Source organism: Collinsella sp. AF38-3AC (assembly GCF_003474365.1).
Lineage (GTDB): Bacteria > Actinomycetota > Coriobacteriia > Coriobacteriales > Coriobacteriaceae > Collinsella.
Map to the genome: position 1 here is coordinate 1 of NZ_QROM01000007.1, position 57,671 is coordinate 57,671.

The 57,671-nt window shown below is 59.0% G+C and carries 50 protein-coding genes and 1 riboswitch; of the genes, 19 read left to right on the forward strand and 31 right to left on the reverse strand.

Translation table 11 applies throughout. From position 1 onward, the window contains the following. Positions 1 to 578: 578 nt before the first annotated feature. From ppk1 to DW029_RS05770, 5 genes are all read left to right on the forward strand, one after another. Positions 579 to 3,038, forward strand: coding sequence for a polyphosphate kinase 1 (gene ppk1 / locus DW029_RS05750; RefSeq protein WP_118345521.1), 2,460 nt, complete (start codon positions 579 to 581; stop codon positions 3,036 to 3,038). 86 nt (positions 3,039 to 3,124) lie between these two features. Beyond that, complete coding sequence (gene rlmD, locus DW029_RS05755) at positions 3,125 to 4,453, forward strand: 23S rRNA (uracil(1939)-C(5))-methyltransferase RlmD (RefSeq protein WP_118098993.1); 1,329 nt, start codon at positions 3,125 to 3,127, stop codon at positions 4,451 to 4,453. Positions 4,454 to 4,634: 181 nt separating this feature from the next. After that, entirely contained in the window at positions 4,635 to 5,177 is a 543-nt protein-coding gene (locus DW029_RS05760; protein ID WP_055287259.1) for a DJ-1 family glyoxalase III, read from the forward strand. Continuing rightward, positions 5,174 to 5,755, forward strand: a complete 582-nt coding sequence (locus tag DW029_RS05765; RefSeq protein WP_118345522.1) for a nucleoside triphosphate pyrophosphatase — start codon at positions 5,174 to 5,176, stop codon at positions 5,753 to 5,755. Before DW029_RS05760 ends, DW029_RS05765 begins: the two co-directional genes overlap by 4 nt. Positions 5,756 to 5,856: 101 nt before the next feature. Continuing rightward, positions 5,857 to 6,858: a P1 family peptidase gene (locus DW029_RS05770; protein WP_118345523.1), complete on the forward strand. Its 1,002-nt coding sequence runs from the start codon at positions 5,857 to 5,859 to the stop codon at positions 6,856 to 6,858. Positions 6,859 to 7,231: 373 nt separating this feature from the next. Here the strand turns inward: DW029_RS05770 and DW029_RS05775 are convergent, their stop codons facing one another. Next, positions 7,232 to 8,263, reverse strand: a complete 1,032-nt coding sequence (locus DW029_RS05775; protein ID WP_117735245.1) for a glycosyltransferase family 2 protein — start codon at positions 8,261 to 8,263, stop codon at positions 7,232 to 7,234. After that, the gene (gene glf / locus DW029_RS05780) at positions 8,256 to 9,458 is read right to left on the reverse strand and encodes a UDP-galactopyranose mutase (protein WP_118345524.1); all 1,203 of its coding nucleotides are present in this window, start codon (positions 9,456 to 9,458) and stop codon (positions 8,256 to 8,258) included. Before glf ends, DW029_RS05775 begins: the two co-directional genes overlap by 8 nt. Before the next feature lie 231 nt (positions 9,459 to 9,689). On the opposite strand from glf, the gene pta reads away from it, so the two are divergent. Next, on the forward strand, positions 9,690 to 10,670 hold the full coding sequence (gene pta, locus DW029_RS05785; protein WP_117655322.1) for a phosphate acetyltransferase: 981 nt from the start codon (positions 9,690 to 9,692) through the stop codon (positions 10,668 to 10,670). Between the two features lie 304 nt (positions 10,671 to 10,974). Here pta and DW029_RS05790 read toward each other — a convergent pair whose 3' ends face one another. From DW029_RS05790 to rnd, 10 genes are all read right to left on the reverse strand, one after another. Beyond that, positions 10,975 to 12,078: a hypothetical protein gene (locus tag DW029_RS05790; protein WP_118345525.1), complete on the reverse strand. Its 1,104-nt coding sequence runs from the start codon at positions 12,076 to 12,078 to the stop codon at positions 10,975 to 10,977. Positions 12,079 to 12,579: 501 nt separating this feature from the next. Further along, positions 12,580 to 13,758, reverse strand: a complete 1,179-nt coding sequence (locus DW029_RS05795; protein WP_118345526.1) for an acetate/propionate family kinase — start codon at positions 13,756 to 13,758, stop codon at positions 12,580 to 12,582. A gap of 162 nt (positions 13,759 to 13,920) precedes the next feature. Continuing rightward, complete coding sequence (locus DW029_RS05800) at positions 13,921 to 15,099, reverse strand: acetate/propionate family kinase (protein ID WP_117735248.1); 1,179 nt, start codon at positions 15,097 to 15,099, stop codon at positions 13,921 to 13,923. Positions 15,100 to 15,219: 120 nt separating this feature from the next. Next, positions 15,220 to 16,395 (reverse strand): MFS transporter, encoded by a 1,176-nt coding sequence (locus DW029_RS05805; protein WP_233543816.1) that lies wholly within the window; start codon positions 16,393 to 16,395, stop codon positions 15,220 to 15,222. Between the two features lie 105 nt (positions 16,396 to 16,500). After that, positions 16,501 to 17,391, reverse strand: coding sequence for a LysR family transcriptional regulator (locus DW029_RS05810; protein WP_118345528.1), 891 nt, complete (start codon positions 17,389 to 17,391; stop codon positions 16,501 to 16,503). A 41-nt stretch (positions 17,392 to 17,432) separates the two neighbouring features. Beyond that, a complete protein-coding gene (locus DW029_RS05815) occupies positions 17,433 to 17,768 on the reverse strand; it encodes a histidine triad nucleotide-binding protein (RefSeq protein ID WP_035137921.1) in 336 nt (111 codons plus the stop codon). Positions 17,769 to 17,923: 155 nt separating this feature from the next. Beyond that, on the reverse strand, positions 17,924 to 18,190 hold the full coding sequence (gene xseB / locus DW029_RS05820) for an exodeoxyribonuclease VII small subunit (RefSeq protein ID WP_006234311.1): 267 nt from the start codon (positions 18,188 to 18,190) through the stop codon (positions 17,924 to 17,926). Positions 18,191 to 18,232: 42 nt separating this feature from the next. Beyond that, entirely contained in the window at positions 18,233 to 19,684 is a 1,452-nt protein-coding gene (xseA, locus tag DW029_RS05825) for an exodeoxyribonuclease VII large subunit (protein ID WP_370220179.1), read from the reverse strand. Positions 19,685 to 19,799: 115 nt separating this feature from the next. Continuing rightward, the gene (locus tag DW029_RS05830; RefSeq protein WP_118345529.1) at positions 19,800 to 20,504 is read right to left on the reverse strand and encodes a zinc metallopeptidase; all 705 of its coding nucleotides are present in this window, start codon (positions 20,502 to 20,504) and stop codon (positions 19,800 to 19,802) included. 64 nt (positions 20,505 to 20,568) lie between these two features. Then, a complete protein-coding gene (gene rnd, locus DW029_RS05835) occupies positions 20,569 to 21,702 on the reverse strand; it encodes a ribonuclease D (RefSeq protein ID WP_118098998.1) in 1,134 nt (377 codons plus the stop codon). Between the two features lie 98 nt (positions 21,703 to 21,800). Here rnd and DW029_RS05840 point away from each other — a divergent pair, with 98 nt between their 5' ends. The 5 genes from DW029_RS05840 to DW029_RS05860 all read left to right on the forward strand — a co-directional run bounded on the left by DW029_RS05840 (position 21,801) and on the right by DW029_RS05860 (position 28,616). Further along, entirely contained in the window at positions 21,801 to 22,718 is a 918-nt protein-coding gene (locus DW029_RS05840) for a diacylglycerol kinase family protein (protein WP_117735253.1), read from the forward strand. 409 nt (positions 22,719 to 23,127) lie between these two features. Then, the gene (locus tag DW029_RS05845) at positions 23,128 to 24,933 is read left to right on the forward strand and encodes a C69 family dipeptidase (RefSeq protein WP_158572620.1); all 1,806 of its coding nucleotides are present in this window, start codon (positions 23,128 to 23,130) and stop codon (positions 24,931 to 24,933) included. Between the two features lie 408 nt (positions 24,934 to 25,341). Then, a complete protein-coding gene (locus tag DW029_RS05850) occupies positions 25,342 to 25,914 on the forward strand; it encodes a hypothetical protein (protein ID WP_118205989.1) in 573 nt (190 codons plus the stop codon). 211 nt (positions 25,915 to 26,125) lie between these two features. After that, positions 26,126 to 27,877, forward strand: a complete 1,752-nt coding sequence (locus tag DW029_RS05855; protein WP_118345531.1) for an ABC transporter ATP-binding protein — start codon at positions 26,126 to 26,128, stop codon at positions 27,875 to 27,877. Beyond that, a complete protein-coding gene (locus DW029_RS05860) occupies positions 27,870 to 28,616 on the forward strand; it encodes an energy-coupling factor transporter transmembrane protein EcfT (RefSeq protein ID WP_118345532.1) in 747 nt (248 codons plus the stop codon). Before DW029_RS05855 ends, DW029_RS05860 begins: the two co-directional genes overlap by 8 nt. Before the next feature lie 124 nt (positions 28,617 to 28,740). Here the strand turns inward: DW029_RS05860 and DW029_RS05865 are convergent, their stop codons facing one another. Both DW029_RS05865 and DW029_RS05870 read right to left on the reverse strand, forming a co-directional pair. After that, positions 28,741 to 29,487, reverse strand: coding sequence for an aspartate/glutamate racemase family protein (locus tag DW029_RS05865; protein ID WP_233540350.1), 747 nt, complete (start codon positions 29,485 to 29,487; stop codon positions 28,741 to 28,743). Positions 29,488 to 29,571: 84 nt separating this feature from the next. After that, on the reverse strand, positions 29,572 to 30,828 hold the full coding sequence (locus tag DW029_RS05870; RefSeq protein ID WP_118345533.1) for an ATP-grasp domain-containing protein: 1,257 nt from the start codon (positions 30,826 to 30,828) through the stop codon (positions 29,572 to 29,574). Between the two features lie 396 nt (positions 30,829 to 31,224). Here DW029_RS05870 and DW029_RS05875 point away from each other — a divergent pair, with 396 nt between their 5' ends. Then, positions 31,225 to 32,358 carry a glucosaminidase domain-containing protein gene (locus DW029_RS05875; protein ID WP_118345534.1) on the forward strand — a complete coding sequence of 378 codons (1,134 nt, stop codon included), beginning with the start codon at positions 31,225 to 31,227 and terminating at the stop codon, positions 32,356 to 32,358. Between the two features lie 37 nt (positions 32,359 to 32,395). On the opposite strand, the gene DW029_RS05880 is transcribed toward DW029_RS05875, so the two are convergent. The 5 genes from DW029_RS05880 to DW029_RS05900 all read right to left on the reverse strand — a co-directional run bounded on the left by DW029_RS05880 (position 32,396) and on the right by DW029_RS05900 (position 36,556). Further along, a complete protein-coding gene (locus DW029_RS05880; protein ID WP_158572621.1) occupies positions 32,396 to 33,775 on the reverse strand; it encodes a protein kinase in 1,380 nt (459 codons plus the stop codon). Positions 33,776 to 33,874: 99 nt separating this feature from the next. After that, the gene (locus DW029_RS05885; protein WP_118345536.1) at positions 33,875 to 34,297 is read right to left on the reverse strand and encodes an XRE family transcriptional regulator; all 423 of its coding nucleotides are present in this window, start codon (positions 34,295 to 34,297) and stop codon (positions 33,875 to 33,877) included. Between the two features lie 38 nt (positions 34,298 to 34,335). After that, positions 34,336 to 34,878, reverse strand: coding sequence for a DUF4352 domain-containing protein (locus tag DW029_RS05890; RefSeq protein WP_233543817.1), 543 nt, complete (start codon positions 34,876 to 34,878; stop codon positions 34,336 to 34,338). A gap of 164 nt (positions 34,879 to 35,042) precedes the next feature. After that, positions 35,043 to 35,312 carry a hypothetical protein gene (locus tag DW029_RS05895; RefSeq protein ID WP_118345538.1) on the reverse strand — a complete coding sequence of 90 codons (270 nt, stop codon included), beginning with the start codon at positions 35,310 to 35,312 and terminating at the stop codon, positions 35,043 to 35,045. A gap of 56 nt (positions 35,313 to 35,368) precedes the next feature. After that, on the reverse strand, positions 35,369 to 36,556 hold the full coding sequence (locus DW029_RS05900; RefSeq protein WP_118345539.1) for an N-acetyldiaminopimelate deacetylase: 1,188 nt from the start codon (positions 36,554 to 36,556) through the stop codon (positions 35,369 to 35,371). Between the two features lie 144 nt (positions 36,557 to 36,700). Continuing rightward, positions 36,701 to 36,869: riboswitch (Lysine riboswitch) on the forward strand. 65 nt (positions 36,870 to 36,934) lie between these two features. Here DW029_RS05900 and dapA point away from each other — a divergent pair. From dapA to dapD, 3 genes are read left to right on the forward strand one after another with little or no spacing between them, the layout of a single operon-like run. After that, positions 36,935 to 39,244 (forward strand): 4-hydroxy-tetrahydrodipicolinate synthase, encoded by a 2,310-nt coding sequence (gene dapA / locus DW029_RS11680; protein ID WP_118345540.1) that lies wholly within the window; start codon positions 36,935 to 36,937, stop codon positions 39,242 to 39,244. Continuing rightward, a complete protein-coding gene (gene dapB, locus DW029_RS05910; protein ID WP_199582566.1) occupies positions 39,237 to 39,977 on the forward strand; it encodes a 4-hydroxy-tetrahydrodipicolinate reductase in 741 nt (246 codons plus the stop codon). Before dapA ends, dapB begins: the two co-directional genes overlap by 8 nt. A 39-nt stretch (positions 39,978 to 40,016) precedes the next feature. Further along, the gene (gene dapD / locus DW029_RS05915) at positions 40,017 to 40,736 is read left to right on the forward strand and encodes a 2,3,4,5-tetrahydropyridine-2,6-dicarboxylate N-acetyltransferase (protein WP_117735265.1); all 720 of its coding nucleotides are present in this window, start codon (positions 40,017 to 40,019) and stop codon (positions 40,734 to 40,736) included. Between the two features lie 118 nt (positions 40,737 to 40,854). Here the strand turns inward: dapD and DW029_RS05920 are convergent, their stop codons facing one another. The 7 genes from DW029_RS05920 to DW029_RS05950 form a co-directional block, all read right to left on the reverse strand. Beyond that, entirely contained in the window at positions 40,855 to 41,199 is a 345-nt protein-coding gene (locus tag DW029_RS05920; protein ID WP_117794500.1) for a type II toxin-antitoxin system RelE/ParE family toxin, read from the reverse strand. Beyond that, a complete protein-coding gene (locus DW029_RS05925) occupies positions 41,196 to 41,546 on the reverse strand; it encodes a hypothetical protein (protein ID WP_117735267.1) in 351 nt (116 codons plus the stop codon). Before DW029_RS05925 ends, DW029_RS05920 begins: the two co-directional genes overlap by 4 nt. Positions 41,547 to 41,632: 86 nt before the next feature. Further along, positions 41,633 to 42,637: a nucleoid-associated protein gene (locus tag DW029_RS05930; RefSeq protein ID WP_118345541.1), complete on the reverse strand. Its 1,005-nt coding sequence runs from the start codon at positions 42,635 to 42,637 to the stop codon at positions 41,633 to 41,635. Positions 42,638 to 42,748: 111 nt separating this feature from the next. Continuing rightward, positions 42,749 to 43,909: a DUF2974 domain-containing protein gene (locus DW029_RS05935; RefSeq protein ID WP_118345542.1), complete on the reverse strand. Its 1,161-nt coding sequence runs from the start codon at positions 43,907 to 43,909 to the stop codon at positions 42,749 to 42,751. 113 nt (positions 43,910 to 44,022) lie between these two features. Continuing rightward, positions 44,023 to 44,973, reverse strand: a complete 951-nt coding sequence (locus DW029_RS05940; protein WP_022094138.1) for an L-lactate dehydrogenase — start codon at positions 44,971 to 44,973, stop codon at positions 44,023 to 44,025. A 201-nt stretch (positions 44,974 to 45,174) separates the two neighbouring features. Further along, the gene (locus DW029_RS05945; protein ID WP_118099008.1) at positions 45,175 to 46,338 is read right to left on the reverse strand and encodes a pyridoxal phosphate-dependent aminotransferase; all 1,164 of its coding nucleotides are present in this window, start codon (positions 46,336 to 46,338) and stop codon (positions 45,175 to 45,177) included. 118 nt (positions 46,339 to 46,456) lie between these two features. Next, positions 46,457 to 48,436, reverse strand: coding sequence for an NAD(+) synthase (locus DW029_RS05950; RefSeq protein ID WP_118345543.1), 1,980 nt, complete (start codon positions 48,434 to 48,436; stop codon positions 46,457 to 46,459). A gap of 203 nt (positions 48,437 to 48,639) precedes the next feature. On the opposite strand from DW029_RS05950, the gene DW029_RS05955 reads away from it, so the two are divergent. Together DW029_RS05955 and DW029_RS05960 are read left to right on the forward strand one after the other, a co-directional pair. Beyond that, positions 48,640 to 49,602: a hypothetical protein gene (locus tag DW029_RS05955; protein ID WP_118345544.1), complete on the forward strand. Its 963-nt coding sequence runs from the start codon at positions 48,640 to 48,642 to the stop codon at positions 49,600 to 49,602. 140 nt (positions 49,603 to 49,742) lie between these two features. Further along, positions 49,743 to 51,050 carry a hypothetical protein gene (locus DW029_RS05960; protein ID WP_118345545.1) on the forward strand — a complete coding sequence of 436 codons (1,308 nt, stop codon included), beginning with the start codon at positions 49,743 to 49,745 and terminating at the stop codon, positions 51,048 to 51,050. Between the two features lie 61 nt (positions 51,051 to 51,111). On the opposite strand, the gene ettA is transcribed toward DW029_RS05960, so the two are convergent. The 3 genes from ettA to DW029_RS05975 all read right to left on the reverse strand — a co-directional run bounded on the left by ettA (position 51,112) and on the right by DW029_RS05975 (position 53,943). Beyond that, positions 51,112 to 52,791 (reverse strand): energy-dependent translational throttle protein EttA, encoded by a 1,680-nt coding sequence (ettA, locus tag DW029_RS05965; protein ID WP_117735284.1) that lies wholly within the window; start codon positions 52,789 to 52,791, stop codon positions 51,112 to 51,114. 176 nt (positions 52,792 to 52,967) lie between these two features. Beyond that, entirely contained in the window at positions 52,968 to 53,672 is a 705-nt protein-coding gene (locus DW029_RS05970; protein ID WP_118345546.1) for an SdpI family protein, read from the reverse strand. Continuing rightward, complete coding sequence (locus DW029_RS05975; RefSeq protein ID WP_118345547.1) at positions 53,665 to 53,943, reverse strand: autorepressor SdpR family transcription factor; 279 nt, start codon at positions 53,941 to 53,943, stop codon at positions 53,665 to 53,667. The genes DW029_RS05970 and DW029_RS05975 overlap by 8 nt, the downstream gene beginning before the upstream one ends. Before the next feature lie 299 nt (positions 53,944 to 54,242). Here DW029_RS05975 and DW029_RS05980 point away from each other — a divergent pair, with 299 nt between their 5' ends. Together DW029_RS05980 and DW029_RS05985 are read left to right on the forward strand one after the other, a co-directional pair. Then, positions 54,243 to 55,040, forward strand: coding sequence for a ThiF family adenylyltransferase (locus DW029_RS05980; RefSeq protein WP_117735287.1), 798 nt, complete (start codon positions 54,243 to 54,245; stop codon positions 55,038 to 55,040). A 13-nt stretch (positions 55,041 to 55,053) separates the two neighbouring features. Further along, entirely contained in the window at positions 55,054 to 55,836 is a 783-nt protein-coding gene (locus tag DW029_RS05985; protein WP_118345548.1) for a TatD family hydrolase, read from the forward strand. Positions 55,837 to 56,099: 263 nt separating this feature from the next. Here DW029_RS05985 and DW029_RS05990 read toward each other — a convergent pair whose 3' ends face one another. Together DW029_RS05990 and DW029_RS05995 are read right to left on the reverse strand one after the other, a co-directional pair. Then, positions 56,100 to 56,759, reverse strand: coding sequence for an HAD family hydrolase (locus DW029_RS05990; protein ID WP_370220186.1), 660 nt, complete (start codon positions 56,757 to 56,759; stop codon positions 56,100 to 56,102). A gap of 64 nt (positions 56,760 to 56,823) precedes the next feature. Then, positions 56,824 to 57,666: a Cof-type HAD-IIB family hydrolase gene (locus tag DW029_RS05995; protein ID WP_117735297.1), complete on the reverse strand. Its 843-nt coding sequence runs from the start codon at positions 57,664 to 57,666 to the stop codon at positions 56,824 to 56,826. Positions 57,667 to 57,671 lie beyond the last annotated feature (5 nt).

The window sequence follows — 57,671 nt, forward strand, 5'->3', positions numbered from 1 at the left end:
TCGGAAGGCACGTGCAGACCTTTCGTCATGGCCTCCTACCTTTCTTTCGGGCCTTACTGGCCGAATGTATCAGCGCCCCTCCATATGGGACGCTGCTTGCTGACAGCTCTAGTTATATCCAATTTCCACCCGCAATTCCACCTCGCCCCCGAACGGTCAGCAAAGTACGATGAACGGTATATCGCATATGATTTCCCATGATGCACTTCAGTTTCGTAAAGCAGATTTTCCTAGGTAAACGTTATTTTTCTAAGAAATCAAGATTGAACACTCAAAGTTATCCATGATTCAAAATTGCATAGCAACAACGGTTTTCTGCATATATATGACGCTTGTCCTCGATTCGACCTACATTCGATTATATTCAGCTTGCTATCATTCTTATTCATACATTCTCACCAGTTGAGTGAGGATATAGATCGCTTACTCAAAGCACCGGACGTAAGTGCTTCGGCTCGTCAGCGTTAGAAGTAGGTAAAGATACCGTTCGCGCGATACGCCCGTGCCATAGGTCGACTAAATTGAGACAATAGAGAACAGTGTTAGGCTACCGTCCCCTGTAGGGACTGAACGGACAGATGCATATGCCGAGCAAAATCGAAAAGAAGCAAGCCGCCGCAAAGCTGCGCAAACCGCCGCGCGACTTCTCGTATACGCAGAACCGAGAGCTCAGCTGGCTACGCTTTGATAACCGCGTGCTTGACGAGGCATTCGACGAGACCGTTCCTTTGTTCGAGCGTCTAAAGTTCGTGTCGATTTTCGAGTCTAACCTCGATGAGTTTCTCATGGTGCGCGTGGGCGGCCTGTCCGACCTTGCAGAACTCAAAAAACAGCCTGTCGATAACAAGAGCAATATGACCGCCTCCGAACAGGTCGATGCCGTCATGGCAGAGCTGCCCGGGCTCCTTACCCGCTGGGAGTCGATCTTTAAGAGCATCGAGGGCAAGCTCGACACTCTGGGCGTTCACCGCGCCCGCATCGATTCGCTTACGCCCGAGGAACATACCTTTGTAACCCGCTATTTCCAGGCCTACGTATCGCCGGTCATCTCGCCGTTGGTCATCGACCCGCGCCACCCCTTCCCCAACCTGCGCAACGGTGCGCTCTATCTGGCTTGTGGCCTGGACGGCGTCACCGACGAGGAGAGCCTGCTGGGCCTTATCGAGATCCCCGCCTCGATGAACCGCGTGGTCGAGATTCCCTCGCCCACCGGCACCTACTCCTACATCTTGCTCGAGGACGTCATTCTCGCCTGCCTGGATAGCTGCTTTGGCTCCTATAAGCCGCTGGATCGCGCGCTGATCCGCGTCACCCGCAACGCCGATATCGACCCAGACGGCGAGGGCGTCGAGGAGGAAGAGGATTACCGCCAGCACATGAAGCGCATCCTCAAGAAGCGCTTGCGCCTGCAGCCGGTGGTACTCGCCGTATCGGGCTCGCTCGAGAAGGCAACGCTCAAGACTATCCGCAAAGCGCTCGAGCTTTCGCGCCGCTCGGTCTTTACCTGCGATATCCCGCTCGACCTGGGCTACGTCTTCGGCATTGAGGGCAAGATTCCCGAGCACCTGCGCAACGAGCTGCTCTTTACGCCGTTTAAGCCGCAGCCCAACCCCACCATCGATATGACCCGCTCCATCCGCGAACAGGTGCTGCAGGGCGACAAGCTGCTCTTTTATCCCTACGAGGCCATGAACCCCTTCCTGGATCTGGTGCACGAGGCCGCCTACGACCCCGAGTGCATCTCGCTGCGCATCACGCTCTACCGCGTGGCCAAGCAGAGCCGCCTGTGCGAGTCGCTGATCGATGCTGCCGAGAACGGCAAAGAGGTCACGGTGCTCATGGAACTTCGTGCCCGCTTTGACGAGCAGAACAACATCGAGTGGGCCGAGCGTCTGGAAGAGGCAGGCTGCACCGTCATCTACGGCTCCGAGGGCTTTAAGTGCCACTCCAAGATCTGCCAGCTCACCTATCGCGAGGGCATGGCGCTTACACGCCTAACGCTGTTGGGCACCGGTAACTTTAACGAGAAGACGGCCAAGCTCTACAGCGACTTTATGCTCATGACCGCCCATCCCGGGATCGGCGAAGACGCCAACTTGTTCTTCCGCAACCTGTCGCTGGGCAACCTGCGCGGCGACTACCGCTTTTTGGGCGTGGCGCCCGTCGGCCTTAAGCCACTCATCATGCGCGGTCTGGACCGCGAGATCCAACGCGCTCTCGCCGGCGAGCCCGCGCGCGTATTCTTTAAGCTCAACTCGCTGACTGACCGCGAGGTCATCGACAAGATCGCTGAGGCATCGTGTGCCGGTGTGCGCGTGGACATGATCATCCGCGGCATCTCGTGCCTGAAGCCCAACATTGCGGGCAAGACCGAAAACGTGCACGTACGTTCTATCGTCGGACGCTTCTTGGAGCACGCGCGCGTCTATGCCTTCGGCGTGGACTCGGACATGATCTACCTGAGCTCGGCCGACATGATGACGCGCAACACCGAGCACCGCGTGGAGATCGCCTTCCCCGTGCTCGACCCCACCTGCCGCGCCCTGGTGCACGAGTACATGGGCATGCAGCTGCGCGACAACGTGAAGGCACGCAGCCTGACGAGCGACGGCACCTGGGTTCCCGTAGAGCGAAAAGAGGGTGAGAAGCCCTTTAACTCGCAGGAGTTCCTGTTGGAGCGCGCTTATCGCAACGCCGAGTCCGCAGCCGTGGCTTCGGAGCCCGTCGCCAAAGCAAAACCGGAATCCGCACCTGTTCTGGGCCCCAAGCCCAAGCCCCAGGCGGACGTTCCCAAGGTCCAGAAGGTCCAGGCAACCGTCATTGAACCCGACCTGGAATCCGAACCCGAGCCTGCGCCCCAGCCCCAGCCCCAGCCTCGGCCGCAGACCGTCAAGTCCGCGCCCCATGCAAGCGCCCACCGCGAGAAACCCGCCGGCCAGACCAAGGCCATCGAGCGCCATCGCCCCGGCCGCGTGCGTATGGGTCTGGGCCTGATCGGCTTAGGCCTTAAGACGCTCATTACCGGCAAGACGAAATAGACGTTTGTAGAAGCGCCCCGTATTTGAGGAATGCCTCAGGTACGGGGCGCTTTTCCCTGCTACCATGGTTGCGGACAACAACGCGAATGACAGGCAGGAATATGAAGCTCACCATAGAATCGATGACGTATGGCGCCGATGGTCTGGCGCACGCCGACAACGGCAAGGCCGTATTTGTGCAGGGCGCCGTGGCGGGCGATACCGTCGAGGTCGAAATCGTGCAGGACGGCAAGTCGTTTATGCGCGCCCGCGCCACCGAGATTCTTGAGCCGAGCCCCGATCGAATTCAGCCTCCCTGCCCCTTCGTGGGCGCCTGCGGTGGCTGCTCGTGGGGCAATCTCTCGCGCACCGCTCAGCTTGCCGCCAAGGAGCAAAACCTGCGCTCCACGCTCGAGCGCATCGGCAAGTTCACCCCTGAGCAAGTCGACGAGCTGGTGCAGCCCATCCGCCACACCAAGGACGATTGGGGCTACCGCAATAAAATTGAGCTCGAACCGACCGTCGTTAACGGCCGCGTTCGTCTTGGCATGCACGGCGTCGATCCCAGCAAGATCGTGACCGTCGATTCGTGCCCGCTGTTCGATAAGCGTTTTCCCAAGGCGCTCAAATCGGTCGTCGGCGCGCTTAACTATCTGAGCGGCAGCCACGACCTGGGCTTGGAGCGCGTGGGCATTCGCGCCTCGCGTCGCACCAAAGCGCTCGAGGTCGCGCTCTGGACGCCCACGGGCTCGTTCCCGCGCTCGCAAGTCTCGCGCGTGCTGGCAGACGCCGCACACCCCACGAGCATAGTGCGCGTTATGAGCAAGGGTGAGAAGAAGGCCCGCCGCGTCTCCAAGGTTGAGATGCTCGCCGGTGAGGGCTCCTGGACCGAGAACATCGCCGACGGCCAGATGCGCCTTTCGGCCCCGTCGTTTTTCCAGGTCAACACCAAGGGTGCCGAGATTTTGATCGAGCTTGTCATGGAGGCGCTCGACCCGCAGGAAGACGAACTTGCCGTGGACCTGTATTGCGGAGCTGGAACCTTCACCCTGCCGCTCGCCCGTCGCTGCGACTTTGTTGCCGCCGTCGAGGCCTACGGCCCGGCCGTGCGCGACCTGCGCCGTAACCTGGAGATCAACAAACTCGATAACGTCGATGTCATCGGCGGCGACGCGGTGCGCGAGTTCCCCGATCAGGACGCCGATGTCCTGGTGGTCGACCCGCCGCGTGCAGGCCTCGCCCCCGAGGCGATCGACCTTATCGCCAGCACGAGTGCTCGCGATGTCGCCTACGTGAGCTGCGACCCGGCCACCCTGGCGCGCGATCTCAAACGCTTTGTCGAAGAAGGCACCTTCTCCCCCGTAAAGATCACGCCAGTCGACCTGTTCCCGCAAACCTTCCACTGCGAAACCGTCGTCCACCTCAAGCGCAACTAACCCAACTGCTCGAACCCACCGCCCAAATGATTTTTCTGGGACGGGGATTTAATGATCATTGTGTACCGAATGATTATTAAATCCCCGTCCCAGAAAAATCATTTGAGAATGGGGCATGGCAAGCATGAGTCTTCGGGGTATAAGACGGCTAATTGTATGCCGCCCTATGAAAGGAACCCTCATGCCCAGCGTTGCCGTTCTCGCCGCCGATGGCTTTGAAACTATTGAATGCCTGACCATGGTCGATGTCATGCGTCGCGGCGGCGTGCGTGCCACGCTCGTCTCGATCATGCCCACGCGTGAGGTCGTAAGCTCGCTGCAGATCCCCGTGACCTGCGATGCGCTCTTTGATGAGATCAATTTTGACGAGTACGACTGCGTCGTGCTGCCCGGCGGCCTGCCCGGTGCCACCAACCTGCGCGCCGATCAGCGCGTCTGCGACGTGGTCTGCGAGTTCGCTGCGACCAAGCACGTCGCCGCCATCTGCGCCGCCCCGTTTATCCTGGGTGAGCTCGACCTGCTCGAGGGGCGCCACGCCACTTGCTTCCCTGGCTTTGAGAAAAGCTTCCCCGAGGGCGCCTATACCGGCGAGAAGGTTACGCAAGACGGCAACATCATCACCGCCAGCGGCATGGCCCAGTCGCTCCCCTTTGCGCTTGAGCTGCTGCGCACGCTCGCCGGCGACAAGGCCGTCGAGAAGGTTGCCGAGGGCATTCAGCTATGATTTTGGCTTCGCAATCACCGCGCCGCATCGAGTTGATGCGCGAAGCGGGCTATGACATTCGCGTGATTCCAGCAGATATCGACGAGACGCCTTTTGATGGCGAAGCTCCGCTTACGCTCGTCGAGCGCCTGGCACGCGCCAAAGCCGCTGCCGTCGCCGCTGAACGCGCCGAGCCCAACGAGCTGACCGTCGCTGCCGATACTATCGTCACGTTTGACGGTAGAATTTTGGGCAAGCCCGCAAATGAGGACGAGGCGCGCGCCATGCTCCGCGAGCTTTCGGGCCGCACGCACCAGGTGGCGACCGGCGTCTGCATCGTCAAGGCCGGCGACGCCACGGCTCCGCACGCCGCCGAGAGCCTGTCCTTTGTCGATGTGACCGACGTGACGTTCTACGAGCTCAACGACGAACAGATCGAGCACTACGTCGCCTCGGGTGAGCCCATGGACAAGGCCGGCGCCTACGGCATTCAGGGCACAGGAGGACGCATGCTCGTGCATGATATATCGGGCGACTTCTATAACGTGGTGGGCCTACCCATCGCTCGCGTCGCGCGCGCGATTCAAAAACTCTCGTAATTGTACCTGGCGCTGAGTATCCCCCAGCGCCTACAATTTTGGCGTACCGTACGGATCCCGACCGGGTACATGGCGCGGCGGAAAACCGATAGGAGTTAAACATGGATACACTGCTCGAGGCCATTGACGTCTGCGATGTCGATGGCTTTTGCTATGGCAACTATACGGACGAGGAGGCCGGCACCGGTTGCACCGTAATCGTGGCACCCGAGGGCGCCACCGGCGGCGCTGACGTTCGCGGCGGTGCTCCAGCATCGCGCGAAACCGACCTGCTGCGACCCGAGAACACCGTCGACAAGGTCCACGCCGTCTGCCTTTCGGGCGGATCGGCCTTTGGTCTGGAGGCCGCAAGCGGCGTCGCCCGCGAGCTCGAGAGCCGCGGCATCGGCCTTCCCGTCGGCCCCACGCAGGTGCCTATCGTGTGCTCCAGCTGCATCTTCGACCTCGCCTTTGGCGATCCCACCGTGCGCCCCGACATAGAGGCCGGCATCGCCGCCGTGCGCGAGGCACTCGACAACACCCCCACCACACTCGAGCAGGGCAATGTGGGCGCCGGCACCGGCGCTACCGTAGGTAAGCTCATGGGCCCCGCCACCTGCATGAAGGCCGGCCTTGGCACTGCCGCCGTGGCGCTCGGTCCCGTTAAGGTAGGCGCCGTGGTTTCGGTCAACGCCTGCGGCAACGTCGTCGACCCGACCACGGGCGAGTGGGTGGCAGGCATGCGCGCAGCAGCCGATAGCGACCAGATCATCGATATGGAGCTCGCCGCTTTTGCCGCCGCCGGCTCTATGCAGATGCCGCTCGACCGCACCAACACCACTATCAGCTGCCTCGTCACCAACGTGGAGCTCACCAAGGCCCAGGCCACCAAGGTCTCCCAGATGGCAGCAGACGCCTACGCGCACGCCATTCGCCCCACGCATACCACCAACGACGGCGACACCATCTACACCCTCGCCAGTGGCAAACTGGGCGCCCAGGCAAGCGCCGCCATTCCCCTAGACCTGCTGGGCATGCTCGCCGTAAGGGCGCTGGAAACCGCCATCGTAAACGGAGCCAAAACCGCCAAAACCTCCCACGGCATCCCCGGCGCCGCAAAGTAACCTCACCTGACCGGTTGCCCGGTAGGGCTTGGTTATGTTTGCTGCTCTACAGTCCTGGCTCGCACGAAGAGCACATTAAGTGCTCTTCGGCTCGTGCGGAACTCGCGACAAACATAACCAAGCCCCACCGGGCAACCTACTCAACCAGATCCCTTTCAGCCCAGGCCCCTGTGTACCGCGCGTCCAAGATCTTCAAATTCAAATAACCTGACAATCGATTCTTATAGCAGAGGCCCCTTGGCCTTTAGTTTGATACAAGTTCCGCACGAGCCGGAAAGCACTTAATGTGCTTTCCGTGCGAGCAGGACTGTTCGCAGTAGCAAACTAAAGGCCAAGGGGCCCAGTCAACCTATCAGCAGCGATTACTCGGCAGCTAGTTGAATTTGAAGATCTTTGAGGCAAGACGGTATAGGCCGAGTGTGGTTTTGTCCCCGGCCCGTCCGCGCAGGTTGGTAAAGAAGCCGACCACGCCGTAGCGCGCACGACGATACATGCGCTCGTCGTAGGACTTCAAATCGCCCCACAGCGTCTTCAGACGCTCATCGGCACAATCCTCATCGGAAAGCTTGGTAAGCACCGAGCAAATCGCCATCATCATGGTGAAATAGCCCATCATGTACGAGCGCAGACGCGACGACTCGACATCGCTGTACAGGTGGAACGATTCCATCATGATGCGCGTAACGCGGAACTGCTGGTCCAGGCGTTTAACCATCGTCGCCTCGTTGACGCTCTGACCCTCGCGACCGATAAAGTAGCGGTAGAGGTCGATGTCGGCGTAATAGATAGTCTTGCAACGCGGCAGCGGCACGTAGGCGTAGATGTTGTCCACATAGAACGTGTGCGGCGGCATGGGCAGGTTGGATGCGCGCAGCACATCCGTGCGGTAGCACAGGCTGTGCATGAGCAGGTTCTGGTCCAGACGGAAATGACCGATCTGATCCCAAGTAAAAATCTTTTTGCGCGGCAGGGCAAACTTGTAACCGATAGCGGTATGCGTACCCTCGTAAACCTTCTCGTACACGTAGTTCGAAACAAACAGGTCGACGCGCTGGTCACGCTCCTCAAAGCCGCGCAGGATCGAAAGCATGGTCGAAAGGGCAGCGCCGTCGAGCCAGTCGTCCGAGTCGACAACCTTGTAATAGGTGCCCTGCGCCTCGCGCAAGCCCGAAAGGACGGCGATACCGTGGCCGCCGTTCTCCTGATGCACCGCGCGGATAATGCCGGGGTAACGCGTCTCCCACTCGTCGGCCTTAGCGGCCGTCTCGTCCTTGGAACCGTCATCGACGATGATTATCTCGATGTCGGTGGCATAATTGCTCCCCTCCAGAATGGAGGTGATGCAATGGTCCATGTCCTTGGCGGCGTTATACGAGGGAATACCGAATGTTATGACTTTATGCATGGCAGGCGATAATCTCATCCGAAAGATCGAGGGCGGAGTTGGTCACGGCATCCATATCGTAGTAACGATACTCGGCCAAGCGACCCACCGGGTGGAAGTTCGTCAGGTTCTGGACGCGCTCAAGATAGCGCTCGTAGAGCTCACGGTTCTCGGGCTCCAGGATGGCGTAATACGGCGTCTCGCCCGAGCCGGGCGTATAGGCCTTGGAGTACTCCTTCATGATGGTGGTCTTGCCGGGCAGGACCTGACCGGTCATGTTCTTGAACTCGGTAATGCGCGTATAGTCCTCGCTCGTGGTGTAGTTGACGGTGCCCACGGGCTGGAACTGATCCAGATCGAGCGTCTCGAACTTCATGTCGAGTGTGCGGTACGGCAGCGCGCCCAGGTCGAGGTTGAACAGCTCGTCGAGCGGACCGGTGTAGACGATCTCGCCACCATAGACCTTGTCGTCGATCTTGACGGTGGTCTCGTCGATTTCAAAGAGGTCACGGGCGTCTACGTCACAGAACACGTCGATCAGATCGTGATCGAGCATATGCTCGAACAGCGCGGTATAGCCGTCCTGCGGCATGCCCTGGAAAGGAGCCTGCGGAAAGTAGCGATCGTCATCGCCCACAAAGACGGGAACGCGGCCGGTGATCGAGGGATCGATCTGGTCGGGCGTCTGGCCCCACTGCTTCATGGTGTAATGCAAAAAGACGTTCTCGTAGACGTAATCAGCGACCTCGGCCAAGTCGGGGTCGTTCTTCTTACGCAGCTCCATAATGGGCACCTTGACATCCTTGCCAAAGGTCTCCACGAGCTTCTGATACAGTTCCTCGCCGCGCTCGTCACCAAAGGCGAGTTTGAGACTCGCATGGTTGAAGGGCACGGGCATAAGGGTGCCGTTGATGTTGGCGAGCACCTTGTGCTGATAATCCGTCCACTTGGTAAAGCGCGACAGGAAATTGTGCACGCGCTCGTTAAAGGTGTGATAGATATGCGGACCGTACTCGTGGATCAGGATTCCGGCCTCGTCAGTGCAGTCATAGGCATTGCCCGCAATGTGGCTACGGCGCTCCAAAACGGCAACACGATAGCCGATGGTCTCGGCAAGACGGCGGGCGCAAACGGCACCGGCATATCCAGCACCGACGACAATCATGTCGTACGCGCCGGCGTTAAAGCCTTCAGGCAGGCCTGAGGTAATCTGCATCGATACTCCTTGTCAAAAGCCACGGGCTCGTTAGCTGGGCTTTTCTCGAACATTCTTCGAGACATATTTATCAGAGCGATTATAGCGCTAATGCGTCCTATAATGAGCTTGCCACACAAGGAAAGCTCAAGCACCGCGGCGTACAAATTTGAAAGGTAAACCCGCTAGCAGCGGGTTTATTCGTGAACAGCCGGGCGCCTGGAGCTTAGTGAAACGCTTGTAAGGAGTAACATGAGCGATTTCCTTAACCGTATGAAGTCTGCCGCCAAGGCCGACCTTAAGACGATCGTCCTGCCCGAGGGCGAGGATCCGCGCACCATCGTCGCGGCCACCAAGATTATCGAGGAGGGCCTGGCAAAGATCGTCATCCTGGGCAACCCCGACGAGATCAACGTTCCCGGCGCCACCGTCATCGATCCGCGCAATGCCGAGAAGCACGAGGAGTACGCGCAGAAGTTTGCCGAGCTCCGTGCCAAGAAGGGTGTCACCATCGAGCAGGCTCGCGCCCAGGTGATGGACGCCACCTACTTTGGCACCATGATGGTCAAGATGGGCGACGCCGACGGCCTGGTCTCCGGCGCCTGCCACTCCACCGCCGACACCCTGCGCCCCGCGCTGCAGATCCTCAAGACCGCCCCGGGCACCAAGCTGGTCTCGGCCTTCTTCGTGATGTGCACCGACACCCCGCAGTTCGGCACCGACGGTACGCTGATCTTCGCCGACTGCGGCCTCAACATCAACCCGTCCTCCGACGAGCTCTCCGAGATCGCCATCGCCTCCGCTCACTCCTGGTCCACTTTTATGGGCAGCGTCGAGCCGCACGTGGCCATGCTCTCCTACTCCACCATGGGCTCCGCCGGCGGCGAGGTCGCTAAGAAGGTCCAAGAGGCCGTGAAGTTCTGCAAGGAGAAGGCCCCCGAGCTCGCCATCGATGGCGACCTGCAGCTCGATGCCGCCATCGTTCCCACCGTCGCCCAGCTCAAGGCTCCCGGCTCCTCCGTCGCCGGTAAGGCCAACGTGCTTGTGTTCCCCGACCTCGAGGCCGGCAACATCGGCTACAAGCTGGTCCAGCGCTTCGCCGGCGCCGACGCTTACGGCCCCATCCTGCAGGGCATCGCCAAGCCGGTTAACGACCTTTCGCGCGGCTGCTCTGCCGACGACATCGTGGGTGTCGTGGCCATCACCGCCGTCCAGGCTCAGATGGCTGAATAGCATACGCACTCGCCCGAAGGCCGTACGGGCTAACCCCTGAAAACGTCCTCGACCAATGAAACGCCCCCGTTCTGCTCCTCCGGAGCTACGAACGGGGGCGTTTCTGGTCTGCGGATTGTTTTCAGGGGTTAGCCCGTACGGCCTTCTACCACTACGTTCTATCGTTAGGCCAATTCCTAGTTATTGGCATGAAAAGAGCGGGCCGGAAACTCCAATCCACCCCAATGTGATTCCCAGCAAACGACCAGCTCAAAAGCAGAAGCTCCATAACAGTGAGGTCTTGAGGAATTCGAGACTTAGATACCTATGAAGTCTCGATGGTAGCCCTAGATATTTCAAGGTACTGTCCATCAGCAACAGTAACAAAGCTATTTCCCTCAAAATTATCGTTATTAATAATATTGAAGGATTCATTTGCATCCACCGCGCTCAAAACCGCATAGTACCCACTTCCCGATTGCGCCGTGATGTTATACTCGCCTGGCTGAATATCGAGTCCAACTTTATATATGCCCTCTCCGCTCAATGTCAAAGTTGGCTTCGCATCCGCAATTGCAACAAATGAAGCACCGGTAACTTCGAGCAGTTGACCATCTGAAACCGTAACATATGTACACGTGTTGAAATTACCGTTCGAGAGAATGTCACCCTTCGATGAATCGGGATAAACGCAGTAATAGCCAAATCTTGATAAGCACGTTATCTTGTACTCGCCAGACGGAATATCCTTCCCCACACGATATGACCCTGCAGAATAACTTGCCACAGGAGACGCTTCGTTGGATCCGAGGTCTGATTTGGTATCTTTGCTGTCAGAATTTGAGTTAGAAGACCCGCCATAATTAGGGGCATCTTTTCTATCAACCTCAAACGATTTCGCAACGTCCATAAGAACCGGTTTCGCTTTACTCCAATCAGCCTTAGCCGCAATCAGTTCAGCACCCACCGAAGAGTCTCCTGTAATTGAAACGACAAGATATCCTTTTGGCTCCTTATTTCCATCAATGTCGACACTCGTTAAATATGTTGGAGCAGAGTCCGACTTCGAGCTGATCAGGGTCCAATCAGACGATACTCCATCCAAATTCTCAGCCCAAAAATCAAGCACCTCCTGATCATTACCAAAATCTGAAAGCGGGTATATATCCAGACCCAGCATTACCATGCCATCAAATTCATCAGGCGTAATCGTAAGCAGTCCGTCCTCGCCGTCTTCTACCTCCCAACTTCTTGGAACCTCCATCGAAGCAGAAACGGAGTCATCTAAGCCGCATGCCACCGTTTGCTTCATCATCTCGTCGCAATTTGAATCTGCTGACCCAGCACCAGTTGAACAACCAGCAACGCAACCAATGCACGCCAAAATCAGCGCAAAGGAAATCAATACCGTAAACGGCTTTCGATTCATTTGACTCTTCCTCCTCTTAAATCAAATAAACCAGCTTCATCTTCTAACAATCGCTAGCGACCTGTCCATCTATAATCGGTAGACGGCAATAGGCATTAAAAAGCTCTTTAAGCGTGCATTCAAATAAACAATCCACAGCTCGCCAGACAGTTTTACTGAGAATCTGAATGATTAACGCTACAGCAAAATGGGCATGCGATACGGGTAATCTTTACCCTGTATCCCAAATGCGCAGTGTAGGTCGGCGGTTGTTGTACCGGAAAGTGTGTCCCGGTTTGGAGGCGGATTGTGGGTCGCAGCTTCTGCTCGAGGCCTGTTTGGGAAACTGCGGAACGGAATTTTGCTTTATTGTGGGTCGCACTTTCCACAACATGCCTCAACTGGATAGCGTGTCCCAGAATTCGCGTTTGAAATGGGATGGGGTTTCCGCCGTCTGCCTATCAGCAAAAAGGCCTCCTGAGTCGTTGCTCAGGAGGCCTTTCGTTTAATTGCAAATGAGCGCTAGTTGTTCTTGGTCAGGCGCTCGACGTCGTGGGCGATCATGTATTCCTCGTCGGTGGGGATGACCATGACCGTGACGGAAGAGCCGGCGGCGCTGATGACCTGCGGGCCGTTGCCCACGGCCTCGCGGTTCTTGTTGTTGTCGATACGCACGCCCAGCCACTCAAAGCAGTCGCAGAAGGCCTTGCGGATCGACCAGTCATTCTCACCGATGCCGGCGGTAAAGGTAATGGTGTCCACGCCCGCCATGGAGGCGATCATGGAACCGGCCTGCTGCATGGCCTTATAGGCGAACATATCGAAGGCGAGCAGGCAGCGCTCGTCACCCTCGGAGGCGCGCGTACGGATGTCGCGGGCGTCGTTGGAGATGCCCGAGATGGCAAGCAGACCGGACTGCTTGTTCATCATGTCATCGACTTCCTGGTAGGTGTAGCCGCCCTCGCGCTGGAGGTAGCACACGGTGGCCGGGTCGATAGAACCACAACGGGTGCCCATCATCAGACCGTCAAGCGGCGTGAGGCCCATCGTGGTATCGCGGCACACACCGTCCTCGATGGCGGCAATCGAGGCGCCGTTGCCCAGATGGCACGAAAGCAGACGGTGGCAGCGCGCACCCAGGATCTCCTTGGCCATCATCCACTCGTAACGGTGGCTCGTACCGTGCGCGCCATATTTGCGCACGTGGTACTTGTCGCACACGTCCTTGGGCAGGGCGTAGGTGTAGGCGACCTCGGGCATGGTCATGTGGAACGAGGTGTCGAAGACGGCCACATTGGGCAGCTCCGGATACTTCTCGCGGCAATATTCGATTGCCGCGGCCTCACCGTAATTGTGCAGCGGGGCGAGCGGGGCCACCTCAAGGATCTTAGCCATGACCTCATCGTCGACGACCGCGGAATCATCGAAATGCCAGCCACCCTGAACGATACGGTGGCCGATGCCATCGATCGTAAAGTCGGTCTTCTCAAGCTCCTCGAGTACGCGCGCAATGGCGCAGCGATGATCGGGGAAGGGAACTTCTTCGGTCTGCTTGGCGCCACCGTTCTCGGCGTGACCAAAGATGCCCATGTCCGAGCCGATACGCTCGCAGTTGCCCTTGGCGAAAACCTCGCGGGTATCGGTATCCAAGAGCTGATATTTAAGGCTTGAGCTGCCGGCGTTAACAACAAGTACGTTCATGAGACTCCTTTGCAGTGCAATACGGTCGGCATGCCCCTTAAGGCGGCCGTATGTTAATAAGAAGTTATCACAGCTTGATAAATAGCTATCATGCATATCGCCCAACGAGCGCAAAAGAGGGGCCAAACGGCATGTTGCTGTCCAGCCCCTCCCCTCTTGCAATTACTTGGCGTTGACGATGCGCTCGACGTCGGAAGCGATCATGAACTCCTCGTCCGTGGGGATGACAAAAATCTTGACCTTAGAATCCTTGGCGGACAGGCACCAAGCGCCGTCGCCGCGCAGGGCATTGCGGGCATGATCCATCTTGACGCCCATAAAAGCCAGACGATCGGCCACGCCGGCGCGAACGGCCGGAGCGTGCTCACCGATGCCAGCAGTAAAGACCAGGGTGTCCATGCCACACATGGAGGTGGCCATCTCGGCGGCCTTGGCGGCAATCTTGTAGACGAACATATCGAAGGCGAGCTGAGCCTCGGGGTCGCCAGCGGCGGCGAGCTCCTCGACGTTACGGCAGTCGTTGGTCTTGCCGCCAGTCACGGCCATGAGGCCGGACTTCTTGTTCATCATCTCGTCGACCTCGTCAAAAGTGTAGCCACCCTCGCGCTGCAGGTAGCACACGGTAGCCGGGTCGATGGAACCGCATCGGGTACCCATCATGACGCCGTCGAGCGGCGTCAAGCCCATGGTGGTGTCCATGCACTTGCCGTCCTCGATGGCGCACAGAGAAGCGCCGGAGCCAATGTGGCACACGACGACCTTGCGGGCCTCGCCGTTGGTCATCTCGGCGACCTTCTTGGAGATGTAACGGTAGCTGGTGCCGTGAGCGCCATACTTGCGGATGTGCAGCTTGTCGCAGACGTCCTTGGGCAGGGCGTAGGTGCGGGCGACCTCGGGCATGTTGAAGTGGAAAGCGGTGTCGTAAACCGTGACGTTGGGCAGGTCGGGATACTGCTCCAGGCAGTACTCGATAACGTTGGCCTCGGGGTTGTTGTGCAGCGGGGCGAGCGGGGCAACCTCGCGGATCTTGGCGAGAACGTCCTCGTCGACGAGGGAGGAATCGCCAAAGTACCAACCGCCCTGAACGATGCGGTGGCCGATGCCCTCAATCTTGACGCCGTTGGCCTCGAGGTCCTTCAGGACGACCTCGATGGCGACCTTGTGGTCGGGGAACTCGATGTTCTCGGTCACCTTCTTGGAGCCGTTGGCAGCGTGGGTGAAGGTGCCGCCGGTAAAGCAGACGCGCTCGCAGGAGCCTTTCGCGGACACCTTATGGGACTTGGTATCGATGACCTGATACTTAAGGGTCGAAGATCCCGCGTTGACGACCAGAACGTTCATGTGTCTCCCTACTAACAGGCGGTGTGGCGCCGCCAGGTTACATACGCTTCAATAATAAACCCAAACGCCCTCGCGCTCGGGTTTATTGCGTTGATATATAAGTTATCGGTGCCTAAATACTCATGGCCTTTGACTTGTAAGACAAAATAGCGCGGGGATATACACCAGGGAAGAAATCCCGAGCGCAACAAGCAATACGACTCGAATGCCCGCAACGCTACTCAGCACAGAGTTGAGCAGATAGAAAAGAACAGCACCCACCGCCACCATCTGGCTTTGAACCGAAATCAGTGAACAGCGCATCGATGAATCGGCAGCATTTTGGAAAACTGAGTATTTGATTGGGGCAAACAACGAGTACGCAACCGTCTGCAGCACATAGAACACGGGCAGCAAATTAGCCGGAGCAAGGGGGATCAAAAACAAAGCTGTCAATACTAAGCGAATGATGCCGCAAATACGCGCAAAACGGCCCTTGTCGACATGAGCAATCACACTGGGCACAATAAGCCCCATGGAGGCCGAGGCAAGGAGCTGGACCGCAATGGTCACACCCGAAGCGACGGCATTCATTCCGCGACCCGCAAGCAGCAGTGAGAAAAAGTCTTCCAGGGCGACAAAAGCAAATGCCTGAGAACAGTCCATGATGAACGCTGAACGAAGAATGCCATTACACGCAATAGCGGCACCGATCATCTTCGGGCTAATTCCACGCTCAGGTGCCCCCGCAGTGCCCCCTCTTCGCATCTCAGGAATGCAGACAACGACAACCAACGTCAACACCATTGCGATGATATCCGCCGAAAGACCAATGAGATATGCACCGACAGACGAAATGAAACCGCCCACGCAAGCGGAGATGGCATAAGAGGCATAGAAAACAAATCGCTCAACGACATTAAGTCTTACGAGCTGGTCCTGAGAGACGCTGTCAATGTAAATCGCTTCTATGGATCCGCTCAGACATGCAACGGCAAAACCTTTGAGAGCGAACGCACCGATTAAAAGCAGAGGGGAACGGACGAGAAGCAGGGCGGCGTAGTATCCAAGCATCCCCACGCCGCCAACGAGACCGCTTGTCTTTCGTCCAAACCTATCAGCAATATAGCCAGTGGGAACTTCGAGGATGAACTTACTCACTTGATATGCAATCATCATGCTAGAAATCGCCACCATCGAGAATCCGACGAATTCAAGGTAAACCGTCAGAAAATACAAAATGGTGCTGAAGTTCGACAGAAAAACGAACGTCATATAAAGCAAAACCGTACGGTTTTTCAGAGCTCCGCCCTCCAAGAGTCAGCAATCTAAATCGGAATCTTGGAAAAGCATGAGGGCAAAGCTGTCAGCTATGCGTTGCAGGGCGTCAACATTCACTTGACGACACGAGGCCAAATGGCCTCACGAAGCGAGATGACGCAATAGGTGAAGAAAGACCGTCTGGTGTCGATCGGTCCAGGCATTTTGTCGATAGCAAAAGTAGATGGGCAAGGCTACGTCATGTGAGGCTTCAATGGAGCACTCGCTTACTTCCGATCCATCAGATGCGAGAGAAGAGCCAGAAAAACCCAATATCAATCCCCCGGCTTGAAGAAACTCAGCCTGCGCCCTGTTTTCGTATTCGACATCTCGGAAGCGAAAATTGACGAGCTGGGCTTCAGGGCATTGGTTAATCGCATTGAGACAGGGTGACAAATTAATGGGAACAGCGAGCCTGCCGCCCAGTAACTCACGAATGGTCGTAGCGTCAACAGATTGATGACCCGCTGGGTATGAAAGAACCTTGAGCTCCTTTTCACCCAAGTATTTAGAAGAAAGGACGCTGTCCCGTGGTTCCTCAAACGAGATAGCCGCGTCCGAAATGCCAAGCACAAGTGATTCAAAGCATGTTGCCGTTGGCTGATGCCACACATCAAGATGAATCTGAGGGTGCGAGTGTTCAAACGAGTCGTACCAGTTTTCGGCAAAAAGGCGCCCCCGTCCATGAAGGCAGGGGGCGTAAAGACGGAAGTGGCCGTCGGGCGAGACGCCGTCGCCCCTCGATTGTGCGTACTTTTTGAGATCGTCGACTTGTGCCAGGATCACGCGTGCACGACGCGCAAATTCTCTGCCCGCCGGAGACAAAACAGCCTCCCCCGCCGATCGGTCGAGCAAAACAATCTGATACTCAGATTCCAACTTTTTGATTGCCGACGAAACGGCTTGCGGACTCACATGAACGGCGCGAGCTGCTTTGCGCACGCCGCCATAGTTCGCTACCGCTTGAAGGTATTCGAGTTGAGAAAGCTGCATAGATTACTCCAAAGGCAGCCAAGTCGACGGGCTACGCGCCCTCAGATGAGGTTCTCGCCCAGGTTTTTGCCGCCGAGGACGTGCATGTGGAAGTGCATGACGGTCTGGCCGGCGTTGACACCCTTGTTGGAAATGACGCGGAAACCGTCCTCCAGACCCTTGGCCTTGGCGACCTCCTGGATGGCGTGAGCCATGGCGCCCATGGTCTCGGCGGGCACGTTGTCGGCGATATCGCTGTAGTGCTTCTTGGGGATCACGAGCGTATGGACCGGCGCCTGGGGGTTGAGGTCGTCAAAAGCGATGACCTGGTCGTCCTCATAGACAACGGTCGAGGGGATCTCGTGGTTGGCGATTTTGCAGAAAATGCAATCACACATGGTTGGTTCCTTTCTCACAGACCAAAGTAGTCTTTTTGGGACGGGGCTTTTTTGACTACTTTTTCGCAAACGCAAACGCTCGGCGAGCCGTCGCGCAAGGGTAGTCAAAAAAGCCCCGTCCCAAAAAGACTACCCCAAAGCAGGCTGTAAGTTGGTTAGAACGAAAGGTTGTCGTCGGTGTTGGCGGCTTCGCCGTCGGCGAGTACGTCGTTGCCGTCGACGTCCTTAAGAAGCACCGAGACCTTCTGCTCGGCATCGGACAGGCGGGTGCGCAGGCTCTTGAGGAGCTCGACGCCGCGGGTGTAGCTCTCGAGCGACTCCTCGAGCTCCATATCGCCCGACTCAAGGCTGCGGATGATGAGCTCCAGCTCTTGCGAAGCCTGCTTGTACGTAAGCTGCTCCACCGGGGTCTTCTCTGCCATATTTGTTTCCTTTCCTAAAGGTTTATCACTATGAAACGCGGCCTACTCGACCGCATCGACCGTTGCCGCCACGTTGCCGTCTGCCATGCGTACGCGGATGGCGTCGCCGGGCTTAAAGGTCTTGGCGCTCGTAGCCACGCCGTCTTCGCTGTAGGCGATGGAATAGCCGCGGGCAAGCACCTTGAGCGGCGACAGGGCATCGAGCGACGCGGCCGCTCGGCCCAAGTCGGACGCGGGCTTGCTGAGCATCGTGCGCCCCTGATGCTCTAGACGGGAGCTTGCGAGCATGAGAGCATGGCGCTTGCCATCAAGCCCTGAGGTGCTTGCGATCAAGCGCTCGGGCAGACGCTCGAAGTTGGAACGAAAGGACCCGACCGAACGCGTTATGGCGCCAGACAGACGATCGGCCGTCAGGGCAAGCTCGGACTCGCGACGCTCAACCATAAACGTTGGATCGTTAAGACACGGGCGGCACGCGGCTGCATCGAGCGCGTCGCCCAGACGAGCCGTATAGGTGTCCCAGGCACGACGGCCGCGTTGGTCGAGCATTTCCAGATCGACCTGATCCGACCCGATCATCGAAGCCATCGCGGCGCCCAGACGCTGATGGCGCGCCTCGAGCACGTCGGCCAACTCCGTCATAGCCGGCGCCACCGATTCTGCCGCTGCCGTTGGCGTGGAGGCGCGGCGGTCGCTCACCATATCGCAAATCGAGGTATCGGGCTCATGGCCAATGCCGGTCACCACGGGCACGGGACAAGCCGCCACCGCGCGGGCGAGCTCCTCATCGTTAAAGGTCATGAGGTCCTCGAAGGAACCGCCGCCACGCACGAGCAAAATGCAATCGGGCGCCGGCGTAATGGCAGCGGCGCGGCGCAAGCCTTCAATAAGCTCTGCCGGCGCACCCTCGCCCTGGACCTTTGCGCCCACGCAGACAAGCTCGACAAGCGGGTTGCGACGGCGCAGCGTACGCTTGACGTCATCGATTACGGCGCCCGAAAGCGAGGTGACGACCGCCACGCGCGAGCAAAACACCGGGATGCGACGCTTGCGCATCTCGTCCATCAGGCCCTCGCGGCGTAGCTTTTCGGCCAGCTGCGCCACTTGTTGACGCAGCAGACCCTCCCCCGCCAGCGAGAACGAGCGGGCGACGAAGCTCATGCGACCCGTAGGCTTGTAGAGATTGAAGCTGCCCTTAAAGCTTACCTGCATGCCGTCGCGCAAGTCGAAAGTGCGCTTAAGGTAGGCGCCCTTCCAGATGATACAGTCGACGGCCGCCGAGTCGTCCTTGATCTGAAAGTAGCAGTGGCCGCTTCGAGCGTTGGGACCACGGAAACCCGTGACCTCGCCTAAAACGCTCAGCTGCGGAATGGCATCGAGCGCGCCGGCGGCGATCTCCACCGCCTGGCTCACGCTGAGCTCCTTGCGCTCCTGATCGTCCGAACCGTCGAACTCGGCGGAAACGGCATTGCCGGTTAGATTCCAGCCTGCCACGCAGCCTCCTTCCGTTATCGTGCACAAGGGCTTCGGCCCTGCGCAAATTCAAATCCAACACATAGTACAGCGCCGCGGGGACACAAATCCCCACGGCGCCCAGCGACCCAATTTGTTATCGGTTGGAGTTTCTGTTGTAGCGAGCCATAAGGTAGAGCAGCTGAATAATCGAGGTGAGCGCCGCCGCCACGTAGGTGAGCGCGGCTGCCGTCAGCACCTTCTTGGCACCGTTGACCTGCTTGGAACTCATGCCCGACTGCTCGATATACGTCACGGCACGGCGACTGGCATCGATCTCGACCGGCAGCGTAACCAGCTGGAACAGCACGCTAAACGAGAAGAAGACCAGCGCGAGGGTCGTGAGCCCCGCGATGTTCATGAACAGGCCCATGAGCAGCACGATCGTCCAGGTGTTCTGGGTAAAGTTGACGACGGGGACCAAAGCGGTGCGTACCTTCATCATGGCATAACCACTTTGACGCTGGGCGGCATGGCCCGCCTCGTGGCAGGCGACGGCAACGCTTGCGACCGACCCGCCCGAACGGTTGGCATCCGAGAGATACAGGTTGTTATCCAGCGGGTTGTAATGATCGGTAAGCTCGCCGGCAACGCCCTTTATGCCCACGGCGCTACAACCGTTGGCATCGAGCATGCGACGAGCGACCGTGGCGCCCGTATCGCCATCCGAGCGCACCTTAGACCACGTCTTGTACGTCGAGTTGATATAGCTCTGCGCGGCAAGGCCAAGCACTGTGCAGACAAGAACAACCAGCAGGTACAGCGGGTCGATGCCAAAGCCGTATCCATAGTAATAAGGCATGCGAATTCCTCCGAATCGAGTTACACGTTGGAGGCATTCTACCCACTCAAGCGGCTAGGCTTCCTTATAGCAATTCAATTTTGCCATCTTTGACCGTCAACCCCATATTGCCCGAGAGCAAATCGTCCAGACGCGAACCCACGAGCTCAAAACGCCAACCTTCGCGCAGGGGGCTCTGCTCGGGATGCTCGATGTAGTCGGCCAGGTCATCGCGCGAGGCAATGACCGAGGTCGCCACGCCCGAACGCTCGGCAACCAAGCGAATAAGCGCATACATAAGGTCGGTCACGCTCTCCAACTCCGGCGAAATCTGGCGATGCCCGCGCACCATGAGCGGCAGGCGATCGTGCGGGCAGCTCGCGCCACGCTTGATGGCCATCAATGCACCGTCCACGTCGCGCTCCCCCAGCTGGTCGGTGCCGCGGATGCTGCGGAACTCCTCAACGCGCACGGGATTGCGTTTAACCAGGGCCAGCAACGTGTCGTCGGACATGACCCATTTGCGCGGGATGTTGCGGCGCTCGGCGCGATCCTCGCGCCAAGCGGCAAGCTCGCGCGCAATGCCCAGCTGATGGCGGCTGCAGGAGTTGATGCGCTTGACCTTGCGGAATGCCTCGTGACGATCGGCGCGATAATGCGACTCGTCGGCCAGCGGACGCAACTCGTCGAGCACCCAGTCCACCCGGCCCAGCTCGCGCAGGCGACTCATCATCTCGGTATAGGCGACGATCAGATACTTGACGTCATCGATCGCGTACTCGATCTGTTTGTCGGTCAGCGGGCGGCGCGACCAATCGGTCAGTGACTCGGTCTTGGGCAATGAGACACCGCAAAACGTCTGCACGAGCGCGCCGTAGGAAATCTGCTGGCGCTCGCCCAAAAAGGCGGCGGCCACCTGCGTGTCAAAAATGGGACGCGGCAGCACGCCCACGGTATGGAGCATAACCTCCATATCCTGCGAGCAGGCGTGAAACACCTTGGTCACGCTCTCGTCGGCCATAAGCTCTGCCAGCGGCGATAGGTCGTCGATCACCAGAGGATCGACCGCGACGCTCTCGGCAGGGGTGGCAATCTGGACCAGGCACAGGCGCGGATGAAACGTGCGCTCGCGCAAAAACTCGGTGTCGACGGCGATCGCGTCGAACTTGCGGGCGCGCTGGCAAAAGTCGAGCAGAGCCTGATGTGTGGAAATGTACATATCAACCCATCGAATAAGGTTAGGCCCGAAAAACACGGGTAGGATATCGGCATTGCCCTACAACTATACTCGGTTAGTCACAGAACGGGAACGTAAGTATGCGCTGCCTTATCATCCACAACCCGGCATCGGGCCCCAGCTCAGATGAAATCTACGCATTCACGCACGCCCTTGCACAGGGCGGCGACGAGGTCGTGATGCGCTTTATCGGCGATGGCATGGAGCCCGAGGACGCCGTGGCAGACGTTCGCGAGTTCGACCGCGTGGTCGTCTCGGGCGGCGACGGCACCGTCTCCAATGTGCTCGACCAGATGCGCGGCTGCGGCGTTCCCACGCTCGTTTTCCCCTCCGGCACGGCCTGCCTATTCTTTAACAACATCGGCAATGCCCCCGAGGCAGCGGCGCTCGCCAAGGCATGCCGCGCCGGCCGCACGGTCAAAGTCGACATGGGCGAGCTCTTTTGGCTCGACGAGAACGGCAACGAAAAGCGCCATGGCTTTATCATCATCGCCGGCTCGGGCTTTGACGCTGAGATTATGATGAAGGCCGCCCCCACTAAAAACGACATCGGCGAGATCGCCTACTTCCTGTCGGCGCTCGCCACACCCAACCCCACGGTGGCGCACTTTACCATTGAGCATGACGGCATTGTCGAGGAGCTCGACGGCATCTGCTGCATGGCAGGCAACACGTCTGTCATCCAAAACGACATCAACCTGTTCCCCAACTGCCGCATGAACGACGGCATGGTCGACATCGCGGTCATCGAGCCCGTACGCACGGTACAGCTGCTTCCCACGGTAATCACCGCCGCGCTCGACCCCGCCGGCAAGGTGCTTGGCCGTCCGCAGTTCAAGATCATCCAGACCAAAGAAGCCAAGATCACCTGCACGCCGTCGCTGGGCATGCAGTTCGATGGCGAGATCATCTCCAGCAACTCGGGCGTCTTTGGTGCCCGCGCGCTTCCGCAATGCCTCGACCTCATCGTCGACGAATTCTCCCCGCTCGGAAAATAGGAGGACCCCATGAACGACAATCCCCTGCTCGGCTTTATCGTCATTGTTCTGGCCATGCTCGTCGGCTATGCGATTAACGTGATCCACCGTCGGAAGAAGTAAAACCACATTAGTATGATATTCATCCAGTTATCGACTCTCCCGCTGTTTATGCAAATTCTAAACAGCGGGAGAGTTTTCTTTTGAGTATTGTCTGGCGCTTTATTCCACTGCAGTAAATGCAGGGTGCCTTTATTTAACTAAAGCTACAAAATGAGTATTCTTATCCGCTCATCGCATATTTTATGACGCTCATCGAGTATTTCACCGAATCTAGTGAATACTTTTTAGACTTCCGATAGGCTAATAGATGTATTTATTAGCTGAAATCCTGCACGGTTCCGCGGGGTTTCAACGGTTGGGAGGGATCATGAGGTTTACTCATCCCGTCAACACGCTCAAGAAGCTTGGCTGCGGCCTTGCATTCGGAGCTGCGGCCATTATGGCCATGCCGACCTCGGCACTCGCTTGCACCCAGATCTACATGGGCAGCAAACTCACGGCGGACGGCAACACGTACTACGGCCGCGCAGAGGACTTTAGCACACGCTATATCAAGCACTTTGGCATTGAGCCTGCGCACAAGGACGGTAGCAAGTACACCTCGCTCGAATCCGGCTTTGAGTACAAGTCCACGGGCCCCACGTATCGCTACACCTTCGTTCGCGACAACCCCTCTCAGTGGGAAGATCGCTATGACGCTTATTCCGAGGCTGGCATCAACGAGAAGGGCGTCTCCTGCTCTGCCACGCTGAGCACCTCCTACAACGAGAAGGCCGAGGAGGCCGACCCCCTCACCGAGGAGACCGGCATCGGTGAATACAACTACGCCAGCGTCATCCTGGGCGAGAGCGCCACGGCCCGCGAGGGCGTCGAGCTCCTCGGAAGTCTGGTCGACGAGCAGGGCATCTGCACCAACGACCAGATCATCGTCGCCGACAACAACGAGACCTGGCTGTTCGCCGGACTTTCTGGCCATCAGTGGATTGCCATGAAGCTCACCGACGACATCGCCTCGGTCAACCCCAACATCGGCAACCTTAACTACAAGGTTAACCTCGACGACACCGAGAACTGCCTCCACTCCAAGGACATTCAGACCATGCCCGAAGAAAAGGGCTTTGCCAAGTACTTCGATGACGGCCAGTTCGACGTTGCCCAGACCTACGGTGAGGAAATTAGCGAGCAGGCCATGCATTCTTGGTCGCGCTATATCCAGGGCCGCGATTACTTCATGGCTCCGCTTGCCGAGGGCACCGACTACGAGATCGTTAAGGACGAGCGCGAAGATGCTCGCGCCACGACCGGCGCCCTGGTCCACGAGATGCAGCCGCTGTTCTTCCAGCCCGGCAAGTCCGACTGGAACACCTTTGAGATGATCCGCAGCTTTGCTACTCGTGGCGAGAATGTCGCCGGCCTCAACGCCAACACCGACGGCGCCTATGCCATTGGTTCCAACCGCAACACCGAGATCCACACCTTCCAGATCCGTCAGGGCATGGACCCCGAGATCGCGACCATTCAGTGGGAGATGCTCTCCAACGCCGAATTCTCCGTCGCCATCCCCTTCTACTCCGCACTGCTCACCGAGGTCAGCCCCTACTTCAGCGATCAGGATGTCTCCTTTGATCACTGCGAAGAGGAAGACGTCGTGAACAACGAGGAGCCCAAGAACTCCATCAACTACGTCCTCATGGACATCAACACGCTCGCCTATGAGAACCGCGACCACTGCGCCACCGGCGTCCGCGCCTATCTCGACGCCCTGCAGAAGGAACTCATCGAGCAGAACCTGACCGTCGACGATGCCATGCAGGCCACCGAGGACACCGAGGCCCGCACCGCCCTGGCCAACAAGGCCGGCAAGGCTGCCACCAAGAACACCTACCTCAAGTGCAAGGCTATGCTCGAGGAGATGCGTGACTACCTCAAGGAGGAGGATTTCTCCGAGGAGTTCGTCCCGAGTGACTACGATGCCGACAACGACTGCCTGGTCGAGTCCATCACCTACGCCGACGAGGCCCTCTCCGATGAGGATGTAGCCGAGCCCGAGGTCAAAGGGAAAGAGGCCACCGAGGAGAAGTCCGAGGGCAACAACATGGCTGCCATGGCCGTTGGCGCCGTCGTCATCATCGGTGCTTGCGCCTACGTGATCTATCGTCGCAAGAAGGCCTAAGGCCCTCATGTCCTAGCTGAGCGGGCAAGGCAGCGATGGCAGCCTCGTTCGCTCAGCCCGCTCTTTTGACCGGCGGGAAACCCGCCTGAAATCTTTTTAAAAAAGATTTCCCCGCACACACTTCGCTGTGCTATAGTGCAGCGCAACAGCAACTAGGTGCGACCGCGCCACGGCATCACGAAAGGAGCCACCAACATGAAGAACACGATGAACTCTCTCAACAACTGGTGGTGGCGTGATGCGAATTCGATCGGTCGACAGTGAGTCCCTCACGCCTGTTTTTGCGCTCTAGGTGATTGGAAGGCCTCCGGTTTCGACCGGGGGCCTTTTTCTATCTCGAGCCCGATCGCATTCGCATCACGCGCCTCCGCTTTTCTCTTGCACTCCCATTCCGAAAGGATTTTCACCATGTCTCAGAACACCACCGCCGCCCAGCCCCGCACCGTCCAGACCGCCGACCGCGGCAAGCTCGATGTCCGCGCCCTCGTCCTGCTCGCCATCCTGCTCGCCGCCGGCTTCATCCTCAACTTCACCGTCGGCAAGGCAATCTCGGGCATCTCGGGCGGCATGATCAGCCCCGAGTTCATCATCTCGGCCTTCTGCCTCACCATCCTGGTCGTTCGCCCCAACATCGGCCAAGCGCTCGTCATTGGCCTCATCTCGGCTGCCGTGATCCAGATCACCACCACCTCGCCGTTCGTCGATTTTGCCGCCGAGGGCATCGCCGCCATGCTCATGGCCGTCATCGTCAACGCTGCTGCCAAGGACGGACAGGTCAAGTCTGCCGTCGCCATCGTCGCAACGTTCGTGACCACCTTTGTCTCGGGCGTCATCTTCATGGTCATCAAGATGGCCATGCTCGGCGTGGTGGGCGAGCTCGCCGCCGCTATGCTGCCCGTCGTCGCCATGACCGCCGTCTTTAACGCCATTCTGGTCGGTGCCCTCTACTTGCCCATCCAGAAGGCCCTTAGGCTCAATTAACCCGCTCGGCTTTACGAGCCACCCCATCTTGGCGTTCATTCGTCGCTCGCGTACCCAAGTACGCTTCGCTCCTCTTTCGCGCCAACCTGGGCCCCTCGTAAAGCCGTCTCCGCACTCCACCAACAAAGACTGTCCCAAACAACTAGCTCTTGGGGACGTTCTTAAACGACTAGTCATGTAAGAACGTCCCCAATGACTATGAAAGGTATCCATGGAAACGATCATCAACGTCGACGATGTCTCGTTCTCCTATGGCACGCAGACCGAGCAGGCGCTTAGCCACATCTCGCTCAGCGTGAACAAGGGAGATTTCATCGGCATCATCGGGCCCTCGGGCGCCGGCAAGTCCACGCTTTCCGCCTGCCTGTCGGGCGCCGTGCCCCACCACTACACCGGCACGTTCTTTGGGTCCGTCATGGTTGACGGACACGACACCTGCGAAGTCTCGCTCACCGACGTGTCGCAAATCGCCGGCAGTGTGCTGCAGGATATCGACACGCAGATGGTCGCTTCGGTCGTCGAGGACGAGATGCTCTTTGGACTCGAGAACTTTGGCGTTCCCCACGACCAGATCGAGCAGCGCGTGAGCGAAACGCTCGAGACCGTCGGCATCAGCGACCTGCGCGACCGCGAGATCGCCACCCTCTCGGGCGGACAGAAGCAAAAGGTAGCCATCGCCGCCATCCTCGCCATGCGTCCGCGCGTCTTGGTTCTCGACGAGCCCACCGCGGCACTCGACCCCGCCAGCTCCACGCTGGTCTTCGAGACGCTACGTGAGGCAAACCGCGCACTTGGAATCACCATCGTCGTCGTTGAGCAAAAGGTCGCCCTGCTCTCGGAGTACTGCAACCGCGTGCTCGTGCTCAACCATGGCGAAATCGCGCTGCAGGGCGAGCCACACGAGGTCTTCGCGCATACCGACGAGCTCCGTGCCATCGGCGTCGACTGCCCTCGCGTCACGCGTATCTTCAATAGCCTCCAGGCCGATGGCCTGGTAAGCGGTACCCCTTGCTTGGATGTCGATGAGGCCGAGCGCCTGATTTCGGGCATCGTCGACCCCGCACACGCAAGCAGCGACATACAGGCACCCGCCGGCTCACCGCACGCACCGTCGTTGCGCCCGCACGCCAAGGACGCCGAGCCCGTGCTCACCTTCGATCATGTTGAGTTTGCCTATCCCAATGGTGGCGCCGCCGTCCACGACCTCAACCTGACCCTCTATCCCGGCGAGCTCGTGGGCATCGTCGGCCAAAACGGTGCCGGCAAGACCACGCTCACCAAGCTGCTCACAGGCCTGCTTAAGCCCGCCTCGGGCAGCGTGCGCGTCACGGGACTGGATACCGCAGCCGTTCCCACGAGCCGTATCGCCCGCGAAGTCGCAACCCTCTTCCAAAACCCTGACCGTCAGATCTGCAAGGACACTGTGCTCGACGAGGTCGCCTTTGGCTTGGAGCTTGGCGGCATGGACCGCGCCGAGGCTCTGCGTCGTGCTCAACTCGTCATCGACCGCTTTGGCCTGCCTGCCGATGAGGCGCCTTTCTCGCTTTCGCGCGGTCAGCGCCAGATGGTGGCACTCGCCTCTGTCGTGGTCGTAGAGCCCAAGATCGTCGTGCTCGACGAGCCCACGAGCGGCCTTGATTACCGCGAGTGCATGACCGTCATGGAAACGGTGCGCACCATGGCCGAGCGCGGTTGCGCCGTTATCATGGTCTGCCACGATATGGAAGTCGTTTCGGATTTTGCCGAGCGCATTGTGGTAATGGCCGACGGTCGCATCCTCAACCGCGGCCGCACGCACGAGCTATTCTCGAGCATCGATCTCATGCGGCGTGCCTACGTGGAGCCTCCCCAGGTTATTGAACTCTCGCGCCGTCTGGCATCTTCCGTCTCGCCCGCTTTTGCGCAGGTGAGCGAGGTCACCGATGTCGTTCGAATTACCAAGGAGATGGTCCACCGTGGTTAACGTCATCGACTACATGCCGGGCGATACGCTGCTGCATCGCCTGAACCCCGTTGTCAAGCTGGGCCTCGCCGCCGCCATCATCGTCGGCATCTTCTTATCCGACACCCATGTGGCGCTGCTGGGCTTTTTGGCACTCACCCTTGCTCTGGGTGCCTATGCCGGCGTCGTCAACCGTCTGTTCTCGCTACTCAAGTTGCTGATTCCGCTCGCGCTTATCATGCTGGTGCTCCAGCTGGCCTTTATGCGCGATGGCAACGTGGTGTGGGGCTTTATCACCGACACGGGCCTCATCACAGGATCGAAGGCCTGTCTGCGCCTGCTGGGCGTAGCGTTACCACTCATCCTCATGCTCATGGTGACCAAGCTCAACGACCTTGCCAACGCCTGCGTCGAGGTGCTGCACGTGCCGTATCGCTATGCCTTCACCTTTACCACGGCGCTGCGCTTTGTGCCGGTGTTTGGCCAAGAGATGAACGCCATCATGGAGGCGCAGACCGCGCGCGGCGTCGAGTATGACACCAAAAACCCCATCAAGAAGCTTAAGCTCATGCTGCCGCTGTGCGTACCGCTGCTTATCTCGAGCGTGGGCAAGACCGATGCCACGGCCCTAGCAGCCGAACAGCGCGGCTTCTACCTGCGCACGCGCGCAAGCTCGTACAAGCGCTATCCCATCACAGGGCTGGACATTGCTGTGCTTACTGCCAGTGTTGTGCTCATCGTCCTCGGCTTCCTGTTCTAGCCCATCGCCAACGGCAACCGACAAACGCAAAAGGCCCCGGGTCGCATCGAACGAGCCGGGGCCTTACTGTTTCCCCAGATAAAACCTGCCAAAATCAACCTGTCCCTTCTTGGCAGGTCGAGGGCTACAGGCGATAGAGTGCGCCGCTTCGGATGATGGATTCGCGCACCAACACGTCCATGGCGTCGAGGGTGATCTCGGGCATCTCGCGATACTTTTGCAGCACCGAGAGCTCCGTGCAAGCCAAAATGACACGGTCGCAACCACTGCGGGCGAACTCCCACATCACGCGATCGAACTTATCCATATCGGGCTCACGTCCGGCCTTCACATCATCGTAGATAAGCGACATCACATCGTTCTGACGTTTCTCGCTGGGATAGACAACCTCAACACCCGCAGCCTTACATTCGCGGCCGTAGACGCCCGCGCCCACGGTGCCATCGGTTCCCATAATGCCAATCTTGTGCACCGGCTCGGCCGGCATACTCAGGTTGGGATCGAACTCGCACTCCCCCATCACCGCACCGGCCAGAGCATAGCGCACCGACTCGCGCGGCATGTGAATGATCGGCACCCTGGTAAACGACTGGATCTGGTCGTAGAAGTAGTGTGACGTGTTGCAGGGAATGGCAATGTGCGCACAGCCCAGCGACTCGAGTGCCTGGGCACACTCTTTCATGGTCGCCAGCAGCTTGGCATGCTCGCCGGTCTTAATGGCCAGCGTGCGGTCGGGCATGGTCGACTTGGAGAGCACCACCATGTCGATATGTTCTTGATCGCAGGCAGCAGCCGTATGACGCACCACCTGGTCGTAGTAATACGACGTGGCCTCGGCGCCCATGCCGCCGATAACTCCCAGCTTTTCCATCGCCGCCTCCTTGGTGACGCTTGCGCAATTGCGCGTATCATACCCGCGCCCGCCCGATGTAAACCGGACGGGCGCCGCACTCATCTACTTGTAATACGTCTTGAACAGCTTAAAGTGGCGCAGCTTGGTGTGCCACATGCGCAGCCAGCGGTTAAAGACAAAGTCGCCCTTCATAAACGAAGGGTCGGCGCCCTTGCCTTCCTTGTCCAGGCGATGCACCTTCGCGCGCAACTCGGGATCCTTGACGTACTTGTCGACGACGCCCACTGGAACGACCATCCACAGGGCCTCGTCCTGCGCCGTCACAAACTCCGGCTCAAACGGGCGGTTGAACACATACTCGTCCACCACATACTTGGCAACGTTAAAGCCGCTGTTGGTGACGTAGTAGTTGCTGCGACCCTGGCGCGTGTTGAAATCGAAGAACTTAAACGAGCCGTCGCGCTCGTCGTACTTAACGTCAAAGTTGGAATAGCCCACAAAGTGAAGGTCCTCGAGCAACTTGCGCACGCCACCCATAAGCTCGTCATTGGGCTCGGTGATGATGCAGGCGTGATTACCGACGCCATGGGGCTGATGCTCCTCGAGCAGCACGTGGCCCAGGCACATCATGCGGACCTTGCCGTTGCGGTCGGAATAGCTGGTGAGCACGCGCATGTACTCGTCGTTGCCGGGCACGCGATCCTGCAAGATCAGGTCGTCGGTGTAGCCGCTGGCATACGAGTCGCGAATGACCTGTTCCAGCTCAGCACGGTCGGCAATCTCATAGGCCTTTTTCTGGCCCTCGAACTCGTGCTGCCACCACATGATGCCGTCGGAAGGCTTCAGGATCATCGGGTAAGGAAAATCGATCTGGTCGAGCACTTCGGCAGGTGCCTCGCCTTGGGCATTCAGCATCGCCATGGTGAAGGTAAAGGTATGCGGATAGGGCACGCCATGCTTCTCGCACAGCTCGTAGAAGATCTCCTTCTTCTGACACTGCTCAAGCATGCTATAGGGAGCGTAAGGCGCGACGATGTTATCCGCCAACTCATGGGCATCCTTGGCCTGAGCCACGAGGGCAACATAGTTATCTCCACAGCCCACAAGGACAATCGTCTTATCGGCATGCGCTTGGGCAATGCCGTTGACGGTCCTGAGCATCACGGGCATGGTATCGATATCCACGTTGGGCGTGTAGTCGATAATCTGACTGCGGTACGCGGGACCCGTCTGATACTTGCCAAAGACCAGACTCTTGACCTGGTACTCCTCGTAGAAGGCGCGCGCCACCGAATAGGCGTTGATGTCGCCACCGAGCAGCACGGGGATAAACTCACGCTCTGTAAACTGCAATGCCATGGATACTTCCTATCATCAACTGCCCATACGCTGAGCGGTCTTTATGCAACCTGTTTATTCTAACGTGTCGGGCCGTCTCCTCCTAAAGCTCCACCGTATCTATGGCAATCAACGCAATTATCTAGTATGAAAGCCACGCTCACCGCGATAGGGCCCTGTAGTTGCAAAACCCCACGTTAAGAGAGCTTTCACAGCCCAAAACTCGCCCACAAACAGGTCCTCGTAACGTTAAAGTTGAACTCTATGGTTTCTCAACAATTCGATATAACTGCAGGTCAAAGCCAAAGCCTCAAGTTCAACTTGACCCTTTAGAACCTTTAAGGTTCAAGTTGAGGTCGAAAGCAGTAGTAGAATACCTTTCGAACCATAACCTACGATTGATTGCAGAGGGACTGGATGCAGCATTCGAACCATCGCACCGCAGCGCTCATCGCGTCGAAGCCGGCTCGTATCATCACGAGCGCCGCGCTCGCCGTTGCACTGACGGCCTCGCCGATGCTCTCCCCCGTCGCGGCATATGCCGCCTCGCAGGCAACGCAGGATCAGCTATCCGCCGCCCAGCAGAAAATCGAAGCCGCCACGAGCGCCTACAACGAGGCCCGCACCAAGCTCGAGGATCTGCAGAAGCAAATCGACACCAACGAGGCAAGCATCGAGGAGATCGAAGCCGAGCTTCCCGATCAGCAGGCCAAGGCAAGCTCCGCCATGCGCGACCTGTACAAGTACCAGAAGGGCACCAACCCCATCGTGAGCTTCCTGGTCAACGCGCAGAGCCTGGGCGAGTTCATCACGACCTGCAAGTACACCAACCAGATCACGAGCTCGAGCGTCGATGAGATCGATGAGCTCAACAAGATGCAGACCGAGCTCGAGCAGAACAAGACTGAGCTCGAGCAGGCCAAGTCCCAGCTCGAGGCCGAGCAGAAAACCGCCGAGGATGCACTGGCGCAGGCCCAGCAGCTTCGCAGCGAAGCCCAGGCAAAGGCCGAGCAGGAGAACGCCGCCGAGCTGGCCAAGCTCGAGGCCGACAAGGCTGCTGCCGCCGAGAAGCTCGCGGGCACTGGCGTGAGCGGCAACAACTCCAACAGCCAGGCAAATAACTCCAACACCACCATCGATACCACGGTGAACAACCCCAATACCGGCAACTCCGATTACGACTCGTTTATCAACGAGTGGACCAGCCGTATCGACAACTACCTCGCCGGCTCCCCCCTGGCAGGCCAGGGCTACAACTTTGCCGTGGCCGCCTGGAACACCGGTGTTGACCCTCGCTGGTCCCCCGCCATCGCCTGCATCGAGAGCAGCAAGGGCCTCTATTGCGCTAATTCCTACAACGCCTGGGGCTGGAGCGCCGTTGGCGGCGGTTGGCGCAGCTTTGGCAGCTGGGGCGAGGGCATCTCAGCCCACGTTGCCTATCTTGGTCGCAACTACGGCTCCACGCTTACCCCGGATGCCGCCAAAAAGTACTGCCCGCCCACGTGGCAGGACTGGTATAACAAAGTCGCCGCTCAGATGAACCGCATCTAAGTGCGACTGCAAAGGGCCCCAATGGGGCCCTTTTCTTTTAGGTAGCGGAGGTATCGACGACGCCGGTCGCATTGGCAACCGCGACTATGACGATCATGCATAGGAGCAGCACACCCAATGCCTTGAGCCAGAGTTTCGCGAGTTTCTTGCCGCGATAGCTGTCGAGCAGTACGAATCGCCGACGAAGACGGCGCTTATCGAGCAGCGCAAAATGCATAAGCACCATAAGGCCATCGACAAAGAAAAAATACTCGATTATGAGAAGCCACGTCGGGTAGCCTTGGTTTGCTCCCGTGGGGTGGAAGACGGCAAAGTGACTTCCGGCAAAGAACACAAGTAGCGAGAAGCAGACAAGCGTATTCCAAATGCGCCCCAGAGACTCCGGAACGCGAGAGAGCAGACCGCATGCAGCGGAGGCGGCAGGCCTAGGAAGCCCTGCGGGGTTCTGGAGCCCTTGGAGCGTCAACACCGTCTCCGAGGCCGGAGTACGGACAGGCGTAGGTGTAGGAGGCCGCACGGGGCGGCTCAGATCGTATGCCGAGCGCGTCGCCCGTCCCAACGCTTCCGCACTCGCAAAACGCTTGGCCGGGTCGAGCGCCATCGACATGCAGACGGCATCGGCAAGTGGAGTGGGAATGCCACGCGCCTCGCATTGCTCGCGCATGTCGAGCCCTGGTTTAGGGTCGACTCCCGTCAAGCAGAAGAACAACAGGGCGCCAAGTGCGTAGACGTCGCTGCGCACACTCGTCTGCCCAAACCCATACTGCTCGGGTGGCGCATAGGGTCGCGTGCCGAACTTGACGGTGTCTGCATCGGCGCCATCGCGCCACACGCGCGCGATCCCCAAGTCGATAATCACCAGCGATGAAAACGCCAGGCCCTCATCAGGCGTATAGTTGGCACCTGTCACGATGATATTCGACGGCTTGAGGTCGCGATGGATCACCGGCGCCGACGTCTCCCCCGCCATTGCAAAACCGGCGTGGAGCTCGCCCACGGCATCGCATAGGGCAGGATACAATTCACGCGCATAATCGGGGGTGGCTCCCAGACGGTCCACCAGCACCCCGAGCGTCTCCCCTTCGATGTATTCCATAACCACGTTAAGCTCGTCGCCCACACGACGACAATCGACGATTCTGGGCAGGTGCTCAAAACGCCCACCTGCCCGCTGGGCGGCAAACAGACGCTCGTATGCCCCGCCGATTTGAGCCGAAGCATCGATGCGTTTACGGACAAAGGGGCCGAGCGAACCACCGCCGGTTCCTTCAAAGTACACGAGCTCGGTTGTTTCAACGGACGAGCGCTTAAGCACTCGCTCCACGCGATAGCTGTCGTCGCGATCGAGCGACGCCAGGTGCTCGGCAAGCGCTGCGGTCAGCTCGTCATCAGAATATGTTGGGGTCTGAGTATCCATAGCCTCCATCATAGCGCAGGGCGCAGACACCCCATGGCATCCGCGCCCCGTTCGTTTGCATGGTTGTTCTGGTGACACCGCCGGCTCAGCCATCGGCCACTAACTCACCGTTTCCTCGCCAAAGCGATACAGCTCCTCATTGACCTTTTGCAGGCTGCAGCCACGATCGATGCAGAAAATGATAATCGCATCACGGCGATCTTTGCAGTTGAGGACATTGGCACCTGCCGCTGTCAAGGCGCGGTTGGCCTCCTTGAGCGTCAGCGCCATGGCAAAGGCAATCTGCAGCACCTTATTGCGGCTCGGATGCCGCGCTCCGGTAAAAATCTGATAGCCAAACGTCTCGTTGAGGTCGGCCATACGGACCACGCGCGAACGCTCCAGTCCCTTTTCCTGCAGCAGCTGCTTTAGATAATCCGAAAGCGACGGGGCGGCAAAGTCGTGTTCTTTGATATAGCCATCGATGTTTGGCGCGTCGAGGAGCTCATTGAGCAACTCGTCCGTCAGCTTTTTATCGGGCATGCGGCTTCACCTCCCATACAGTCAATAGCGGCAACAAGTTAGGCGAGCACCCAGCTCGCAGTCGCGGACTTATCAAACATGTTGGCAAAATAGAGAGCCTTCTTGATGTCACCATCAAAGTAGATATTGCCCGCCACGGAGCCACCGGCGGCAAGGGTACCAGACTGCAGCTCATCGGAGCCCTCGCTGTAGTAACCCTGATTCTGTTGAGCGCCGTTGGCGTCCTCGCCCTTCCAGTCGTAAATATTGTAATCTGCGCCCTCATCGCCATTGTTGACGTACGTGACGTGAATACCCGTCATGGTCGAACCGTCAAAATTTGTGAGACCGGGCTGGACGGAATCGACGACGACGGAAAGGCCAGCAGTCGTGGTCACCGTCGTGCCAACAGCCAGGTCAGTCGTAGGCTGCTCATCCTTCTTCGTCTCTTCCTTCTTGTCGCCATCGCCAGCGTCCTCGGTGACGGTCGCCTTATCGCTACCGCAACCGGCAAGAAGACTGGCAGTCCCCAAAGCAACAGTGGCGAATGCGCCAAGTGCAGCGCGACGGCTCAGCAGCACTTCGTTTTCGAGCTTATTCATCATGCATCCTTCCTACGATCCGGCTACCGTGCCGGCACACAGCACATCGTAGAAAGGATTGAACTTGAATTCATTAGCTGAGAGCTAAGGCTGCGGTAAACGGCCAATGCAGTTATCCAAACGCCGAGCAAACGCACTTTACGCGACCGTCTGCTGGCAGTGCATCAACCCACCGTGACGGATTCCCCGGTAAAAGTACTGATCATCAACAGGACAAAGAACACCAGGTAGCCGACACTCAGCGGGTACGCAATGATTAGGAAGACGACCCAGCCAACATCGGTTTTACCATCGGCACGGCGTTGCTCGCGAGAGCGGCACAGCCAGACCGTCACGCCGATGGCCACAATCAGCAACACGAGTGCCGCTGCGGCCAGCCCGGCAAGCGCAAACATCACGCCAATGCTCACAGCGATGACCGGAAGCAGCAGCAAACCGCACCCGCATCCACCCGGACTATATACGGCTGATTGCCGACGTCGCCTCATCGTCACTCCAAGCCAAGCAATCGTTTGTAGACATCGAGGCCTTTGAGTAGGATTTCCTCGTCAAAGAGCATGGTATCGGTATGCAGAGCGCTCATCGCATAGGCTGGGCAGCCATCAGCATCGATCGGGTTTTCTTGTCCCTCTGGCACGCCCGTGCCCAGCAAGAAGAACACGCCCGGCAGATGGCGCTGATAGAACGCGAAATCCTCGGCGATTAGCAGCGGCTCGTCCACAAGTTGAAGCTCGGACAAGGCGGGCGCAATGTGGGCGAACAGCTCGGGGTCGTTATCGACTGGCGGATAGCCCTCGGCAAAATTGAGATCGTACGTGCAGCCCGTTGCGGTGCACGCCTCGTCGAGCACACGGCGTACGCCCTCGCGCGCACGGTCGAACATGGCGTCCGTAAACACACGCAAGCTACCGGCAACATGGGCCTCCCCCGCCACGGCGTTACAGACGGTGCCGGCCTGCAGCAGGCCGAACTTACCGATACAGGGCTCATCAGCGCCCAGCTCGTCCATCAGCTCGCGCTCGGCAACCAAGAACTTGGCAGCCGCCAGCGCCGCATCGTGCGATTCCTCGACCGGAACCCCATAGGTCTTGGCGATATGGATGCTCGTCCCGTGAATGTGCACATGCGTCTCGCTCGAACGCGCCAGCAGCGGACCGGGGCAGCTCGCCAGCGTGCCGGCAGGAAGGTCGGGCCATACGTGAAAGCCAAAGATGCGGTCGGCACCGTAGCGCTCGAAGACGCCGCTCTCGCACACATTCTTGGCACCACCGGTTGTCTCCTCGGCCGGCTGGAACACAAAGAGCACGTTACGTTTAATGGTGCCCGGCTGCTCGCGAATCGTACGGTCGACATACGTCGCGGCGGCAAGCGCCATGGCCATGTGCCCGTCGTGCCCGCAAGCGTGCATCTTACCAGGATAAGACGAGGCGAAGGCCACACCCGTCGCCTCGGCAATGGGCAGCGCATCCATATCCGCGCGAATCGCCGTGGCATGCGTGGCACCAACGCCAGCGTCAAAGAAAGCGCAGACGCAGCTGGGGCACGGATGGGTCACTTCGCAGGCGAGCGGCGCCAGCACGCCCTCGATATAAGCGATCGTCTGCGGAAGATCGAAATCGAGCTCCGGAATGCGATGGAAATCGCGGCGATAGCGACGGAGTTCTTGGAGCTCGGTCATAGAAAATCCCTTCGTAAGGCACATCTGTTACAACTTATTGTGATACAGGATTGTGGCACACATGTTTCCAGCATATCCCTGCATTTTTTAAACGTTATATACGAATACTCTTGTTTGGTAAAGTGCAACGTGGTAGGGTCTTTACCACTTGATAGAGGCGCGGGCACGAAGAGCCGCGGGCGAGTCGGCAGACTTTGACCCCGTGGGGAGGCGAAACCCGCCGAACTGGGTTTTTCGGGCACGAACAGCCTGGTGGGCCTGCGGGAAACACCCGCAGGACTGTCTGCAGCAATGCGGGAGCGCTATCCGGACATTGGGTCCACGCTATGCGGATTCGATGCGCAGGTAGCGCCGTCTGGATAGCGAGGTTTACGGGACATGTCATTGACTCCCAACGAGGCATATGCGGCAAAGAAGCCGTTTGTGGACAAGGAAACGCTCGAGCATATCGTTGAGCAGTTCCCCACGCCGTTTCATCTATACGACGAGGCGGGCATCCGCCGCAACATGCAAGAAGTACGCGACGCCTTTGCATGGAACCCGGGCTTTAAGGAATACTTTGCCGTCAAGGCCAACCCTAACCCGGCACTTATCTCCATCCTCAACGAATACGGCTGCGGCTGCGATTGCTCGAGCTATACCGAGCTCATGATCGCCCGCTCACTGGGCATCACCGGCCACGACATCATGCTCTCGTCCAACGACACGCCGGCGGCCGACTTTGAGCTCGCCGACAAGCTGGGTGCCATCGTCAACTTTGACGACATCAGCCACATCGAGTTCTTTGAGCACGTTGCGGGGCCAATCCCCAAGACGGTCAGCTGCCGCTTTAATCCGGGCGGTCTGTTCCAGCTCTCCAACGGCATCATGGACAACCCGGGCGACTCCAAATATGGCATGACCACCGAGCAGCTTTTCGAGGCCTTCCGCATGCTCAAGGCCAAGGGCGCCGAGGACTTTGGTATCCACGCATTCCTTGCCAGCAACACCGTCACCAACGACTACTACCCCAAGCTCGCGCGCATCCTCTTTGAGCTTGCCGTGCGCCTGGAGAGCGAGACCGGCGCACACGTCGCCTTCATCAATCTGTCCGGCGGCGTCGGTATCCCCTATCTGCCCGAGCAGCAAGCCAACGACATCCACGCCATCGGTGAAGGGGTACACACGGCCTACGACGAGATTCTGGTTCCCGCCGGCATGGGCGATGTGGCGATCTGTACCGAGATGGGCCGCTTTATGATGGGCCCCTATGGGTGCCTGGTCACCAAGGCCATCCACGAGAAGCAAATCTACAAGGACTATATCGGCGTGGACGCCAGTGCCGTCGACCTCATTCGTCCCGCCATGTATGGCGCTTACCACCACATCACGGTGATGGGCCAGCCGGGTGGCGACGACAAGACCACAACGCCCGTTACGGACACCTACGACATCACGGGCAATCTGTGCGAGAACAATGACAAGTTCGCCATCGACCGCGAGCTGCCGCATATCGACATGGGCGACCTGCTCGTGATTCACGACACCGGCGCGCATGGCTACTCCATGGGCTACAACTACAACGGCCGTCTGCGCTCCGCCGAGGTCCTGCTGCGCCCCGATGGCTCGGCAGACCTCATCCGCCGCGCCGAGCGCCCGGGCGATTACTTTGCCACGCTCGACGTGCTGCCGTGCGGCCGCGAGCTGCTGGCCAAATCGCGCGCCGATGCCGCCCGCCGTCGCGCTCAGGACGAGCGCCTAGCAGTCGCCGCCCAATGGAACAAACGCGTCCAGATCGCGGAAGCGAAGGAGAAGAACATGGATATCCGCAATCTCGAGGGCTCAATCGTCGCCCTTGTCACGCCGTTTAAAAAGGACGGCAGTGTCGACTTTGACGCGCTTGAGCGCCTTATCGATTTCCACCTGCAAAATGGCACTGACGCCATCCTCACCCTGGGCACCACCGGAGAGAGTGCCACGATGACCGACGACGAGGACAACTCCGTTGTCGCCGCAGTGGTCAAGCAGGTTGCGGGCCGCGTCCCCGTTATTGCCGGCTCGGGCTCTAACTCCACGCAAACCATGCTCACTAAGTCGCTCACTTACCAGGGCCTGGGTGCCGATGGTCTGCTGCTCATTACCCCCTACTACAACAAATCTAACGAAGAGGGCATCTACCAGCACTTTAAGACCGTGGCCGACGCCGTGGACATCCCCTGCATTTTGTACAACATCCCCGGCCGCTGTGGCTGCGGTATCAGCGAGCGCAACGTAGAGCGCTTGGCCGCGCACCCCAACATCATGGGCATCAAGGAGGCCTCGGGCAACGTCGCCTACGCGGCCAAAATCGCCCACCTGCTGTCCGATGACTTCCGCATGTACTCGGGCGAGGATGCACTCACCGTGCCGCTCATGAGCCTAGGCGCTTCGGGTACCATCAGCGTGTGGGCCGACGTACAGCCGCAGCTCGTGCACGACATGTGCCGCGCTTATCTGGACGGCGACGTAGCGCGCGCCCGCGATATCCAGATTGCCGGCCAGCCGCTCATCAACGCCCTCTTTAGCGAGGTCAACCCCATCCCCGTTAAGGAAGCGCTCGCCCAGATGGGCATGATCGAGGCAAACTACCGTATGCCGCTATGCCCCATGGCCAACGACACGCGAGCCGCACTTACCGATACTCTGAAGGGAGCTGGTCTGCTTGATTAAGACCGTCATTATGGGAACGGGCCGCATGGGCTCGCTCATCCGCACTACCGCCGAAGGAATTGTCGACGCCGCCGGGAAGCCCGTTTTTGATATCGTGGCCCAGATTGGCTTCGATTTGAGCGAGCTCGAGAACGCACCGGCTGCCGATGTGATTATCGACTTCTCGAACGTCGTGACCTTCGACGCCGTCGTCGCCTATGTCGAGCGCACGGGTACGGCGTTGGTCTCGGGCACCACAGGCTACACTCCCGAGCAGATGGACCGCCTGCGTGAGCTGGGCCAGTACGCCCGCGTTATGCACTCGGGCAATTACTCCATCGGCATCGCCGCCCTGCGTCATCTAGTGGCCCAGGCCACGCGCGAGCTGCCCGGCTTTGACTGCGAGATTGTCGAGACGCACCACAACCAAAAGGTTGACGCCCCCAGCGGCACCGCCAAGCTGCTGCTCGACGCCGTAGTCGAGGCCGAGCCCGAGGCAGGCTACCACCCCGTCTACGGACGCGAGGGCATGTGCGGCGCGCGCGACCCCAAGGAAATCGGTATGCACTCGTTGCGCGGCGGCACCGTCGCCGGCGTGCACGAGGTGAGCTTCTTTGGCCAGGACGAGGAGGTCACGCTCACGCACCGTGCCACGAGCCGCCAGATCTTCGTCAACGGCGCCCTGACCGCCGCCCAGAAGCTCGTCACCCGCGAGCCCGGCTTCTACACGTTCGACCAGATCATGTTTGCCTAACCAGGTATCAACCGGATCCACCCAAAGGAGAGACAGCATATGAGCAACGCAGCCGAGATGGATGCACAGGAGATTATCAACTACATCGCCACCGCGCCCAAGAAGACGCCCGTCAAACTGTACGTGCGCGAAAAGCCCGGCATGGAGGTCCAGTGGGGCAACGCACGCGTCTACGGCGATTGCCGCGGCAAGACCGTCATTGGCGACTGGGATGAGCTCAAGGCAATCCTCTACGCTAACGACGATTCTATCGATTACTACGATGTGGAGAACGACTGCCGCAACTCCGCCGTGCCCATGCTCGACCTTAAGGGCATCAACGCCCGCATCGAGCCGGGCGCGATCATCCGTGACCGCGTCGAGATCGGCGATCGCGCCGTCATCATGATGGGCGCCATCATCAACATCGGCTCCGTCATTGGCGAGGGCTCCATGATCGACATGGGCGCCGTGCTGGGCGGCCGCGCCACCGTGGGCAAGAACTGCCACATCGGCGCTGGAACCGTGTTGGCAGGCGTCGTTGAACCCGCAAGCGCCACGCCCGTCATCATCGAAGACGACGTCATGATCGGCGCCAACGCCGTGGTCCTGGAGGGCGTGCGCGTGGGCAAGGGCGCCGTCGTGGCCGCCGGTGCCGTATGCGTCGAGGACGTCCCCGCCGGTGCCGTCGTGGCCGGTGTCCCCGCCCGCGTCATCAAGATGCGCGACGAGAAGACCGACAGCAAGACCGGCCTCGAGGAAGGCCTGCGCCAGCTTTAAAAGTTACGCGGTTTTGACAAACCGCGTTTTCGCTGACGTATGCTCAACCTGCGGCGCAGTGTCAGCAACCAAGCCGAAAACAAAAAAGGCCGAAGCACCATCGGGGCTTCGGCCTTCATCATCTCAGAGTTCCGTCGTATTCAACCATGGCGGGTCGCTTTGACAGGCGCCCTGCGGCCGTCTTATAGACCTCGGAACGGTCACGCCGCCCAATTGCTACAATCTCGGCAATCTCAACTGTTCCGTCCTCTCGAATTCGAAAAATCATTCGGAGTCCCGCGTTTCGCCATTTGATCTTCTTGCAGCCGGCAAGCTCACCGTGAAGCGGCGTTCCGATTTCATCGGCGCGCGTCTTTAATTTTTCTATTGCAATGCGCACGAGTCTTCGCTGAGAACCATCAAGCTTTTGATATTCCTTCTCGACATCTCGATTCAAAAAGCCGATGACAAAATGCCCACTCATTCGAAAAGGTCCTCGTCGGAAATCGCGTCGGGATCCATTGACTCAAACTCTGCGAGCTCATCAGGAGTTAAGGCGTCCTCAAACGGAATAAACTCGTGCGGACCGTTCTTGATTCGGTCCGCCGCGATGCGATCAATCTCAAGTTCGCGCAGGTACTGCAGCGCACCGTACATTTCCTCATAGGCGGCATAATCGACAATCACGGTATCGATATCGTTATGGTCTGCAATGAATTGCGGGGCACGCTTGGCGCGCTTGCGTATGGCGGATAAAGACTTGCTTGCTTCGGTAGCAGAAACAACCTGGTCTTTCGTAAACACCGGTTTTTCCAGAACAAGTGGGGACATTTTTGACCTCCAAAAAAATAGTCTGGATTATATTTCCAAGTATACATCGAAATATAATCCAGACTTTTATTCAAAAGTAAAAAGCTTTATCGATTCTCGATGCTGCCAATATTCTTGAGCTCGATGGAGATGAGGCCGTTGGGTTCGTTGACGAACTCGATGTACTCGGAGTTCGAACCCATCTCGGCCGGAAAGCTGATCTCGATGCCCGTGTCGGTACGAATCTTGTGATTGCGCACCGCCGCGCGTTCTACCTGCTTGCGCTCCACGGGCACGCGCTCGGGCACCTTCTCTTCGGTCAGTGCCGCGCGTACGCTTTCCTTGATGACCGGCTCGTCCTCAAAGACCTCGTCGACGATATCCCAAGGCGGCAGTTCCTCGTCATCCTCGACCTTCCCGGCAACGGCAGCTTTGACCTTAGCAAGTGCCACAGCTGTGTTAGCACCGTGCTCCTCGGCGACTTCCTCGACCACACGCGTCACGGTGTCGATGACCTCCTTGCCCGATACGCCCGTGTCGCACTGCAGCAGGCCATCGGGGATAAGCATACGGTCCTCACCGGCAATCTTGCGCTTCTTGTCCACATAACCGATCTCCATGGTGCTCGCGCGCACGATGGCATAGCTTGGCACCTTTTGTGAAGGATTCGGCAGGATAGCATAGTGGCGCGTGATGTCGTTGCGCACCTCGCCCTCCTCGCGTCCCACTTCGTGCATAAAAGCCTGCTTGGAGTCCAGCAACATCACGGCAAACCAGCGGGCATCCTCGTCGTCGTCAAAGTCGGCCACGAGCACATCGGTGGACTCGGCTTTTTCGGCCTTGGCGAGCTCGGAGGAAATGAACTCCGCAATCTGCTGCGACAGGTCCACGAACTCGCGCTCGCCAAAGAAATAGCCCTTGAGCTCGCCGCCGAATGCGGAGTTCTCGGCAAACGTGGCGCGCTTGTTATCGGCCGATGTACGGGCACGGCGCAAATGTGTGGTCACAAAGTTGCGCACGGTGCGGCTCTCGATATCGAGCTCTCGCTGGCTCATGACGTTGACGGCAGAGTCAAAGTCCAGGATATGCAGAATCGCGTGATTGATTTTCATATACGGCATTCCGTTCTAGATCGAATTGAGCACGAACCAGTATAGCGGTCGAGCCCGCCCCAGGCGCATCGAAGATTGGTGCATCGGGGACAGGTTGCTTTGCACCAATGGCTAGCGCAGGAGCTCGGACTGCCAAGCCTCGAGCTGTTCTGCCAAACTCTTGCCGGCAGCGGGCATGTCGATCTGGGGTCGTTTGGGCAGCAGTGCGCATTTAAGGATTGCCGCGATGGTCTGCGAGACAAAGCGTCGCGTATCCTTGTCAAAGCCTTGCGCAGTCTGGAGCATCACGGGCAGGCTCTCGCGCAGATTCCCGGCGATATCCGCAAACCGCTCAGCACCCGTAGCCTCAAGCACGGAGAACAACGCATCTACAAAACGCTCGCGCTCGCTAGGCGACACCGCAAGCAGCATCTCGCGAATGGAGCTATCAACGTATCGAGCACCGGCGGACAGGCGCTCACAGTACACGAAGTCGCGACCATCAACCACCCAGCTAAAGGGATTGTGCTGCAGCAGGCTGAACTCGGTGCTCTCAACGATGGCATAGTCCTCCTGCGTCTCGAACATCATGCCAAAAATCGACGACCGAGGTAGCGTCTTGTCGATTCGACTGGATAGATCAGCGAAGGCGCTGCCGTTCAGAAACTCCTCGACGAAGCCCGGACCATCATGGGAATACGCCCGTTCGATTCGCTCTCGGGCGACATCGGAGCACATCGCCGCACCGTACACCGCAAGGTTTCCACCCTTGGAATGACCTCCGCACAAAAGCGGCCCGTCAATCGTATCCGCTGCCTCGTCCACATAACGCGCCGCGGATTCCTGGGCCGGCACAGGACACCGGAACGCCATGTTAAAGTCCTCTTTCCAGCCCACAATCGTGCTGTCGGTCCCCCGGAAGGAAAGATAGCTAAACCCCGCCGGAAATCGGAACGTCATAGCCGCAAACTGCTCTGTCACCACCACATCGCTCACGGCACGATAGCCGCAAACGTGCACGCCACGGTAGCGAGGGCTTGCTGCCACGGCCTCCAACAAGGCCCTGCTCCCCTCCGGATCCCACAGGTCGCCAATCATGTCCCGGTAGCACTCGGCACGCAGCAGCTCGCGTACGTCAAGACCCTGCCAGCCGGTAAGCTCCGGCATATCCCCCGGCAAACGCAAATAGGACAGCCACGCAAAGACCAGGCTATCCACCGCGCAGAACGACCGTTCCTCAAACGGATCAAACGCCGTCTGGGCATAGGTCAAAAAATTAGGCGAATCCGACATGGCTCTCCCATCAACAATGGCGCAAAGCAACCTGTCCCCCTTGCACCAAAAAGGCGCCCGGGTCGTGTGGACCCAGGCGCCTTCATTGTAGCTTGCTGGCAAACGAGCCTAATTTAGCAGGAGAAGTCGACGCTGTCGATGATGTCCTTGAGGGCCTTGGCGGAGACGGTGAGCTCATGCTGCTCGTCATCGTTCAGCGGCACGGGGACGCGGCAGACAACGCCGTCGCGGCCAACGACGGTCGGCATGGAGATGGCAAGATCGGACAGGCCGTACTCGCCCACCATGAGCGAGGAGACGGGCAGAACGGTCTGTTCATCGCGCATGACGGCAGTGCAGATGCGCTTAACGGCCATGGCGACGCCGTAGTAGGTGGCGTGCTTCTTCTCGATGATGGTGTAGGCGGAGTTCTTGACGTCCTCGGCGATGCGCTTCTCGGCAGCCTCATGCTCCAGATGGCCGTGAAGCTCGCAGAAGGTGTTCAGCGGAACGCCGGCAACCTGAGCGCTGGACCAAGCGACAAACTCGGAGTCGCCGTGCTCACCCATGACGTAGGCCTGAACGTCGCGCGGATCGACCTCGACGTGAGCGCCGAGCATCTGCTGCAGACGGCCGGTGTCGAGCACGGTGCCGGATCCGATGACGTGGCCCTCGGGCAGACCGGACATCTTGATGGCGGCATAGGTCAGAACGTCGACCGGGTTGGAGACGATGAGCAGAATGCCGTCGAAGCCGGACTTCTTAATCTCGGGAATAATGGACTTAAAGATGCTGACGTTCTTGTTGACCAGGTCCAGGCGAGTCTCACCGGGCTTCTGGGCAGCGCCAGCGGTGACGACGATCATGGCAGCATCGGCGACATCGGAATAATCGCCGGCGTAGATCTTCATCGGCTCGGCAAACGTCATGCCGTGCGCGATATCCAGTGCCTCACCCTCGGCGCGGTTCTTGTCCACGTCGATGAGGACCATCTCGGAGAACAGACCACTCTGCATCAGTGCGAACGCCGACGACGAACCGACGAAACCGCAGCCGACAATAGCGACCTTCTTCTCGTTAACCATTAGAAACTCCCATCTCTCTCCACAAACAGGCCGCCCGGGAACGACCCAAGCGGCTTGCCGTAATCCCAATATAGCCAATCGGGACTTTGATTATGCGCCTATTCGCAGCCAAAAATCGACCGTTTACCGAAATTGTTTGCAGAATTCGTAAGATAACTGCCCGAAATCGGTTTCGAACTATTGACGCGCCTAGATGTCTTTTTAATACAGACCCGCCTCGCGAATAGCCTCGACGGCCAGAGCGATCTGATCGGGCGGCAAGACCAGCGCCATGCGCACGTGCCCCTCGCCCGAAGGCCCAAAGCTCGCACCCGGCGTCACCACAACGCCGGCCTTCTCCATGAGCTCCTCGCAAAACGCCATGGAATCGGTACGGCCGCCGGGAAGTTTGGCCCACACAAACATCGAACCATGCGCGTTGGGACGCTCCCAGCCCAAGCCCTCAAGGCCGTCGCACAGGGCATCGCGGCGCTCCTGGTACTTCAGACGCTGTGCCTCAACCTCATCGCGCGGACCGTTCAGGCAGGCGATGGCAGCCTTTTGGATCGGGAAGAACATGCCAAAGTCAATCTGGCTGCGCAGCTTGGCAAAGGCCGAGACCACGTCCTCGCGACCGACCAAAAAGCCGATGCGGGCACCGGTGACGTTAAACGACTTGGAAAGCGAGAAGAATTCCACGCCCACCTCGAGCGCGCCGGGATACTGCAAAAAGCTTCCGCCCGGCTCGCCGTCGAACACGATGTCGGAGTACGCGTTGTCATGGACGATGAGCAGGTCGTGCTCGCGGGCGAAAGCGATGATCTCCTCGTAGACCTCGGGAGTGCCCACCGAGCCGACCGGGTTCGCGGGCAGCGACACGATCATATACTTGGCACGATCGGCCACCTCGGAATCGATACCCGCCACATAGGGCAGGTAATTGTGCTCGGCAACCAGCGGATAGTATTCGAGCTTGGCATCGGCGATCTTGGCACCCGCCTCAAAGACCGGGTAACACGGATCGGGAACCAAAATGGTGTCACCCGGATCGAGCAGGGCAAGGCCCAAATGGCCCACCCCCTCCTGCGTGCCGTTGCACGACTGCACCATGGACGGCGTAATGCCCGAAACGCCAAAGCGACGCTCATAGTAATCGCACACGGCCTGCTTAAGCTCGGGCAGGTCGCGCAGGGCATACTTCCACATCTCGGGGTCCTGGGCGGCCTGGGTCAGCGCCTCGACCACGTGGTCGTACGGCTTAAAGTCGGGCGTGCCCACGCTCATGTTGTAAATGGTCTTGCCCTGAGCCTTCAGCACGAGAAGCTTATTGTTGAGCGAGGCGAAGACCTCCGCGCCAAAGCGGTCGAGACGCTGCGATGCCTGCATGGTGCCACCTTTCGATATAAAAAACGCGGCGCTCCGACAAGAGCGCCGCGCGATACGGGCCATCAGATTGCAAAAGTGTAACGCTTGCAACCCCCGTATTGGTTCAATTTAACCAACCTTAGTCAACTGGATTGAGCGCGTCGATCTGCGCAAGCCACAGACGCGAGCTAGCGTCACTCGGCATACGCCAATCGCCGCGCGGGCTGAGCGTCACCGAGCCCACCTTGGGACCATCGGGCAGGCAGCTGCGCTTAAACTGCTGGGCAAAGAAGCGACGATAGAACGTACGCAACCACGTGTGAACGGTCTTGACGTCGTAGACGCCCTCGAAGCTCTTGAGCGCCATGCGGTAGATCTTGCCGGGCTCAAAGCCAAAACGCAGCAGGTAGTAGAGGAAGTAGTCGTGGAGCTCGTACGGGCCCACCAAATCCTCGGTCTTCTGCGCAATCTCGCCGTCGCCCGTGGGCGGCAGAAGTTCGGGAGACACCGGCGTATCGAGGATATCGAGCAAGACCTCGGCAATGCGCCCGCCAAAGACATCAGCCGCATAACGCACCAGATGGCGCACAAGCGTCTTGGGCACGCTCGCGTTGACGGCGTACATGCTCATGTGGTCGCCATTATAGGTAGCCCAGCCGAGCGCCAACTCCGACAGGTCGCCCGTACCGATAACAAAACCGCCAGCCTGATTGGCCAGGTCCATCAGGATCTGCGTACGCTCGCGGGCCTGGCTGTTCTCGTAGGTCACGTCCTGCACGGCCGGATCGTGCTCAATGTCCCTGAAGTGCTGCTCCACGGCCGCGTGGATCGAAACTTCGCGGAAGCTCACGCCTAGGTCGCGCGCGAGCGACTCGGCGTTGGACTTAGTGCGGTGCGTCGTACCAAAGCCGGGCATGGAGACCGCCGTGATACCCGTGCGCGGCAGCCCCAGCGCATCGAAGGCACGCACGGTCACGAGTAGCGCCAGCGTGGAATCGAGGCCACCGGAAAGGCCGATGACGGCCGCCTTGGTGCTCGTATGGGCAAGGCGGGTCTTGAGGCCGGCAGTCTGCAGGTCGAGGATGGTCTCGCAGCGCTCAGCCAGGTCACCGTGGTCGGCCGGCACAAAGGGCGCGCGCGGGAAGACGCGGTCGATGTCGAGTGCATCGCGCAGGACAGGCTCTTTGGCCGGCACGCCCTCAAACGAAAACTCAACGGTCGTGGCCTCCGGCGCATCGTCCGCGCGCGTCCACGTCGTCGAGCGGCGGCGCTCGGCAACCAGACGGTCAAGGTCAACGTCGGCGATGACCATATCGCAGGTAAGCAGTTTGGTCGCGGCGAGCTTGGAGCCGTTTTCGTAGACAAGGTTCTCGCCCGCAAAGACCATATCGGTCGTGGACTCGCCCTCGCTCGCGTCCGCGTAGGCATAGGCGCAGTACAGGCGCGCGCTCTGGTTAGAGATAAGGCTGCGGCGGTAATCTGCCTTACCGATAATCTCGTCCGAGGCCGACGGGTTGAGGATCACCGTCGCACCGGCAAGCGCCATCTCGGTCGAAGGGGGTGCCGGCACCCACAGGTCCTCACAGACCTCAACGCCCAGCACCAGGTCCTCGGTACCCTCATCGCAGCAGCGGTAGACAAGCCCCGAACCCAGCGGGACCGGACCCTGACCGGCAAATTCAACCCACACGGGATCGGCCGGCGCCGGAGCAAACCAGCGGCACTCATAAAACTCGCCGTAGTTGGGCAGATACTTTTTGGCCGTAAGGCCCAAAAGCTCGCCCGCACAGCACACGGCCGCACAATTGTAGATGTTTTCGGCCACCGCAACGGGAAGACCGATGGTAAAGATGATCGGCAGCTCACGGGTTTCATCGAGGATGCGCACCAGCGCCGCCTCGCAGCCATGCAGCAGCGTGCGGTTATGGAACAGATCAGCCGCGGTATAGCCGCACAGGTTAAGCTCGGGCAGCACCAACGCGCGAACGCCGCGCTCGGCAGCTCTGCGAACAGCTGCCAGCGCAACCTCGGCATTACCCTCGACATCTGCCACGCGAATCTGCGGCGACGCCGCCGCCACGCGCAAAAAGCCATCAGACTGAGAAAGGTGAAGATTCATAAGAATGCTCCCGTGCGTAGACGCTATTCAACACAATTAGCAAGCCCTATTGTAGTTCAACCGCCGGGTGGAACCACATCCCACCAACTTGGTGAGCTATTGATGAGTTGATGGTATCTGTTAAATGTCACGTACGATTCACATCTGGTGGGTACCCTGATGGCTACACGAAACGAAGTAGATTTACACCGGGAGGACCCCGTATGACAACCAAGTACACCGATGCGCCGCGCACGCGCGTCATGACGCCGGCATCGCTCAACAACGGCGTGCACGAGAACCATTCCATCGGACAGACCATGGCCATCGCGCCCAAAAAGGGCCTGTTCGATGACATTTCCATTCCCCAGATCATCGCCGGCGCCGCAGCTGCCGCCACGAGCGTGGCGCTTGCTTCAAAGATCGGCATTGCCGGCTCGGTGATTGGTGCCGCTGTGAGCTCAGTCATCACTGTTGTGTCCTCGCAGGTCTATCGCCATTTTATCTCCGCCAGCGCCGAAGCAATCAAGGGCACGCATGCCGCTGTCGACTACCCTACCGGCGCCTACGAGCCCGTTGAGCCCAATGTCGAGGAGCACCTAGGTGGCGCCGCAACCACGCAGGAGATGCGCCAGGTTGCGGGACGCGCGACCACGGCGCGCGTCGCTCCCAACAGCCTGCGCGCCAAGGCGGCGGCTGAGCGCAGCCAGACGCAAAAGAAGGTCATCATCTTCTCGATCGCTATCGCCATCGTCGCGGTCATCGCCTGCGTCGGCGCCATCCTTATCACCACTGCCGGTGAGGGTCTGGGCGAGCGTCCCGAGCCGATCCTTTCGTCGCGCACGACCGAGAGCGATGCAAATGGCAACACCCAGTCGCAGGATCAACAGGCACAGACGGACGATACGCAAGACAGTTCTACCTCTGCCAATTCGTCCTCGAACACCCAAAACCAATCGCAGGGCACCGATTCCTCTACGGCCAACAGCAGCACGCCGTCCGGCACGACCGACTCAAGCCAAACGACTGACGGTTCGCAGCCGAGCACGGGCGGCCAGACGAGCGACAGCACTTCGGGAACGGGCGCAGCAGACAGCAGCAACACCAACAGCTCGAACAGCTCGAGCGGAACCGCGTCCGGCACGGCATCCGACAACTCGAGCCAAGGCACGGCATCGGGCAACTAAGCACATTTGCCTCTCATAGATAACCGACCTGTATAACGGGCGCGAATCGACAGCGGTTCGCGCCCGTTTGCCTTGGGCGCCGCCATGGCGAACGCTATGCGATGGTAAGATGCTTTACATGTGTAAAGAGGAGATTTGCCATGAGCAAGACAATAGTTAGGCCCACGCTTTCGCTGGGCAACCACATCTATCTGTATCGACTGCTACGCGATGCGATTGGATGCGGCAAGCAAACGTTTATGACGCAGGTCGAGGAGGCACTCGCCGCGGGCGATATGACGGCCTACGACCTGGGCTTTGAGTCCACGCGCGAGTTGCTCGAGGAGCTTGACGACTGCATTAAGCTGACCGTCTTTAAGGGCGGTCGCCTGTATGCCACGGTCATCGCAAACGAGGCCTGGGATGCCGCACTTGCCAAGGGCGAGGACAAGCCCAAGGCAGTCAAGGGCGCCAAGCAGTCCTACAAAAAGAAAAAGCGCGGTGAGAAGGACCTCAAGGCCGTGCGCCCCAAGCACGTAAAGCGCACCGAGCCAGAAGCCATGGTTGAAGCCGTGCCGGAACCCGAGCCCGAGACAGAGATCGAAGTCGCTATCGAGGTGACGGCAGAAGCCGAAACCGAAATCGCCACCACAACTGATTCCGAAGCCATGTCTGATCAGGAAGCCACTGTTGAGCTCAACGAGACTCCCACGTCGACAATCGAAGAGACGGCTGGCCAACCCGAGGCGCCCGTGTTCCAGAATAGCGATGTCTTTGGCGACAATGCCGAGGACGGTCAGTCTGACGAGCCCGCAGATCAAAACGCTACCGAGGCGACACCGGAGCCCGAGACGCCGCAGCCCGCCATCTCGCTCACGGTCGTCTATGACCCCGAGAACGCCAACGCAGGTATCACCACCATGGCTTCCACGCCCATCGAGGCAAAGCCGAGCGTCGAGAACGAGAACGCGACGCAGGTTGAGGTTGAAACTGCAGCTGCAGACGCGCCCGTCACCGTGGAGCCCGTAGATTCCACGATCAAGCCGGAAGCGACGCCGGAGCCCGCACCCGTCATCGAGTCCGCGCCCACCTCTGCTTGCGACCAAATTCCCGCACCTGCACCGGCTCCGGCCCCCGCTGCAGCACCGGCCCCCGCACCTGCAGTGCCCGCCATCCCCGAGGACTTCCCCGTCGATTTCGCAACCGAGGTCTTCTGCCCCGGCCCGCTTCTGCACCAGTTGTCGACCTATCTCCCCTACGGCGCCGACACGCTCGGCATCGTCGGCGAGTACTACTGGATCGCCCGCGAACGCGGCACCATCGAGGCCGCGCGGAACCGCGCAAGCTTCCCCCTGCGCTACACGCAGGCCGGCGAGCGTCGCGAGGTTGCCGTGCGCATCCGCCGCAACACCACCGGCGGTCTCGGAGCCGCCTGGACCATCGATAAAGTCGAACCTTCTACCAAGTAACAAAAAGGGACGATAACCCTCAAGGTTATCGTCCCTTTCTCATTAGGTCACCTGAGCTCGACTAGTCACGCGTGAGCTTGCGGTGAATACGATGCGGCTGGGCTGCGTCCTCGCCCAAGCGCTCGATACGGTTGGCCTGATAGGCCTCAAAGTTGCCCTCGAACCAATACCAGTTGCCCGGGTTCTCGTCGGTGCCCTCCCACGCCAGAATATGCGTGGCGACGCGGTCCAGGAACATACGGTCGTGACTAATGACCACCGAACAGCCCGGGAACTCGAGCAGCGCCGCCTCGAGCGAGGACAGCGTCTCGACATCGAGGTCGTTCGTGGGCTCGTCGAGGAGCAGCAGGTTGCCGCCCTGCTTGAGCGTAAGCGCCAAGTTCAGACGATTGCGCTCGCCACCGGAGAGCACACCGGCGCGCTTCTGCTGGTCCTGGCCCTTAAAGCCAAAACTCGCCACATAAGCGCGGCTCGGAACCTCGGTCTCGCCGACCATCATGTGGTCCAGGCCGTCCGAGACGACCTCCCATAGGTTCTTATCGGGATCGATGCCGGAACGGTTCTGGTCGACGTAGGAAATCTTGACGGTCTCGCCCACCTCGAGCTCGCCCGAAGTCAGCGGCTCCAGACCCACAATCGTCTTGAACAGCGTGGTCTTACCGACGCCGTTGGGGCCGATCACACCCACGATGCCGTTGCGCGGCAGGGTGAACGAAAGATCGTCGATGAGCACGCGGCCGTCGAACTCTTTGTGCAGGTGATGGGCCTCGAGCACCTTGTTGCCCAGACGCGGACCCACAGGGATGCGGATGTCGGTCCAGTCGAGCTTCTGGCTTGCGCGGGCCTCGGCCTCCATCTCCTCGTAGCGAGCCAGACGGGCCTTGTTCTTGGCCTGGCGGGCCTTGGGCGAGCTGCGCACCCACTCGAGCTCGGCCTCCATGCGCTTGGCGAGCTTGGCATCGCGGTTGCCCTGAGCCTCGATACGCGCGGCCTTGGTCTCCAGATACGTGGAGTAGTTGCCCTTGTAGGGGTAGAGGTGGCCGCGGTCGACCTCGCAGATCCACTCGGCGACGTTATCCAGGAAGTAGCGGTCATGCGTGACGGCAAGCACAGCGCCCTGATAGTTATGCAGGAAGTGCTCGAGCCACAGGATCGACTCGGCGTCCAGGTGGTTCGTGGGCTCGTCAAGCAGCAGCAGGTCGGGAGCCTCGAGCAGCAGCTTGCACAGGGCCACGCGGCGGCGCTCGCCGCCGGAAAGCACGTTAACCGGCATGTCAGAATCGGGCAGCTGCAGGGCGTCCATGGCCTGGCCGAGCTTGGAATCGATATCCCAACCGTCGGCGGCGTCGATCTCGTCCTGGAGCTTGCCCATCTCGGCCATGAGGGCGTCCATGTCGCAATCCGGGTCGCACATCTCCTCGCCGATCTTGTTGAAGCGATCGACTTTGGCGATCATGTCACCAAACGCCATGCGCACGTTCTCGATGACGGTCTTGTCGTCGTCGAGCGGCGGCTCCTGCTGCAGGATTCCTACGGTGTAGCCGGGGGTGAGCCTGGCATCGCCGTTGGAAACTTCCTCGATGCCAGCCATAATCTTGAGCAGGGTCGACTTGCCCATGCCGTTGGGGCCCACGACGCCGATCTTGGCACCGGGATAGAAGCTCAGGGTCACGTCGTCAAGGATCACCTTGTCGCCATGGGCCTTGCGAGCCTGATACATGCTGTAAATGAACTCAGCCAATGTCCGTTTCTCCTTATCTAGCTGCGGAAATCTTCTCCCCCTGTCCGTTTTGGAAAAGCGGGGGGCAATCCGCGCGTTCTAATAAAAGGGGGCATGGTCGCCCACACCCCCTAATACTACCTGGGAAAAGTCCCCCGGAACAAAATATGAACTGCGTACGCTAGTTTTCCGCAACCTTAGCGAACAGCCCGCTGAGACTTGCGCCACAGCAGATACGAGTAGACGTAGGCAGCTCCGGCCGATCCAAACGCCAGCACCGCGCTCACTGTGGCGACGACTTCACTCGATAGCGCGCTGCCCGCCACACCCATCACAATCAGACCAACGCCCAGCACCATAAAGCAGGCGCCACCAAAACGCTGCGTACGGCGCCAGTTCTCGGGGTCGGCAAGCGCCCAAGGCGTCTTGATGCCCAGCGTGTAGTTTTGCTTCACACGCGGCAGGTAGTTGCCCATGCCAATAAAGAGCAAACCGATAGCGCCCGATACCAGCAAATTGACCGTGCCAGCAGCAGGCACCACACCCCATACGGTAAGCTCCCCCAGCCAGCTTATGGCACACATGGCCAGCGTGAAGGTGATTACGAAACCCTGATAGAACTTGCCCGAAGTCCGATACGCCTCGCCCTTGGGGTCGATGCGCGGCACCACGTAGAACACCGCCAAAAGCACCAGCGGCAGTGCGCCGAGCGCAGAGGCCATCCAACTGGGACCCCAACCGTTAACGGCGCCGCTCGCTCCCCAGTGCGTGGGAATCTGCGCAGGCAAGCTCGGCATCACCATAAGGTGTGCCGCGACATTGGCAACGCACAGCACCACGAGCACGGCCCACACGCGCGGCGATACCCCCGTGGCGTGAATGCCCTTGTTTTCGTTATTCATCCTTACCACCTTCAGTGTTTGTAAAGCTCATAAACCAGCCAATCAAGTCCTGCATGACAGTGGTGTTTAAGCTGTATACGATGTTTTGACCATGACGCTCGTCGGTCACCAACCCAGCGTTTTTAAGCGTCGCCAAATGATGGCTCAATGACGGTTTGCTGATGTCAAAATGCTCGGCAAGCTCTCCGGCCGTACAATTGCCCTCGCGCAACAGTTCCAAAATGTGACGCCGTGTAGGATCGGCCAGCGCTTTAAAACCCTCTCCCGGCATAGGACCTCCTCTCAGTATTTCGTTCGACGCGCACACTATACTCAATATTTAGATATTTGTCTAACTATCTAATCTTATACTCAAAAAAATAGCCGCCCCCGCGTAATGCGAAGACGGCCACTTCTCACGCTACAAACGTGTTTGGGAGTTGGCCAACCCGCGGCAACGGGTGCCACCTGCTTCATCTTATGCGAATCCCGGTCTCGTTTCAACAAACCCCTAGGGCTCAAATGGAATCGCGATAATACCTATAATGGCGATAGCCAAAACACGACCCGCTTCCCCATCGGAGGATATCTATGACCGAAACCGCAGCTGCAGCTCCCGTCGAGACACGCGACACCAAGCTCGAGATTATCATGGGCCGCGAGGCGCTCGATAAACTCGCCAACGCCACGGTGCTGGTGCTTGGCTGCGGCGGCGTGGGCTCCAACTGCTGCGAGGCACTTGCCCGTGGCGGCATCGGTCATTTTGTGATCTTGGACAAGGACATCATCGCGCCCAGCAACATCAACCGCCAGGCTATCGCCTTTCACAGCACCATCGGCAAGCGCAAAGTGGATGTAATGGAAGCCATGATCAACGACATCAACCCCGCCGCCGCTGTCATCAAACGTACCGAATACCTGTTGAGCGACAACATCGATGAGTTCTTCGCAAGTGTTTTGGAGCAGACGGACGGCAAGCTCGACTACGTCGTCGACGCCATCGACACCATCTCGGCCAAGCTCACCATTGCCAAATATGCTCAGGACCACGACATTCATTTGGTTAGCTCCATGGGCGGGGCCAACAAGCTCCACCCCGAATGCCTGCGTTTTGCCGACATTTTTGACACCGTGCGCGACCCTATGAGCCGCATCATGCGCAAAGAGTGCAAAAAGCGTGGCATCAAGAGCCTTCGCGTGTTGTTTAGCTGCGAGGAATCGGTTAAGACACAGCCTCGCGACCCTTCCAACATCCACGAGCGTACCGAGCTGGGAACCGCGAGCTTTATGCCGCCCATCATGGGCCAGATGATCGCCGGCGAGGTTATCCGCCAGATCAGCGGACGCGGCACCGAGCGCGTGCGCGCCGACGGCCAGCGCTTGGACTAGCAGGGATGCCGCGATGGAGCCGCAGCTGTTTGATGCACACTGTCATCTTGATTTGATGGCTTGCCCGGATACCGTTGCCGATGAGGCGACGGCACTGGGCCTGGGTCTATTTGACTGCGGCGTCGACCCACGCGACTTCGCGGCAGCAAAAACACGCGCCAGTCACCGCCCGAGCATCATCGCGGGCGTAGGGCTCCATCCCTGGTGGCTCGCCGACGGCCGATGCGGAACCGCCGAAATCAATCTACTTTGCGAAGTCGCTGCACAAGAGCGTTTTATCGGCGAGATCGGGCTCGACTTTTCCGCACGCTTTGTTGGAAGCGAGCCGTTACAAATACAGGCACTTGAACGGCTCTGCGATGCACTTGTGCATCATCCTCTTACCGGGCGCGTGATATCAATTCACGCCGTTCGTTCGGCAGGAACCGTACTGGACGTCCTCGAGTCGCACGGATTGCTCACCCCAAGGCCCGACTCCCCCGTTATCACCTTCCACTGGTTTAGCGGTACCTCGGACGAACTCGTCCGCGCGAGCGATGCAGGCTGCTATTTCTCCGTCAACGAGCGCATGCTCGCCACCAAGCGCGGTCGCGAATATGCCAGACAGATCCCACTCGATTGTCTGCTGCTCGAAACCGACGCTCCTGCCGAACCGCAAGCAGATACAAGCGCGCGGCAGCTCATCACATCGCTAAAATGCGTCTCCCGGCGCATCGCCGAACTTAAAAACTGCGCCGAGGAGAGCGTCGAATCGACCGTTTTAAGAAATTCGCGCTCCATATTTGGCTTCCGCTGATCCCGGTGGGCAAAAAATGCCAAATATGAGTACTGTTGCAAAGCTAGTCACATTATTTTGCGATAAAACAACACCTCGATAATGTACAACCGTTCATTATCGAGGTGTTTTTAGCATGCTTGAGTGCTATTTAACAGGTTTTAATCGTCCCCAGACACTCAACTAAGGCCTCAAAGGCTTGATTTTGCTGTTGCCAAAATAGTGACAGTACTCATATTTGGCATTTTTTGCCCACTCGCTCCTAGAAAGCCCCCAACAGACCCCTAAGAAAGCGTGAGCAGTTCCGGCAGCTGGTCGATAATCTTGTCCGCGGCATCCTGGCTAAAGCCAAAGCGCTCCTCGCGCTTGGCAATCACCGTTAACCCCGCGCGTTTGCCGGCAGTGATACCAGGCACCGAATCCTCAACACAGCAGCAACGGTCCGCAGGCAGCCCCAACAGATCCAGCGCATGCAGGTAGATGTCGGGCTCGGGCTTGCTCTCCTTAAACTGTTCGCCGCTCACCACATACTCAAAGGCATCCGACAGCCCGCATGCATCGAGCACTTCCTCGATGCTGTCCATGGGAGACGAACTCGCCAGCGCCACGCGAACGCCGCGGCGCGGCAACTCTCGAATCGTATCCACAGCGCCCGGGTTAATCAAAGCCTGGTAGTCACGCGGACGCTTATGCGCCCACTCGTCCCAACGGGCCAACGCTTCCTCGCCAGTGAAGTGCCCTTTACCGGCGCGCTCAAACCAATCGACCAGCATATGCAGGAAGAACTGATGCGAGGTGCCAATCTGCCCGTTCAGCTCCTCTTGGGTCAGGCTCAACCCAAGCTCCTTGGCAAACGCGGCAGTCTCCCCCAGGTAGTAATACTCGGTATCGACGATGACGCCATCCATGTCAAAGATAACGGCGTCGAACGGAAATGCGGACACGGCACCCTCCCTAACAAAAGGACGCCCGCGAGCAGGCGCCCGAACCATGCATTAATCGGCGATTCTAACCCAGCAGCTTATCCAGCGCCACCGCAATACCGTCTTCGTTGTTATTGGCGGTCACCATCTGGGCCACAGCCTTAACCTCATCGACGGCGTTGCCCATGGCAACACCGGTGCCGGCCCACTCAATCATGGACTTGTCGTTCTGGCCGTCGCCAAACGATACGACCTCGCTGGCATCGATGCCGAGCTTGGGCAGGGCACCCTCGAGCGCACGAGCCTTGTCGATGCCGGGCGCCGTATATTCAAAGTACCAGTCAGCCGTAAACATACCCGACAGCGTCTGGGTAAAGGGCGCGTACATCTCCTCGTGATGCGCCTGCAGATAGGCCGGATCGCCCGCGGTGAGTAGCTTGTCCACCGGATAGGCATCCGCCACCTCATGAAGGCTCTCGACTTCGCGAATCTTAAGATCGCAGGCGTCGCGCTCGTATTTGACGATATTCTTCTGCGAGCCGTCCGGCAGCGTAATCATGCAGCGATACGAGTCCTCTACATGCAGGTCACGCCCGAGCGAAATCATAGGGATCACGTCAAAGCTGCGAAGATGGTCAATTAGGCGATGCAATTCGTCGACCGGCATGGCCTGGTCGAACAGCACCTCATCGGTCTGGGCATCGACCACGTGCGCACCGTTAAAGGCGACCAGCAGGCCATCGTGGTTGTGGAGATCGAGTTCCTGACCCAGGGCGCGAAGACCCCAGGCGGGACGACCCGAAGCCAAGATGAGCTTAATGCCCGATTCCTGTGCCGCGAGCAGCTTCTCGCGCGTACGCGGGCTGATCACCTTCTGATCGTTGGTAAGCGTACCGTCGATATCCATTGCGATGGCTTTAATTGCCATATGTG

Coding starts and splice junctions, on each gene's coding strand:
- DW029_RS05975 (WP_118345547.1), bottom strand. CDS start 53,943: ATGCCGGGAGAGGGTTTTAAAGCGCTGGCCGATCCTACACGGCGTCAC.
- DW029_RS05855 (WP_118345531.1), top strand. CDS start 26,126: ATGGAAACGATCATCAACGTCGACGATGTCTCGTTCTCCTATGGCACG.
- rnd (WP_118098998.1), bottom strand. CDS start 21,702: ATGTACATTTCCACACATCAGGCTCTGCTCGACTTTTGCCAGCGCGCC.
- DW029_RS05770 (WP_118345523.1), top strand. CDS start 5,857: ATGGATACACTGCTCGAGGCCATTGACGTCTGCGATGTCGATGGCTTT.
- DW029_RS05760 (WP_055287259.1), top strand. CDS start 4,635: ATGCCCAGCGTTGCCGTTCTCGCCGCCGATGGCTTTGAAACTATTGAA.
- DW029_RS05775 (WP_117735245.1), bottom strand. CDS start 8,263: ATGCATAAAGTCATAACATTCGGTATTCCCTCGTATAACGCCGCCAAG.
- DW029_RS05985 (WP_118345548.1), top strand. CDS start 55,054: ATGGAGCCGCAGCTGTTTGATGCACACTGTCATCTTGATTTGATGGCT.
- DW029_RS05865 (WP_233540350.1), bottom strand. CDS start 29,487: ATGGAAAAGCTGGGAGTTATCGGCGGCATGGGCGCCGAGGCCACGTCG.
- DW029_RS05920 (WP_117794500.1), bottom strand. CDS start 41,199: ATGAGTGGGCATTTTGTCATCGGCTTTTTGAATCGAGATGTCGAGAAG.
- DW029_RS05875 (WP_118345534.1), top strand. CDS start 31,225: ATGCAGCATTCGAACCATCGCACCGCAGCGCTCATCGCGTCGAAGCCG.
- DW029_RS05960 (WP_118345545.1), top strand. CDS start 49,743: ATGAGCAAGACAATAGTTAGGCCCACGCTTTCGCTGGGCAACCACATC.
- DW029_RS05880 (WP_158572621.1), bottom strand. CDS start 33,775: ATGGATACTCAGACCCCAACATATTCTGATGACGAGCTGACCGCAGCG.
- DW029_RS05955 (WP_118345544.1), top strand. CDS start 48,640: ATGACAACCAAGTACACCGATGCGCCGCGCACGCGCGTCATGACGCCG.
- DW029_RS05840 (WP_117735253.1), top strand. CDS start 21,801: ATGCGCTGCCTTATCATCCACAACCCGGCATCGGGCCCCAGCTCAGAT.
- DW029_RS05830 (WP_118345529.1), bottom strand. CDS start 20,504: ATGCCTTATTACTATGGATACGGCTTTGGCATCGACCCGCTGTACCTG.
- DW029_RS05950 (WP_118345543.1), bottom strand. CDS start 48,436: ATGAATCTTCACCTTTCTCAGTCTGATGGCTTTTTGCGCGTGGCGGCG.
- DW029_RS05945 (WP_118099008.1), bottom strand. CDS start 46,338: ATGCAGGCATCGCAGCGTCTCGACCGCTTTGGCGCGGAGGTCTTCGCC.
- xseB (WP_006234311.1), bottom strand. CDS start 18,190: ATGGCAGAGAAGACCCCGGTGGAGCAGCTTACGTACAAGCAGGCTTCG.
- DW029_RS05845 (WP_158572620.1), top strand. CDS start 23,128: ATGAGGTTTACTCATCCCGTCAACACGCTCAAGAAGCTTGGCTGCGGC.
- DW029_RS05980 (WP_117735287.1), top strand. CDS start 54,243: ATGACCGAAACCGCAGCTGCAGCTCCCGTCGAGACACGCGACACCAAG.
- rlmD (WP_118098993.1), top strand. CDS start 3,125: ATGACAGGCAGGAATATGAAGCTCACCATAGAATCGATGACGTATGGC.
- DW029_RS05850 (WP_118205989.1), top strand. CDS start 25,342: ATGTCTCAGAACACCACCGCCGCCCAGCCCCGCACCGTCCAGACCGCC.
- pta (WP_117655322.1), top strand. CDS start 9,690: ATGAGCGATTTCCTTAACCGTATGAAGTCTGCCGCCAAGGCCGACCTT.
- DW029_RS05930 (WP_118345541.1), bottom strand. CDS start 42,637: ATGAAAATCAATCACGCGATTCTGCATATCCTGGACTTTGACTCTGCC.
- DW029_RS05890 (WP_233543817.1), bottom strand. CDS start 34,878: ATGAATAAGCTCGAAAACGAAGTGCTGCTGAGCCGTCGCGCTGCACTT.
- DW029_RS05810 (WP_118345528.1), bottom strand. CDS start 17,391: ATGCAGCTTTCTCAACTCGAATACCTTCAAGCGGTAGCGAACTATGGC.
- glf (WP_118345524.1), bottom strand. CDS start 9,458: ATGCAGATTACCTCAGGCCTGCCTGAAGGCTTTAACGCCGGCGCGTAC.
- DW029_RS05935 (WP_118345542.1), bottom strand. CDS start 43,909: ATGTCGGATTCGCCTAATTTTTTGACCTATGCCCAGACGGCGTTTGAT.
- DW029_RS05765 (WP_118345522.1), top strand. CDS start 5,174: ATGATTTTGGCTTCGCAATCACCGCGCCGCATCGAGTTGATGCGCGAA.
- DW029_RS05795 (WP_118345526.1), bottom strand. CDS start 13,758: ATGAACGTACTTGTTGTTAACGCCGGCAGCTCAAGCCTTAAATATCAG.
- DW029_RS05970 (WP_118345546.1), bottom strand. CDS start 53,672: ATGAATAACGAAAACAAGGGCATTCACGCCACGGGGGTATCGCCGCGC.
- dapA (WP_118345540.1), top strand. CDS start 36,935: ATGTCATTGACTCCCAACGAGGCATATGCGGCAAAGAAGCCGTTTGTG.
- DW029_RS05790 (WP_118345525.1), bottom strand. CDS start 12,078: ATGAATCGAAAGCCGTTTACGGTATTGATTTCCTTTGCGCTGATTTTG.
- DW029_RS05870 (WP_118345533.1), bottom strand. CDS start 30,828: ATGGCATTGCAGTTTACAGAGCGTGAGTTTATCCCCGTGCTGCTCGGT.
- DW029_RS05900 (WP_118345539.1), bottom strand. CDS start 36,556: ATGACCGAGCTCCAAGAACTCCGTCGCTATCGCCGCGATTTCCATCGC.
- DW029_RS05995 (WP_117735297.1), bottom strand. CDS start 57,666: ATGGCAATTAAAGCCATCGCAATGGATATCGACGGTACGCTTACCAAC.
- DW029_RS05815 (WP_035137921.1), bottom strand. CDS start 17,768: ATGTGTGATTGCATTTTCTGCAAAATCGCCAACCACGAGATCCCCTCG.
- ppk1 (WP_118345521.1), top strand. CDS start 579: ATGCATATGCCGAGCAAAATCGAAAAGAAGCAAGCCGCCGCAAAGCTG.
- DW029_RS05885 (WP_118345536.1), bottom strand. CDS start 34,297: ATGCCCGATAAAAAGCTGACGGACGAGTTGCTCAATGAGCTCCTCGAC.
- DW029_RS05940 (WP_022094138.1), bottom strand. CDS start 44,973: ATGGTTAACGAGAAGAAGGTCGCTATTGTCGGCTGCGGTTTCGTCGGT.
- dapD (WP_117735265.1), top strand. CDS start 40,017: ATGAGCAACGCAGCCGAGATGGATGCACAGGAGATTATCAACTACATC.
- DW029_RS05800 (WP_117735248.1), bottom strand. CDS start 15,099: ATGAACGTTCTGGTCGTCAACGCGGGATCTTCGACCCTTAAGTATCAG.
- DW029_RS05925 (WP_117735267.1), bottom strand. CDS start 41,546: ATGTCCCCACTTGTTCTGGAAAAACCGGTGTTTACGAAAGACCAGGTT.